The sequence below is a fragment of the Actinocorallia libanotica genome (assembly GCF_039525175.1).
Lineage (GTDB): Bacteria > Actinomycetota > Actinomycetes > Streptosporangiales > Streptosporangiaceae > Actinocorallia > Actinocorallia libanotica.
In genome coordinates, this window is the sequence record NZ_BAAAHH010000008.1 from 164,212 (window position 1) to 219,143 (window position 54,932).

The 54,932-nt window shown below is 71.5% G+C and carries 57 protein-coding genes, 2 tRNA genes and 1 pseudogene (2 of these 60 only partly in view); 32 read left to right on the top strand and 28 right to left on the bottom strand.

Annotation, left to right across the window (positions count from 1 at the left end; all coding sequences use genetic code 11):
- Positions 1–153 carry the 3' end of a rhomboid family intramembrane serine protease gene (locus tag ABD140_RS13030; protein ID WP_344240319.1) on the top strand. It extends 486 nt beyond the left edge of the window, so only the last 153 of its 639 coding nucleotides appear in the window; the start codon falls outside the window, past its left edge; it ends in the stop codon at positions 151–153.
- Positions 154–163: 10 nt separating this feature from the next.
- Here the strand turns inward: ABD140_RS13030 and ABD140_RS13035 are convergent, their stop codons facing one another.
- The 3 genes from ABD140_RS13035 to ABD140_RS13045 form a co-directional block, all read right to left on the bottom strand.
- Positions 164–919 (bottom strand): SDR family oxidoreductase, encoded by a 756-nt coding sequence (locus ABD140_RS13035; protein WP_344240321.1) that lies wholly within the window; start codon positions 917–919, stop codon positions 164–166.
- Positions 920–945: 26 nt separating this feature from the next.
- Complete coding sequence (locus ABD140_RS13040) at positions 946–2,313, bottom strand: hypothetical protein (protein ID WP_344240323.1); 1,368 nt, start codon at positions 2,311–2,313, stop codon at positions 946–948.
- Between the two features lie 75 nt (positions 2,314–2,388).
- Positions 2,389–3,171: a sporulation protein gene (locus ABD140_RS13045; RefSeq protein WP_344240325.1), complete on the bottom strand. Its 783-nt coding sequence runs from the start codon at positions 3,169–3,171 to the stop codon at positions 2,389–2,391.
- A 237-nt stretch (positions 3,172–3,408) separates the two neighbouring features.
- On the opposite strand from ABD140_RS13045, the gene ABD140_RS13050 reads away from it, so the two are divergent.
- The 5 genes from ABD140_RS13050 (at position 3,409) to ABD140_RS13070 (ending at position 9,575) form a co-directional block, all read left to right on the top strand.
- The gene (locus tag ABD140_RS13050) at positions 3,409–5,241 is read left to right on the top strand and encodes an acyl-CoA dehydrogenase (RefSeq protein ID WP_344240327.1); all 1,833 of its coding nucleotides are present in this window, start codon (positions 3,409–3,411) and stop codon (positions 5,239–5,241) included.
- A 183-nt stretch (positions 5,242–5,424) separates the two neighbouring features.
- Positions 5,425–5,733: a hypothetical protein gene (locus ABD140_RS13055; protein WP_344240329.1), complete on the top strand. Its 309-nt coding sequence runs from the start codon at positions 5,425–5,427 to the stop codon at positions 5,731–5,733.
- A gap of 220 nt (positions 5,734–5,953) precedes the next feature.
- Positions 5,954–7,051 (top strand): pyruvate dehydrogenase (acetyl-transferring) E1 component subunit alpha, encoded by a 1,098-nt coding sequence (gene pdhA / locus ABD140_RS13060; protein WP_344240331.1) that lies wholly within the window; start codon positions 5,954–5,956, stop codon positions 7,049–7,051.
- 17 nt (positions 7,052–7,068) lie between these two features.
- Positions 7,069–8,058 (top strand): alpha-ketoacid dehydrogenase subunit beta, encoded by a 990-nt coding sequence (locus ABD140_RS13065; RefSeq protein ID WP_344240440.1) that lies wholly within the window; start codon positions 7,069–7,071, stop codon positions 8,056–8,058.
- Complete coding sequence (locus ABD140_RS13070) at positions 8,052–9,575, top strand: dihydrolipoamide acetyltransferase family protein (protein ID WP_344240333.1); 1,524 nt, start codon at positions 8,052–8,054, stop codon at positions 9,573–9,575. Before ABD140_RS13065 ends, ABD140_RS13070 begins: the two co-directional genes overlap by 7 nt.
- Positions 9,576–9,618: 43 nt before the next feature.
- Here ABD140_RS13070 and ABD140_RS13075 read toward each other — a convergent pair whose 3' ends face one another.
- Entirely contained in the window at positions 9,619–11,220 is a 1,602-nt protein-coding gene (locus ABD140_RS13075) for a hypothetical protein (protein ID WP_344240335.1), read from the bottom strand.
- Between the two features lie 109 nt (positions 11,221–11,329).
- Between ABD140_RS13075 and purS the strand changes: the two genes are divergently transcribed.
- From purS to purL, 4 genes are all read left to right on the top strand, one after another.
- The gene (gene purS, locus ABD140_RS13080) at positions 11,330–11,575 is read left to right on the top strand and encodes a phosphoribosylformylglycinamidine synthase subunit PurS (RefSeq protein WP_344240337.1); all 246 of its coding nucleotides are present in this window, start codon (positions 11,330–11,332) and stop codon (positions 11,573–11,575) included.
- A 190-nt stretch (positions 11,576–11,765) separates the two neighbouring features.
- Positions 11,766–12,161 carry an ATP-binding protein gene (locus tag ABD140_RS13085; RefSeq protein WP_344240340.1) on the top strand — a complete coding sequence of 132 codons (396 nt, stop codon included), beginning with the start codon at positions 11,766–11,768 and terminating at the stop codon, positions 12,159–12,161.
- A gap of 58 nt (positions 12,162–12,219) precedes the next feature.
- A complete protein-coding gene (gene purQ / locus ABD140_RS13090) occupies positions 12,220–12,894 on the top strand; it encodes a phosphoribosylformylglycinamidine synthase subunit PurQ (RefSeq protein ID WP_344240342.1) in 675 nt (224 codons plus the stop codon).
- Positions 12,891–15,137, top strand: a complete 2,247-nt coding sequence (gene purL / locus ABD140_RS13095; RefSeq protein ID WP_344240344.1) for a phosphoribosylformylglycinamidine synthase subunit PurL — start codon at positions 12,891–12,893, stop codon at positions 15,135–15,137. The genes purQ and purL overlap by 4 nt, the downstream gene beginning before the upstream one ends.
- Positions 15,138–15,259: 122 nt before the next feature.
- Here the strand turns inward: purL and ABD140_RS13100 are convergent, their stop codons facing one another.
- Positions 15,260–16,144 (bottom strand): LysR family transcriptional regulator ArgP, encoded by an 885-nt coding sequence (locus ABD140_RS13100; protein ID WP_344240346.1) that lies wholly within the window; start codon positions 16,142–16,144, stop codon positions 15,260–15,262.
- 71 nt (positions 16,145–16,215) lie between these two features.
- Here ABD140_RS13100 and ABD140_RS13105 point away from each other — a divergent pair, with 71 nt between their 5' ends.
- Positions 16,216–16,878, top strand: coding sequence for a LysE/ArgO family amino acid transporter (locus tag ABD140_RS13105; protein WP_344240348.1), 663 nt, complete (start codon positions 16,216–16,218; stop codon positions 16,876–16,878).
- Positions 16,879–16,977: 99 nt separating this feature from the next.
- Here the strand turns inward: ABD140_RS13105 and ABD140_RS13110 are convergent, their stop codons facing one another.
- Entirely contained in the window at positions 16,978–17,430 is a 453-nt protein-coding gene (locus ABD140_RS13110; RefSeq protein ID WP_344240350.1) for a MarR family winged helix-turn-helix transcriptional regulator, read from the bottom strand.
- Positions 17,431–17,521: 91 nt separating this feature from the next.
- On the opposite strand from ABD140_RS13110, the gene ABD140_RS13115 reads away from it, so the two are divergent.
- A complete protein-coding gene (locus tag ABD140_RS13115; protein ID WP_344240352.1) occupies positions 17,522–18,181 on the top strand; it encodes an SgcJ/EcaC family oxidoreductase in 660 nt (219 codons plus the stop codon).
- A gap of 32 nt (positions 18,182–18,213) precedes the next feature.
- Here ABD140_RS13115 and ABD140_RS13120 read toward each other — a convergent pair whose 3' ends face one another.
- Positions 18,214–18,672 (bottom strand): MarR family winged helix-turn-helix transcriptional regulator, encoded by a 459-nt coding sequence (locus ABD140_RS13120; protein ID WP_344240354.1) that lies wholly within the window; start codon positions 18,670–18,672, stop codon positions 18,214–18,216.
- A 62-nt stretch (positions 18,673–18,734) separates the two neighbouring features.
- On the opposite strand from ABD140_RS13120, the gene ABD140_RS13125 reads away from it, so the two are divergent.
- On the top strand, positions 18,735–19,223 hold the full coding sequence (locus ABD140_RS13125; RefSeq protein WP_344240356.1) for an SgcJ/EcaC family oxidoreductase: 489 nt from the start codon (positions 18,735–18,737) through the stop codon (positions 19,221–19,223).
- 78 nt (positions 19,224–19,301) lie between these two features.
- On the opposite strand, the gene ABD140_RS13130 is transcribed toward ABD140_RS13125, so the two are convergent.
- The gene (locus ABD140_RS13130) at positions 19,302–20,210 is read right to left on the bottom strand and encodes a coiled-coil domain-containing protein (RefSeq protein ID WP_344240358.1); all 909 of its coding nucleotides are present in this window, start codon (positions 20,208–20,210) and stop codon (positions 19,302–19,304) included.
- 156 nt (positions 20,211–20,366) lie between these two features.
- Positions 20,367–21,920 carry a serine/threonine protein kinase gene (locus ABD140_RS13135; RefSeq protein ID WP_344240360.1) on the bottom strand — a complete coding sequence of 518 codons (1,554 nt, stop codon included), beginning with the start codon at positions 21,918–21,920 and terminating at the stop codon, positions 20,367–20,369.
- Between the two features lie 51 nt (positions 21,921–21,971).
- Between ABD140_RS13135 and ABD140_RS13140 the strand changes: the two genes are divergently transcribed.
- Together ABD140_RS13140 and ABD140_RS13145 are read left to right on the top strand one after the other, a co-directional pair.
- A complete protein-coding gene (locus ABD140_RS13140) occupies positions 21,972–22,325 on the top strand; it encodes a sterol carrier family protein (RefSeq protein ID WP_344240362.1) in 354 nt (117 codons plus the stop codon).
- A gap of 98 nt (positions 22,326–22,423) precedes the next feature.
- Positions 22,424–22,618, top strand: a complete 195-nt coding sequence (locus tag ABD140_RS13145) for a hypothetical protein (protein ID WP_344240364.1) — start codon at positions 22,424–22,426, stop codon at positions 22,616–22,618.
- Positions 22,619–22,992: 374 nt separating this feature from the next.
- Here ABD140_RS13145 and ABD140_RS13150 read toward each other — a convergent pair whose 3' ends face one another.
- Positions 22,993–23,244: a hypothetical protein gene (locus tag ABD140_RS13150; RefSeq protein ID WP_344240366.1), complete on the bottom strand. Its 252-nt coding sequence runs from the start codon at positions 23,242–23,244 to the stop codon at positions 22,993–22,995.
- Positions 23,245–23,443: 199 nt separating this feature from the next.
- On the opposite strand from ABD140_RS13150, the gene purF reads away from it, so the two are divergent.
- On the top strand, positions 23,444–24,901 hold the full coding sequence (gene purF / locus ABD140_RS13155; RefSeq protein ID WP_344240368.1) for an amidophosphoribosyltransferase: 1,458 nt from the start codon (positions 23,444–23,446) through the stop codon (positions 24,899–24,901).
- A 12-nt stretch (positions 24,902–24,913) separates the two neighbouring features.
- Positions 24,914–25,939: a phosphoribosylformylglycinamidine cyclo-ligase gene (gene purM, locus ABD140_RS13160; protein ID WP_344240370.1), complete on the top strand. Its 1,026-nt coding sequence runs from the start codon at positions 24,914–24,916 to the stop codon at positions 25,937–25,939.
- Positions 25,940–25,982: 43 nt separating this feature from the next.
- Here purM and ABD140_RS13165 read toward each other — a convergent pair whose 3' ends face one another.
- The 3 genes from ABD140_RS13165 to ABD140_RS13175 all read right to left on the bottom strand — a co-directional run bounded on the left by ABD140_RS13165 (position 25,983) and on the right by ABD140_RS13175 (position 28,358).
- Complete coding sequence (locus tag ABD140_RS13165) at positions 25,983–26,810, bottom strand: N-acetylmuramoyl-L-alanine amidase (protein WP_344240372.1); 828 nt, start codon at positions 26,808–26,810, stop codon at positions 25,983–25,985.
- Between the two features lie 91 nt (positions 26,811–26,901).
- Positions 26,902–27,144 carry a hypothetical protein gene (locus ABD140_RS13170; protein WP_344240374.1) on the bottom strand — a complete coding sequence of 81 codons (243 nt, stop codon included), beginning with the start codon at positions 27,142–27,144 and terminating at the stop codon, positions 26,902–26,904.
- A gap of 167 nt (positions 27,145–27,311) precedes the next feature.
- The gene (locus ABD140_RS13175; RefSeq protein WP_344240376.1) at positions 27,312–28,358 is read right to left on the bottom strand and encodes a LacI family DNA-binding transcriptional regulator; all 1,047 of its coding nucleotides are present in this window, start codon (positions 28,356–28,358) and stop codon (positions 27,312–27,314) included.
- Positions 28,359–28,611: 253 nt separating this feature from the next.
- Here ABD140_RS13175 and ABD140_RS13180 point away from each other — a divergent pair, with 253 nt between their 5' ends.
- Positions 28,612–29,307 carry a TetR/AcrR family transcriptional regulator gene (locus ABD140_RS13180; protein WP_344240378.1) on the top strand — a complete coding sequence of 232 codons (696 nt, stop codon included), beginning with the start codon at positions 28,612–28,614 and terminating at the stop codon, positions 29,305–29,307.
- A 95-nt stretch (positions 29,308–29,402) separates the two neighbouring features.
- On the opposite strand, the gene bldC is transcribed toward ABD140_RS13180, so the two are convergent.
- Both bldC and ABD140_RS13190 read right to left on the bottom strand, forming a co-directional pair.
- Positions 29,403–29,606 (bottom strand): developmental transcriptional regulator BldC, encoded by a 204-nt coding sequence (gene bldC, locus ABD140_RS13185; RefSeq protein WP_012850682.1) that lies wholly within the window; start codon positions 29,604–29,606, stop codon positions 29,403–29,405.
- Positions 29,607–29,932: 326 nt separating this feature from the next.
- Positions 29,933–30,679 carry a DUF8083 family protein gene (locus ABD140_RS13190; protein WP_344240380.1) on the bottom strand — a complete coding sequence of 249 codons (747 nt, stop codon included), beginning with the start codon at positions 30,677–30,679 and terminating at the stop codon, positions 29,933–29,935.
- Positions 30,680–30,803: 124 nt separating this feature from the next.
- Between ABD140_RS13190 and ABD140_RS13195 the strand changes: the two genes are divergently transcribed.
- On the top strand, positions 30,804–31,859 hold the full coding sequence (locus ABD140_RS13195) for a Glu/Leu/Phe/Val family dehydrogenase (protein ID WP_344240382.1): 1,056 nt from the start codon (positions 30,804–30,806) through the stop codon (positions 31,857–31,859).
- Between the two features lie 275 nt (positions 31,860–32,134).
- Positions 32,135–32,347 carry a DUF3073 domain-containing protein gene (locus ABD140_RS13200; protein WP_344240384.1) on the top strand — a complete coding sequence of 71 codons (213 nt, stop codon included), beginning with the start codon at positions 32,135–32,137 and terminating at the stop codon, positions 32,345–32,347.
- Positions 32,348–32,409: 62 nt separating this feature from the next.
- Here the strand turns inward: ABD140_RS13200 and ABD140_RS13205 are convergent, their stop codons facing one another.
- Complete coding sequence (locus tag ABD140_RS13205) at positions 32,410–33,078, bottom strand: SanA/YdcF family protein (protein WP_344240386.1); 669 nt, start codon at positions 33,076–33,078, stop codon at positions 32,410–32,412.
- A 46-nt stretch (positions 33,079–33,124) separates the two neighbouring features.
- Between ABD140_RS13205 and ABD140_RS13210 the strand changes: the two genes are divergently transcribed.
- On the top strand, positions 33,125–34,531 hold the full coding sequence (locus ABD140_RS13210; protein WP_344240442.1) for a DUF7059 domain-containing protein: 1,407 nt from the start codon (positions 33,125–33,127) through the stop codon (positions 34,529–34,531).
- Here the strand turns inward: ABD140_RS13210 and ABD140_RS13215 are convergent.
- A complete protein-coding gene (locus ABD140_RS13215; protein ID WP_344240388.1) occupies positions 34,528–35,571 on the bottom strand; it encodes a quinone-dependent dihydroorotate dehydrogenase in 1,044 nt (347 codons plus the stop codon). The genes ABD140_RS13210 and ABD140_RS13215 overlap by 4 nt on opposite strands.
- Positions 35,572–35,647: 76 nt before the next feature.
- On the opposite strand from ABD140_RS13215, the gene ABD140_RS13220 reads away from it, so the two are divergent.
- Entirely contained in the window at positions 35,648–35,800 is a 153-nt protein-coding gene (locus tag ABD140_RS13220) for a hypothetical protein (protein WP_344240390.1), read from the top strand.
- Positions 35,797–36,006: a hypothetical protein gene (locus ABD140_RS13225; protein ID WP_344240392.1), complete on the top strand. Its 210-nt coding sequence runs from the start codon at positions 35,797–35,799 to the stop codon at positions 36,004–36,006. Before ABD140_RS13220 ends, ABD140_RS13225 begins: the two co-directional genes overlap by 4 nt.
- Positions 36,007–36,013: 7 nt before the next feature.
- Here the strand turns inward: ABD140_RS13225 and ABD140_RS13230 are convergent, their stop codons facing one another.
- The gene (locus ABD140_RS13230) at positions 36,014–36,268 is read right to left on the bottom strand and encodes a YiaA/YiaB family inner membrane protein (protein WP_344240394.1); all 255 of its coding nucleotides are present in this window, start codon (positions 36,266–36,268) and stop codon (positions 36,014–36,016) included.
- Positions 36,269–36,453: 185 nt separating this feature from the next.
- Between ABD140_RS13230 and ABD140_RS13235 the strand changes: the two genes are divergently transcribed.
- The gene (locus ABD140_RS13235) at positions 36,454–37,074 is read left to right on the top strand and encodes an MBL fold metallo-hydrolase (RefSeq protein ID WP_344240396.1); all 621 of its coding nucleotides are present in this window, start codon (positions 36,454–36,456) and stop codon (positions 37,072–37,074) included.
- Positions 37,075–37,175: 101 nt separating this feature from the next.
- The gene (locus tag ABD140_RS13240) at positions 37,176–37,841 is read left to right on the top strand and encodes a hypothetical protein (protein WP_344240398.1); all 666 of its coding nucleotides are present in this window, start codon (positions 37,176–37,178) and stop codon (positions 37,839–37,841) included.
- A 12-nt stretch (positions 37,842–37,853) separates the two neighbouring features.
- On the opposite strand, the gene ABD140_RS13245 is transcribed toward ABD140_RS13240, so the two are convergent.
- The 5 genes and pseudogenes from ABD140_RS13245 to ABD140_RS13260 form a co-directional block, all read right to left on the bottom strand.
- Complete coding sequence (locus tag ABD140_RS13245; protein ID WP_344240400.1) at positions 37,854–38,300, bottom strand: hypothetical protein; 447 nt, start codon at positions 38,298–38,300, stop codon at positions 37,854–37,856.
- A 180-nt stretch (positions 38,301–38,480) separates the two neighbouring features.
- Positions 38,481–38,557 (bottom strand) — tRNA-Phe (locus tag ABD140_RS13250).
- Positions 38,558–38,570: 13 nt separating this feature from the next.
- Positions 38,571–38,644: transfer RNA gene (locus ABD140_RS13255), tRNA-Asp, on the bottom strand.
- Positions 38,645–38,773: 129 nt separating this feature from the next.
- A pseudogene (locus tag ABD140_RS40120) lies at positions 38,774–38,872 on the bottom strand (mycothiol transferase); the annotation flags it as partial.
- A gap of 174 nt (positions 38,873–39,046) precedes the next feature.
- Positions 39,047–39,559 carry an O-acetyl-ADP-ribose deacetylase gene (locus ABD140_RS13260; protein WP_344240402.1) on the bottom strand — a complete coding sequence of 171 codons (513 nt, stop codon included), beginning with the start codon at positions 39,557–39,559 and terminating at the stop codon, positions 39,047–39,049.
- Between the two features lie 189 nt (positions 39,560–39,748).
- On the opposite strand from ABD140_RS13260, the gene ABD140_RS13265 reads away from it, so the two are divergent.
- Positions 39,749–40,750, top strand: a complete 1,002-nt coding sequence (locus ABD140_RS13265; RefSeq protein ID WP_344240404.1) for a hypothetical protein — start codon at positions 39,749–39,751, stop codon at positions 40,748–40,750.
- A 237-nt stretch (positions 40,751–40,987) separates the two neighbouring features.
- On the opposite strand, the gene ABD140_RS13270 is transcribed toward ABD140_RS13265, so the two are convergent.
- Positions 40,988–41,848, bottom strand: a complete 861-nt coding sequence (locus ABD140_RS13270) for a ribonuclease HI (RefSeq protein WP_344240406.1) — start codon at positions 41,846–41,848, stop codon at positions 40,988–40,990.
- A 222-nt stretch (positions 41,849–42,070) separates the two neighbouring features.
- Between ABD140_RS13270 and ABD140_RS13275 the strand changes: the two genes are divergently transcribed.
- Together ABD140_RS13275 and ABD140_RS13280 are read left to right on the top strand one after the other, a co-directional pair.
- Positions 42,071–43,021, top strand: coding sequence for a hypothetical protein (locus ABD140_RS13275; RefSeq protein ID WP_344240408.1), 951 nt, complete (start codon positions 42,071–42,073; stop codon positions 43,019–43,021).
- Positions 43,022–43,060: 39 nt separating this feature from the next.
- Positions 43,061–43,630 (top strand): hypothetical protein, encoded by a 570-nt coding sequence (locus ABD140_RS13280; RefSeq protein WP_344240410.1) that lies wholly within the window; start codon positions 43,061–43,063, stop codon positions 43,628–43,630.
- Positions 43,631–43,645: 15 nt separating this feature from the next.
- Here ABD140_RS13280 and lepB read toward each other — a convergent pair whose 3' ends face one another.
- Positions 43,646–44,188 carry a signal peptidase I gene (lepB, locus tag ABD140_RS13285; RefSeq protein ID WP_344240412.1) on the bottom strand — a complete coding sequence of 181 codons (543 nt, stop codon included), beginning with the start codon at positions 44,186–44,188 and terminating at the stop codon, positions 43,646–43,648.
- Positions 44,189–44,233: 45 nt separating this feature from the next.
- Positions 44,234–45,196 carry a DUF2786 domain-containing protein gene (locus tag ABD140_RS13290; protein ID WP_344240414.1) on the bottom strand — a complete coding sequence of 321 codons (963 nt, stop codon included), beginning with the start codon at positions 45,194–45,196 and terminating at the stop codon, positions 44,234–44,236.
- An 82-nt stretch (positions 45,197–45,278) separates the two neighbouring features.
- On the opposite strand from ABD140_RS13290, the gene ABD140_RS13295 reads away from it, so the two are divergent.
- Positions 45,279–45,848: a hypothetical protein gene (locus ABD140_RS13295; protein WP_344240416.1), complete on the top strand. Its 570-nt coding sequence runs from the start codon at positions 45,279–45,281 to the stop codon at positions 45,846–45,848.
- A gap of 239 nt (positions 45,849–46,087) precedes the next feature.
- Here ABD140_RS13295 and ABD140_RS13300 read toward each other — a convergent pair whose 3' ends face one another.
- The gene (locus tag ABD140_RS13300; protein WP_344240418.1) at positions 46,088–46,396 is read right to left on the bottom strand and encodes a hypothetical protein; all 309 of its coding nucleotides are present in this window, start codon (positions 46,394–46,396) and stop codon (positions 46,088–46,090) included.
- 9 nt (positions 46,397–46,405) lie between these two features.
- Positions 46,406–47,110 (bottom strand): DUF2786 domain-containing protein, encoded by a 705-nt coding sequence (locus ABD140_RS13305; protein WP_344240420.1) that lies wholly within the window; start codon positions 47,108–47,110, stop codon positions 46,406–46,408.
- A 102-nt stretch (positions 47,111–47,212) separates the two neighbouring features.
- Here ABD140_RS13305 and ABD140_RS13310 point away from each other — a divergent pair, with 102 nt between their 5' ends.
- The 3 genes from ABD140_RS13310 to ABD140_RS13320 form a co-directional block, all read left to right on the top strand.
- A complete protein-coding gene (locus ABD140_RS13310) occupies positions 47,213–48,748 on the top strand; it encodes a TIGR02677 family protein (protein WP_344240422.1) in 1,536 nt (511 codons plus the stop codon).
- Between the two features lie 665 nt (positions 48,749–49,413).
- A complete protein-coding gene (locus ABD140_RS13315) occupies positions 49,414–51,264 on the top strand; it encodes a DUF2398 family protein (protein ID WP_344240424.1) in 1,851 nt (616 codons plus the stop codon).
- Positions 51,261–54,932: the 5' portion of an SbcC/MukB-like Walker B domain-containing protein gene (locus ABD140_RS13320; protein WP_344240426.1), read on the top strand. Its footprint extends 951 nt past the window's final position; only the first 3,672 of its 4,623 coding nucleotides appear in the window; the start codon lies at positions 51,261–51,263; its stop codon lies off the right edge, out of view. Before ABD140_RS13315 ends, ABD140_RS13320 begins: the two co-directional genes overlap by 4 nt.

Consider the following 54,932-nt stretch of genomic DNA (forward strand, 5'->3'; position numbering starts at 1 on the left):
GTCTACGGGAGCATCCTGTACGGCGTGCTGCCCACCAACACCATGGTCTCCTGGCAGGGCCACCTGTTCGGGCTCATCGGCGGCCTGGTGGCCTCCTACGCCCTGCGCCGCCGCAGGGTCGCGGAAGCCGACCCCGTGCCCTCCGGGGTCTGAGCCGCCCGGATCACCGGGGACGCACGGAGACGTCCGTGACGACGGCGTCGGCGGGCGTCTCCAGTGCGCCGACGATGGTCCTGGCCACGGTCGAGGGGGCGATGTAGTCGGCCGGATCGTAGGAGGCGCCCTCCTGGGCGCGGACCCTGCGCTGCATCTCGGTGGCCGTGCGGCCCGGGTAGACGCTCGTCACCCGGATGTCCGGCTCCTCCTGGCGCAGCGCGTCCGCGAGCGCCTTCAGGCCGTGCTTGCTCGCCGCGTACGAGGCCCAGCCGGGGTTGGCGCGCAGCCCCGCACCGGAGTTGACGAACACCACGTGCCCCGAGGCGGCGCGCAGGGACGGCAGGAGCAGCCGCGTCAGCTCGGCGGCGGCCACCAGGTTGACCATGAGCTGGTCGATCCACGAGTCGGCCTCCTGCTCGGCCACCCGGCCCAGCTCGCTCATCCCGGCGCTGTGCACCACGCCGTCCAGGGCGGGCGGCAGGTCGGCGACGGCCAGCGCCGCCTCGATCCGGCGCGGCTCGGCCAGGTCGAGGGGCACCGTCCGGACGTGCTCGCCCCGTTCGCCCGCGGGCGCGCCGCCGGACCGCGGCAGCGACCAGCCCTGCGTCTGCCCGTAGGGCGAGGCGGCGAACCGGGAGGCGATCGCGGTCAGCCGTTCGGGGGAGCGCCCCGAGAGGATCAGGTCGTGTCCGTGCTCGCGCAGCAGCTCGGCGGTGGCCAGCCCGATGCCCCCGGTGGCCCCGGTGATCAGATAAGTCCCCATTTCCTGCCCCCTGTCGTCGGCCTCGCTCAGTTGGGCCGCAGCACGCGGGCCACCCCGGCGATCAGCGCGGTGGCGAGAATCCACCCGGTCGCGATGATTCCGTACCCCAGCCACTGGGTCCACCCCACCGCGTCCCAGGCCCCCCGCTGCCCGAACGCCCCGATCGGGATCAGCAGGTCGATCACGTAGGCGAAGGCGTTGAAGTCGGGCAGCTCCCCGGCCTCCTTGATCGGCCGCGGCGGCACCCTGGTGTACACGGCGGTGCCGAAGGCGACGATCGCGGCCAGCCAGCCGAAGGCCAGCCACGGCCGGTACCCGTAGCCGACGGTGTAGTCCAGCAGCGCGCTCCACAGCCGGGACGGCCACGGCAGGGTGCGGCGGCGCCGGCGCATCTTCAGCAGCTGGGTGCGCCGGGCCAGATGCTCGTTGCCGTCCCTGAGGTACCAGGCGGCGAGCTGCTCGTACGGCTGGGGCCGGAACCCCTCGGGGTCCCGGCTCACCCAGTCGACGCGCCGGGCGACGCCCCCGCCGCGCAGCGACTCGTACGTCGCCCCGGACAGCCGCAGCTGCTCCGGCCAGGCCTCCGGACGGTCGAGCAGCACGCCGAGCCGGGCGTACGACAACGAGACGATGCCCTCGACAGGTTCGGAGGGAGAGAGGATCAGCTCGCTGACGGTGGCGTGGCTGAGCTGGAGCGCCACCCGCCCTGGCGCCCGCAGCGCCCCGGCCTGGTCGAACGAGAGCGTCCCGTCGACCCGCGCCCCCCGGAGCTTGACGGTGCCCTCCGCCTGGAACCCGCGGCTGCACTCCATCGCGTCGGTGACCACCAGGTTCTGCCCGTCCAGCGCCAGGCGCCCCGGGTTGGACAGGCGGGCGCCCTCCAGGAAGAACCCTCCGGTGAACCGGGCTCCGGTCAGCCGCATCCCGCCGGTGATCTCGGCGTTCCGGATGAAGACCCCGCCCTCGACGAGCAGCGCCCCGGCGAAGAGCGCGTACTTCTCGTCCCCCGCCGTGATCTTCGTGCCGTTCATCCGGAGCCCGCTGAGCAGCTGGGCCCGGACCAGCTTGATCTGCCCCTCGACGACCGAGCCGGAGAGGCTGACATAGCCCTCGGCGCGCAGCCCCGCCGCGTCGAGGCCCGGCATGGCGCAGTCGGTGAGGTGCAGTTCCCGGGTGCGCGCGTCGTGGAAGCGCGGCGCCTCGTCCAGGACGCACCTCTCCAGGCGCAGCTCGCACTCGACGGCGCCGCCCGAGACGTCCAGGCGGCCGGTCACCTGCGCACCCCGCAACCGGACCGCCGGGACGAACCCCCGTTCGGGCTCCTGCGCGCCCAGCAGCAGCCGGGCGATCACGGACGCCGAGACGACGGCGTCGGGCTCGTCGGTCAGATCCACCAGGACGCCCCTGGCGTGGGCGTCCCAGAGCCTTTGCTCAGCGCTGTTCAGTTCGGGCTCCAGGTCGTGTCCGGTTTAGAAGAAGCCGCGCTTGCGCCCCGCCTGCTGGAGGAAGGCGTCGATCTCCTGCTCCCAGTTGGTGTTCTCGAAACCGGCGTTGGGCACGGTGAAGCGGCTGAACGTGTCGTGGCTGCCGCCGAACATGGTGCGCTTGTCCAGCTCCAGGATGACCTCGGTGGTCTGCGGGTTGCTGACGAAGGTCACCTCCAGCTGCTTGATGTGCTGGGCGTAGCGGCCGCCGGGGTGGAACTCGATCTCCTGGTAGAAGGGCAGGAGCTGGGTGACGCCGTAGATGCGGCCCTTCTCGCAGTCGGCGTTGCGGAAGTGGAAGCCCAGGTTGGAGAAGGCCGCCAGGATGCGCTCCTGGGCGGGCAGCGGGTGCACCGCGACGGGGTCGAGGTCGGTGGCGTCGACGGCGCGGGCGACCTCCAGCTCGGTGGCGACGCCGACGGTGGTGCCGCGCAGCGGCTGGCCGTACATGTGGGTGAGCGGGGTCTCCCACGGGACCTCGAGCTGGAACGGGAAGCTGTGGCGCACGCCCGGCTGGAGCTGGAACGCCCCGGACAGGTGGGCCTTGGCGTACTTCTCGTTCTGGGTGTACTCGTTGTCGCCGCTCTCCACCTCGACGCGGGTGACGAGGGCCACGTTGATGCCGAGGATCTCCGAGACGCCGTCCCCGCCCGTCAGGTGGATGTCGCCGACGATGATCCCGCCGGGCCGGACGTTGGAGTCCCGCAGGATCGTCTCGATGGAGGGGCCGCCGACTCCGAAGGCGCTGAGCAGCTTCTTGAAGACCATGTTTCCGCATCTCCTTGAGGGTGGGCGGGGCCGGTCGGCCACCGTCACTCCTCTCTTAGTCGTGCGGGCAAACCAGTACGTTCCGTGATCATCTCGTACAACTATGTGGTATGAGTCACACTCCGGTCGGGGCCTGCGAAGTCTTGTCACTGTTACCGACGGGTAGCATCATCAATAGTTACTAACCGGTAGACGCGGGATGCGCGGCAACCCGCCGAGCAAGACGGGGTGTCACCCATGGGGCACTACAAGGCCAATCTTCGGGACATCGAGTTCAACCTCTTCGAGGTGTTCAACCGCCAGGAGGTCCTCGGCAAGGGTCCTTACGAGGACATGGACGAGGACACCGTACGCAGCATCCTCGACGAGGTGGTGCGGCTGACGACGGGTCCGGTGGCGGAGTCCTTCGAGGACGCCGACCGCAACCCGCCGAAGTTCGACCCGGTCACCGGCGAGGTGAAGATGCCGGAGTCGTTCAAGAAGTCCTTCAAGGCGTGGATGGACGCCGAGTGGTTCCGCCTCGACCTCTCCCCCGAGCTCGGCGGCAACCAGGCCCCGCGCTCCCTGGGCTGGGCGGTGGCCGAGCAGGTCCTGGGCGCCAACCCGGCCGTCTACATGTTCTCCTCCGGTCCGGGCTTCGCCCAGATCCTCTTCAACGAGGGCAACGAGGAGCAGAAGAAGTTCGCGCAGCTCGCCGTCGAGCGCCAGTGGGGCGCCACGATGGTGCTGACCGAGCCCGACGCGGGCTCCGACGTCGGCGCCGGCCGCGCCAAGGCCGTCCAGCAGCCCGACGGCACCTGGCACATCGAGGGCGTGAAGCGCTTCATCACCTCGGCCGAGCACGACATGTCCGAGAACATCTACCACCTGGTGCTGGCCCGCCCCGAGGGCGCCGGCCCCGGCACCAAGGGCCTGTCCCTGTTCCTGGTGCCCAAGTACCACGTGGACGTGGAGACCGGTGAGCTCGGCGAGCGCAACGGCGTCTACGTCACCAACGTCGAGAAGAAGATGGGCCTCAAGGTCTCCACGACCTGCGAGCTCACCTTCGGCGAGAAGCACCCGGCGGTCGGCACGCTCGTCGGCGACAGGCACGACGGCATCCGCCAGATGTTCCTGGTCATCGAGTACGCCCGCATGATGGTCGGCACCAAGGCCATCGCGACCCTGTCGACCGGCTACCTGAACGCGCTGGAGTACGCCAAGGAGCGCGTCCAGGGCGCCGACCTGACCCAGCAGGCCGACAAGACCGCCCCGCGCGTCACCATCACCCACCACCCGGACGTCCGCCGCTCGCTGATCACCCAGAAGGCCTACGCCGAGGGCATGCGCGCGCTGGTCCTGCTGACCGCGACCTACCAGGACGCGATCGCCATCGCCAAGCACGAGGGTCGCCACGACGCCGCCGCGGAGAAGATGAACGACCTCCTCCTGCCGATCGTCAAGGGCTTCGGCTCCGAGCGCTCCTACGCGCTGCTGGGCGCGGAGTCCCTGCAGACCCTGGGCGGCTCGGGCTTCCTGCAGGAGTACCCGATCGAGCAGTACATCCGGGACTCCAAGATCGACACCCTGTACGAGGGCACCACCGCGATCCAGGGCCTCGACCTGTTCTTCCGCAAGATCCTGCGCGACCAGGGTGCGACCCTGAACGTCCTGCTGGGCGAGATCAAGGAGTTCGCCGCCTCCGAGGCCGGAAACGGCCGCCTGAAGAACGACCGCGCCCTGCTCGCCCAGGCCGTGGCCGACACCGAGGGCGTCCTCGGCGCGATGGTCAACGCCGCGCTGGGCTCGATGGAGAACCCGAAGGAGATCTACAAGGTCGGGCTGAACACCACCCGCCTGCTGATGGCCCTCGGCGACACCGTCGTGGCGTGGCTGCTGCTGCGCCAGGCCGAGGTGGCCCTGAACAAGCTGGGCGGCGAGGTCTCCGAGGCCGACCGCGACTTCTACACCGGCAAGGTCGCCGCCGCGCAGTTCTTCGCTGCGAACGTCCTGCCCCGCATCGCCTCGGACCGCGTGATGGCCGAGAACACCACCCTGGACGTCATGGAGCTGCCGGAGTCCGCCTTCTAAGGCACCCTCCTCGGATCCGACGCACCACGAGGCCCCGGCACGGAAACTCCGTGCCGGGGCCTCGTTTCGCGTCCGGACGCCGCCGCGCGCGGTGATCGCGCCCACAGAGGCGGTCACGTGTCCGGCGCCGTGGAGTTGGGGAGACCTTTACTGAGACATCCATTCTCCGGAAAGGGAACGGTCATGCGCTTCAGTCTGGCGATCTTCCTCTTCACCGTGGGCGCCATCCTCAAGTTCGCCATCAAGGCGGACGGCGACCCGGTGAGCATCAACACGATCGGCGTCATCTTCATGATCATGGGTGTGGTCACCCTGGCCGTGCAGTACCTGCCGGGCCGCAAGCTCGACTCCGAGGTCGTGCCGCACATCGAGCGGCCGGGCGACGGCGGGCCCGAGGTCATCGTCCGCGAGGTCCCCGTGCGCGAGGTCCCGGTGCGCGAGGCGCCCGTCCAGGAGACCCGCGCCCGCACCGACCGCGACGTGATCGACTGAAACCTCTGCTGTGATGGCGCAGTCTGCCCGAAGATTCGCGTCTGGTGCGGTGGTCACGGGGTAAATCTTCCGGTGGGACATGGTAGGAGCTGAGTGATCTGTGCCACGATGGGACTAGATCTCCCTTACGCGCTCCGCCGCGACCCGGCGGGAGTGAGGGGGCTCCGACCACCTGGCAGGTGCGGCGAACCCGCGCTCCAGGCAGACGAAGGAGGCGGTCGTGACCCTTGACGCGCACACCGTGCACGACACGGAGCTCATCCAGCTGCTCACCCCCGAGGGCGAGCGGCTCGAACACCCCGACTACCCGCTCACGCTCACCGACCCGCAGCTGCGCGACCTCTACCGCGACCTGGTCGTCGTGCGGGCGCTGGACCGCGAGGCCGTGGCGCTCACCCGGCAGGGCGAGCTCGGCCTGTGGCCCTCGCTGCTCGGCCAGGAGGCGGCCCAGGTCGGCTCCGGCAGGGCGCTGGGCGCCGGGGACATGGTCTTCCCCACCTACCGCGAGCACGGCGTGGCCTACTGCCGCGGCCTGCCGCTCCTGAACATCCTCAAGCTCTTCCGCGGCGTCGACCACGGCGCCTGGGACCCGCGTGAGTTCGGCTTCCACCTGTACTCGATCGTCATCGGCAGCCAGACGCTGCACGCCACCGGCTACGCCATGGGCATCCAGCGCGACGGCGGCCGCGGCGCCGGCATCGGCGACGCCGCGATCGCCTACTTCGGCGACGGCGCCACCGCCCAGGGCGACGTCAACGAGTCGTTCGTGTGGGCGGCCGTCTACAACGCGCCGATCGTGTTCTTCTGCCAGAACAACCAGTGGGCGATCTCCGCGCCGCTGGAGCGCCAGACCCGCATCCCGCTGTACCGCCGCGCCCAGGGCTTCGGCTTCCCCGGCGTGCGGGTGGACGGCAACGACGTGCTGGCCTGCCTGGCCGTCACCCGCCGCGCCCTCGACCTGGCCAGGACCGGTCGCGGCCCCACCCTCATCGAGGCGTTCACCTACCGGATGGACGCCCACACCACCACCGACGACCCCACCCGCTACCGGTCCTCCGCCGAACTGGAGGAGTGGCGGCTGCGCGACCCCGTCGTCCGGCTCCGCGCGTACCTGACGCGCAGCGGGCAGGCCGAGCCCGAGTTCTTCGACGAGACCGACGCGCACGCCAAGCGGGAGGCCGCCGCCCTGCGGGCCGCCTGCCTGGCACTGCCCGACCCGCCCCCCGCGGAGCTGTTCGACCGGGTCTACGCCGCCCCCCACGCCGTCCTGGCCGAGGAGCAGGCGGCCTACGACTCCTACCTGGCGGGGTTCCGGTGAACGAGGCGATCGAGACCATGCCCAGGCCGCGCAGCCAGACGCTGACCCTGGCCAAGGCGCTGGGACAGGGCCTGCGCAAGGCCATGGCCGACGACCCGAAGGTCGTGGTCATGGGCGAGGACGTCGGGCGGCTCGGCGGCGTCTTCCGGGTGACGGACGGGCTGCAGAAGGAGTTCGGCGAGGACCGGGTGATCGACACCCCCCTCGCCGAGTCCGGCATCGTCGGCACCGCGATCGGCCTGGCGCTGCGCGGGTACCGCCCGGTGTGCGAGATCCAGTTCGACGGGTTCGTCTTCCCCGCCGCCGACCAGATCATCACCCAGCTCGCCAAGATGCGGATGCGCTCGCGCGGCGCGGTCGAGCTGCCGGTGGTCGTGCGCATCCCGTGCGGCGGCGGCATCGGCGCGGTCGAGCACCACAGCGAGTCGCCCGAGGCGTACTTCGCGCACACCGCGGGACTGCGCGTGGTGGCCTGCGCCAACCCCGTGGACGCCTACTGGATGATCCAGCAGGCCGTGGCCTGCCCCGACCCCGTCGTCTTCTTCGAGCCCAAGCGCCGCTACTGGGACAAGGCGCAGGTCGACCCCGCCGACGGAGGGGTGCCCTTCGACCGCGCGGTGGTGGCGCGGCCCGGCACCGACGCGACGCTGCTGGCGTACGGGCCCATGGTGAAGACGTGCCTGGAGGCCGCGCAGGCCGCCCAGGAGGACGGGCGCTCCCTGGAGGTCGTCGACCTCCGCTCGCTGTCGCCCCTGGACACCGCCACGGTCGTGGAGTCGGTGCGCCGCACCGGCCGCTGCGTGGTGGTGCACGAGGCCCCGGTGTTCGGCGGTTTCGGCGGCGAACTCGCCGCCCGCGTCACCGAGCACTGCTTCTACCACCTGGAGGCCCCGGTGCTGCGCGTCGGCGGCTTCGCCACCCCCTATCCCCCCTCGAGGCTGGAGGACCACTACCTCCCCGATCTCGACCGGATTCTGGACGCGGTGGACAGGAGCTTCTCGTGGTGAGGCACTTCAGGCTCCCCGACGTGGGGGAGGGGCTGACCGAGGCGGAGATCGTCAGGTGGCACGTACGGCCGGGCGACCCCGTCGAGCTCAACCAGACGGTCGTGGAGATCGAGACGGCGAAGGCGATCGTCGAGCTGCCCAGCCCGTACGAGGGGGTGGTCGCCGAGATCCTCGTGGAGGAGGGCGACACCGTCGCCGTCGGGACGCCGATCATCGGCGTGCGCGAGCCGGGGGACGCGGCGCCCGAGCCTCCGGCGGGCGGGGAGGCGCGGCCTGCCGCGGGCGCGGCGGAGCCACGGACACCGTCGGAGGCGAAGGAGCCACGGACGCCGGTGACGGAGGAGCCGCAACCGTCGGTGGCGGAGGAGCCGCAGACCGAGACCGCCGCGCCCGGGGGGCGCACGCCCGTCCTGGTGGGCTACGGCGTGAAGCCCGGCAGCACCCGGCGGCGGCCGCGCAAACCGGCGGCCACCCGTCCCGCGGCCCTGCCGCCGGCGGGCCGGGCGCTGGCCAAGCCGCCGGTGCGCAAGCTCGCCCGGGACCTCGGCGTCGACCTCTCGACGATCGTGGGCACCGGGCCCGAGGGGACGGTCACCCGCGAGGACGTGCGGGCGTCGGTGGCGGAGCCCGCGGCCCCCGGGGCGCTCACGGAGCCCGCGACGCCCACGGCGCCTGCGGAGTCCACGGCGCCCGGGGAGTCCATGGCGCCTGCGGAGTCCACGGCGCCTGGGGTGTCCACGGCATCTGAGGAGGCCGCGGCGCCTGCGGAGGCCGCGGCGTCCGTGCGGGAGCGGTCCGCGGTGCCGCAGGAGCGCGCCGACGAGGAGCGCGTTCCGGTCAGGGGGGTGCGCAGGGCGACGGCGGCCGCGATGGTCTCCTCGGCCTTCTCAGCCCCGCACGTGACGGAGTTCCTGCAGGTGGACGTCACCCCCGCCATGAAGATGGTGGAGCGGCTCCGCGCCCTCCCGGAGTACGCCGAGTCCAAGGTCACCCCCATGCTCCTGGTCTCCCGCGCCCTCCTGATCGCCGCCCGCCGGCACCCGATGATCAACTCCTCGTGGGACGGGGCGGCCGGGGAGATCGTGGTGAAGCGCCGCGTCAACCTGGGCGTGGCGGTCGCCGCCGAGCGCGGCCTGCTGGTGCCCAACCTCAAGGACGCCCATGCCCTGCCCCTGCCCGACCTGGCCGCCGGGCTCCAGGCGCTCATCCGCAAGGCGCGCGACGGCCGGTGCGAGCCCGCCGACCTCACCGGCGGCACCCTCACCATCACCAACGTCGGCGTCTTCGGCGTGGACGCCGGCACCCCCATCCTCAGCCCCGGCGAGGTCGCCATCCTGGCCGTCGGCCGGATCCGCGAGCTCCCCTGGGTGCACAAGGGCAAGGTCAAGCCGCGCCTGGTGACGACGCTCGCCCTCTCGTTCGACCACCGCGTCGTCGACGGCGAGCTCGGCTCCGCCGTCCTCCGCGAGACGGGCGCCCTCCTAGAGCAGCCCTTCCGCCTCCTGGCCCTGGGGTGAGGCGCCGCTCGCGAAGGTGAGCCGCCGCTCGCGGCGGCGGGGGTTACTCGCGCGACAGCGCGCGGGTGGCCCCCGCCGCCACCGTGAGGCCGAGGAGGAGGCCCGCGGCGACCAGGATGTTGGCGGCCACCTGGTAGGGGCCCTCGGGGGCGAACACCGTCTCCTGGCCCAGCGAGCCGATGGGGAGCAGGAGGTCCAGGGTGTAGAAGAAGGCGTTGAAGTGCGGGTGGTGACCGTCGTCCAGGATGCCCGGCTTCTCGATCGTGAAGAGGATCGTGCCGGCGACCTGGAGGGCGGCCAGCCAGGCCAGGGCGCGGAACGGCTTGTAGCCGTAGCCGACCAGGACGTCCTGCAGGTAGCCGAAGATGCGGTGGTGCCAGGGCTGGGTGGCGCGCCGGTCGCGCTGCTTGGCCAGCAGGACGGCGCGGGTGTCGGCGTCCAGGCCGATCGTGCGGTAGGTGGCCGACAGGCGCTCGTACGGCTGGGGCTGGTAGCCGTCCTTGTCGCGGCGGATCCACTCCAGCCGCTTCTGGGCGTCCAGCGGCGGTTCGAGCGTCTCGTAGGCCAGGCCGTCGAGCTGGAGCGAGGAGGCCCAGGTGTCCGGGTCGTCCCGCAGCAGGGCGATCTTGGCGTAGGAGAGGTCCACCACGCCCTCGACCGGCACGGCGGGGCGCAGCAGCAGCTCCTCGGCGCTCAGCCGCTGCACGTTCAGCGCGGTGCCGGCGGGGTTGGCGAGCCTGGCGCCCTTGAAGCTGAGCTGCCCGCCGATCTTGGCGCCGGCGAACGAGGCCTCGCCCCGGCAGGTGAAGCCGCTGGAGCAGTACACGTCGATGTCGACCACGAGGTCGTCGGCGTCCAGGGCGCGGCCGCGGTGGTTGAGCCGGGCGTCCACCAGGGACAGGTAGCCGCCCACGCGGGCGCCGCGCAGCCGCACCTCGCCCTCGGCGGTGAAGCCGTTGTCGCAGAAGACGTTCGCCCCCACGTCCAGCCGGGAGGCGTACAGGGCGGGCCCGCCGGAGTTGCGCAGGGTGGCCCCGCGGAAGATCAGCTGCCCGCCGATCCGGGCGCCCGGCAGCCGCACCTCGCCCTCGGCCAGGAACCCCTGGTCGCAGTAGACGTTGGCCTCGACCTGGAGCCGGTCGGCCAGCAGCGACTCCCCGGCCGGGTTGGTCAGCTGCACGCCCGTGAGGCTGAGGATGCCGCCGACGTGCGCCCCGTCCAGGAGCACCCCGCTGGTGATGACGCTGCCCGCCAGCCACAGGTGCCCGTCGACGCGGGCGCCGGAGGCGTCCAGGCCGGGCATCTGGCACTGCACGAGCTGCACCGTCTGCAGCTGCGCCCAGTACAGCCGGGGCTGCTCGGCCAGCACGCACTCGGTGAGCATCATCGGGACCCCCACGTGCGCGTGGCCCAGGTCGAGCGAGCCCGTCACGTAGGCGCCGCGCAGCTGCAGCTTGGGCACCTGGCCGGGCTCGGACCCGCGGGCGCCGGTGAGCAGCGCGACCAGGACCGCGGCGCGCACCCGGCGGTGCGGTCCCCACTGGTCGGTCTGGGCGGCGTCGAGGGGCGTCAGGTCCACGAGCTCGCCGGAGGGGAAGGCGTCCCATACCCGGCGCTCGGCGGGGGTGAGGTCAGAGACGTCCAAGGACTGGCTCCTGGGGGGAGGGTCGCGCACGTGGCGTACGCTTTCGGATTGCCGTCAAGAGTAGAACAGCGATCAGTCGCGGGCGTAGGTCCGCGAGGGGGGAAGCGTAGTGGCGCGTGTGGTCGTCGAGGTCATGCTGAAGCCGGAGATCCTGGACCCGCAGGGCCAGGCGATCGGCCGGAAGCTCCCGCAGATGGGTTTCGAAGGAGTGGCCGCCGTCCGTCAGGGCAAGCGGTTCGAGATCGAGCTGGCCGGTCCGGCCGACGAGGCGGCGGTGGAGCGCGTCCGCGAACTGGCCGGCACCCTGCTGGCCAATCCGGTGATCGAGGACTTCGAAGTCCACGTCGCGGAATAGCGCTTCACCCGGAGAAGAGGCCCGGCGGAACAGGCCGTCTTGTCGCGTTCCAGCAGGTAACGAATTCAAACGATCCGCCGGCCCGTGATTATCGCGGATACCGCGGGGAACTGTTAGGTCCGTCCGACTTTCCGAGGTGGGCCTGGTGGATATGAAATTCTCGCTGGCTTTGCCCTGTGAGGAGCTGAGCGTGCCGGTGATCCGCCGGGTGCTCGGAGACGCGCTGCGCGGGCTCGGCGTTTCCGGCGACTGCATTCACGACATTCTGGTGGCCGCCTCCGAGGCGTGCACCAATGTCGTCCGGCATTCGTCGACCCGCGAATACGAGGTCACCGGGCATATCGACGAGGAAACCTGCGTGCTCTCGGTCATCGACCACGGCGACGGGCTCGGGCCGGTGGCGCGCCCGGCGGGGGGGCTCGCCGAGTCCGGCCGCGGCCTGGACATCATGAACTCCCTGATGGACGACCTGTCCCTGACCACCACGTCCGACGGGGTGCGCGTCGTGCTGCGCAAACGACTGACCTGGTGCGACGAGGCGCTCATCCGTCGCCTCGAATCAGAACTGGTCCGTAGCGCCGGGTAAGTTATCCCGGTAGACGGACGTCCTCACCTGGGACGCCGAGGACAGCAATGGAGTGCCGATGGCCCGCGTGGGCGTCATCACTTTTCCTGGTTCCCTCGATGATCGTGACGCCGCCAGAGCGGTGCGCATAGCGGGCGGCGAGCCCGTGGCCCTGTGGCACGCCGACACCTCCCTGCAGGGGGTCGACGCGGTGGTCCTGCCCGGCGGCTTCTCCTACGGGGACTACCTGCGCGCCGGGGCGATCGCCCGGTTCGCCCCGCTGATGGAAGAGCTGATCCCCGCCGCGCGGGCCGGGCTGCCGGTCCTGGGCATCTGCAACGGCTTCCAGGTGCTGGCCGAGGCCCACCTGCTGCCGGGCGCGCTCATGCCCAACGCCGAGGGCCACTTCGTCTGCCGCGACCAGCGGCTGCGCGTCGAGAACGCGGAGACGGCCTGGACGTCGCAGTACGCCCAGGGCCAGGAGATCGTGGTCCCGCTGAAGAACATGGACGGCCGCTTCACCGCGTCCGCCGAGACCATCGCCGAGCTGGAGTCCGCCGGCCGGGTCGTCGCCCGGTACATGGACGTCAACCCCAACGGCTCGATCAACGACATCGCCGGCGTCGCCAACGAGGCCGGCAACGTGGTGGGGCTCATGCCGCACCCGGAGCACGCCGTGGAGTCCCTCACCGGCCCGACCACCGACGGGCTCGGTTTCTTCACCTCGATCGTCAAGGGCCTGATCAACGCATGAGCGGTACCGACAACGTCGCCCTCGCCCACCGGACCCCCGAGCAGCCCCAGCCGTACAAGGAACTGGGCATGAACGACGAGGAGTACCAGAAGGTACGCGACATCCTCGGCCGTCGCCCGACCGCCTCGGAGCTGGCCATCTACTCGGTCATGTGGTCCGAGCACTGCTCGTACAAGAGCTCCAAGATCTACCTGCGCCAGTTCGGCGAGAAGGCGCCCAAGACCGACAAGCTGCTGGTCGGCATGGGGGAGAACGCCGGCGTCGTGGACGTCGGCCAGGGCTGGGCGGTGACCTTCAAGGTCGAGTCGCACAACCACCCGTCGTTCGTCGAGCCCTACCAGGGCGCGGCCACCGGCGTCGGCGGCATCGTCCGCGACATCATCTCCATGGGCGCCCGCCCGGTCGCGGTGATGGACTCGCTGCGCTTCGGCGCGGCCGACGCCCCCGACACCCGCCGGGTCCTGCCCGGCGTGGTCAGCGGCATCGGCGGCTACGGCAACAGCCTCGGCCTGCCCAACATCGGCGGCGAGACGGTCTTCGACCCCTGCTACCAGGACAACCCGCTGGTCAACGCCCTGTGCATCGGGGTGCTGCGGCACGAGGACATCCACAAGGCCTCCGCCTCGGGCGTCGGCAACAAGGTCGTGCTCTACGGCTCCTACACCGGCCCCGACGGCATCGGCGGCGCGTCCGTGCTGGCCTCGGCGAGCTTCGACGAGGAGTCGCAGACCAAGCGGCCCTCGGTGCAGGTCGGCGACCCGTTCATGGAGAAGCTGCTCATCGAGTGCTCGCTGGAGCTGTTCCAGAAGGGCCTCGTGGAGGGCATCCAGGACCTCGGCGCCGCCGGTGTGTCGTGCGCGACCACCGAGCTGGCCGCGGGCGGCACGGGCGGCATGGACGTGCGGCTGGACACGGTCCCGCTGCGCGACCCGAACCTGCTGCCCGAAGAGATCCTGATGAGCGAGTCCCAGGAACGCATGATGGCGGTCGTCACGCCGGAGAACGTCGAGCAGTTCATGGCCGTCTGCGCCCGCTACGAGGTGCCCGCCACGGTCATCGGCGAGGTCACCGACTCGGGCCGCCTGGTGATGACCTGGCACGGCGAGGTCATCGTCGACATCCCGCCGCGCACCGCCGCGCACGACGGCCCGGTCTACGAGCGCCCCGTCGCGGTGCCCGCCGACCAGACGCGGCTCCAGGCCGACACGCCCGGCCGCCTCGCCCGCCCGTCCAACCGGGACGAGCTGCGCAAGACGGTCCTGTGGCTGGCCGGTTCGCCGAACCTGGCGTCCAAGGAGTGGATCACCTCCCAGTACGACCGGTACGTGCTGGGCAACACCGTGCTGGCCCAGCCGGAGAACGCCGGCGTCATCCGGCTGGACGACGAGACGGGCCTGGGCGTCGCGCTGGCCCTGGACGGCAACGGGCGCTACACCCGGCTCGACCCGTACGCGGGCGCCCAGCTGGCGCTGTCGGAGGCGTACCGCAACGTCGCCGCGACCGGCGCGCAGCCGCTGGCCGTCACCAACTGCCTGAACTTCGGCTCTCCGGAGGACCCGGGCGTCATGTGGCAGTTCTCCCAGGCCACCGCGGGCCTGGCCGACGCCTGCCTCGCGCTGGGCATCCCGGTCACCGGCGGAAACGTCAGCTTCTACAACCAGACCGGCAGCACCCCGATCAACCCGACCCCGGTGATCGGCGTGCTGGGCGTGCACGCCGACGTCCGCCGCCGCACCGCGATGGCGTTCGCCGCCGAGGGCCACAAGCTCGTCCTCCTGGGCACCACCCGCGAGGAGTTCGGCGGCTCGGAGTGGGCGCACGTCATGTACGGCCACCTCGGCGGCCTGCCCCCGCAGGTGGACCTGCGGGCGGAGGCGGCCCTGGGCTCGGTGCTCATCACCGCCGCCCAGGAGGGCCTGGTCTCGGGCGCCCACGACCTCTCCGACGGCGGCCTCTCCCAGGCCCTGGTGGAGGCGTCCCTGCGCGGCGGCCTCGGCGTCCGCGTCGCCCTCCAGGACGACCCGTTCGTCGAGCTGTTCTCCGAGTCCGTGGCCCGCGCCGTGGTCGCCGTCCGCCCCGAGGCCGAGGCCCGCTTCGTGGACATCTGCACCCAGGCCGACGTGCCGTTCACCACCATCGGCGTGGTCGGCGGCGACGCCTTCACCGTGGACGGCGCCTTCTCCATCCCGCTGTCCGAACTCCGCGAGGCCCACACCGGCACCATCCCGGGCCTCCTGGTCTGACGACCCCCGCGGCCCTGACGGTCCGCACCGCGGAGCCCGCCCCTTCCCGGGGGCGGGCTCCGCGCCGTTCCAGCCCTACGGCGCCGCCGCACGGCCGAGGCGGGGACGTACGAGGCGGGGGTTCAGGGCAGGAGGGCGGCCGCGGCGGCCTCTCGGACGGCCTGGGCCACCGCGTCGAGGACGGGGGTGTGCAGGGACCACTGCTGCCAGTGGAGTTCGACGTCCACATGGCCGTCGGGCTCCAGGGGGACGGCGCGGCCTTCGGCCTGGAGGGGGTCGGAGTGCTCGGCGGGGAGCAGGCCCCAGCCGAGGCCGTGGGCGATGGCGCGCGCGTAGTCGGCGGTGGAGGGGATGTAGTGCCGGGGCGGTTCGAGGTCGCGGCCGGCGCGCTCGCGGATGTAGCGGTCCTGCAGGTCGTCCTTGCGGTCGAACATCACCACGGGGGCGCGGGAGAGGGCGTCGGCGGTGACGCCGCCGGGGAACCAGCGTCGGACGATCGCCGGGGCGGCGAACGGGCGGTAGCGCATGACGCCGAGCCGTACCGCCGAGCAGCCCTGCACCGGGCGCGCCTGCGTGGTGATGGCGGCCATGACCTCGCCGGAGCGCAGGAGCTCGGCCGAGTGGTCCTGGTCCTCGCGGTGGACGTCGAACACGGCGAGGTCGGCGACCCGCGCCAGAGCCGCCATCGCCCAGGTGTTGAGGGAGTCGCCGTTGATCGCCAGCGGCACCCGGGGGAGCGCCGAGGCGGGGGGTTCCCCGGACCCGCCGGGCAGTCCGGACTCGCGCACCACCGCCAGGACCTGCCGGGCGAGCCGCACGTAGTCGGTGCCGAGCCCGGTGGCGACCACGGGCCGGGCCCGGCGCAGCAGCACGGCCCCGGCCGCGGACTCCAGCGCCTTGATGCGCTGGCTGACGGCCGAGGGCGTCACGTGCAGCACCCGGGCGGCCCCTTCGAACGAGCCCTCGTCGACCACGGCGACCAGGGCGTCCAGCTGAGCCATCTCCATGAAGCGAATCTAATGCAACCGTAGAAACATTCGTTGGACTACATCGGGGAACGTTCCATAGGTTCGATGGCATGCTCGTTCACAGCCTCGCCGGTCTGGGCTTCGGCCTGTCCCTCATCGTCGCCATCGGCGCGCAGAACATGTTCGTCCTCCGCCAGGGGCTGCGCCGCGAGCACGTGGGAGTGGTGGTGGCGATCTGCGCCGTCTCGGACGCGCTCCTGATCTGCCTCGGCGTCGCGGGCGCGGGCGCCCTCCTGGCGGCGGTGCCCCGGCTCGACACGGCCCTGCGGTGGGGCGGCGCCGCCTTCCTCACCGTCTACGCCGTCCTGGCGGCCCGCCGCGCCCTGCGCCCCGCGGGAACCTCCCTGCGCTCCGAGGACGCCGACACCGGCCACCAGGGCGCCGGCCACCCGGGCGTCGGCGGTGCGGGTGTCGGCGGTGCGGGCGCGGCCGCGGTGGCGGGCACCGCCCTCGCGCTCACCTGGCTCAACCCGCACGTCTACCTCGACACGGTCACCCTGCTCGGCTCGGTGGCCGGCGGCCACGGGGCGGGCCGCTGGTGGTTCGGCGCGGGCGCGATCCTGGCCAGCCTGCTGTGGTTCGCCTCCCTCGGCTACGGAGCCCGCGCCCTGCGGCCCCTGCTCGCCCGCCCGAACGCCTGGCGGGTGCTCGACGGCGTGATCGCCGCCGTCATGCTCGTGATCGCCGTGTCCCTCGTCGCCGGAGCCCGGTAGGCGGCACGGGGTGCCGCGGGCGCCGCAGCCTCGCCGAACCCGCTCCCTGAGGGAGCGGGTTCCGTCTTTCCCGGGCGGGGCTTCTCCGGTCCTCTCCGCTCAGGCCTCGTCGGGCCGGAGCCGTTCGGCGGTCTCCTGGTAGGCGCGGGCGGCGCGGGCGAAGTAGTCGAAGAGGACGGAGAGCTCGTCGGGGGAGTAGCCGGAGAGGATCCGGCCGATCTCCTCGCGGGCGGGCGCCATGACCCGGTCGAGTTCGGCGGGCCTGCCGATCGGCTCGATGAGCACCTTGCGGCGGTCTCCGGGCGCGGGGGCGCGGCGGACGTAGCCCGCCTGCTCCAGCCGGTCGACGAGCCGGGTGGTGGGCCCGGTCGTCAGCCCGGTGCGGGTGCCCAGCTCGCCGGGCGTCATCGGGCCGCCCAGCTCCAGGATGTTCAACGCGTACAGGTCGGTCGCGCCCAGGCCGCAGGCCCTGGCGCTGGCGTGGCCGTGCAGCATCACCGCGCTCACATAGCGGCGGTAGGCGAGGCTCGCGTCCGGCGGCGGGGTTGACACGTGATCCTCCGGTCCATAATCTCTTCCTCAAGGAAGAGGAATCTTTCAGGAAGAAACTTCTCATAAGAAGTTATCATGGAAGGTGAACGACATGGCAGAACTGAAGGTCCCCGCTCCGGCCGCCTCCGCCCCCGCCGACGGGGCGTCCGCCTCCCGACGGCCGCGCCGCGTCAAGCGTGCGCTGGCGGTGTCGGCCCTGGCGCTCGGCCTGGCCGGAGCGGGCGCCTATGTCTGGCTCGCCGGTACCTCCGGGGTCGACGCCACCGGTGAGCCGGAGTGCGCCGGTGTCGCCTCTGCCGCCCCTGCGGGGTCCCACGCCCAGATCTGCGACGTGCTGAAGCGGCTGACCGAGGCCTGGGGCCGTGGAGACGCCGACGCCTACGGCGCGCTGTTCACCGAGGACGCCACCTACACGACCTACGTCGGCACCCATTACCAGGGCCGCCGCTACATCACCGAGGCCCACCGCGCCCTGTTCGGCGGCTTCCTCAAGGGCACCAGGCTGGCCGACTCCTACCTGGGCATCCGTTTCTACGGCCCCGGAACCGCGATCGTCACCAGCCGCGGCGACACCTACAAGGGCGAGTCCGAGAAGCCCGGAAAGCTCTCCAAGACCCAGACCTACACGCTGGTCCGCGAGGGCGACGGCGCCTGGCGCATCGCCGCCTTCCACAACACCAAGCGCCAGTCCGTCATGGAGCGCATCTCCTTCTGGTTCGCCCCCGACACCCGTCCCGAGGCCGAGAGGTGACACGCCCGCGGCGGGGGCGGGCCGCGGCGAGGTCACGGCAGGGACCGGACGCGGGTGATCTGCTCCTCCTGGACGCGCAGCGAAGTGCGCAGGAAGTCCAGGATGACGGCGAGTTCGTCCTGGTCGTAGCCGCCGAGGGCTTCGGCGCCCGCCCTTCCGACGGGGGCGAAGAGCTCGGCCTCGGCGGTGCGGGCGGCGTCGCTGGCGGTGATCAGGACGCGGCGGCGGTTGGCCGGGTCCCGGGTGCGGAAGACCAGGCCGGCGCGCTCCAGGCGGTCGATGGCGGTGGTGGTGGCCGCGGGGCTGAGTCTCGACGCGGTGCTGAGGCCTCCCGCGGACAGGGGACCGCCGTTCAGCACCACGTCCAGGCAGCGCAGGTCGGTGCGGTTGAGGCCGAGGCGGGCGGCGGCGGCCTCGTCGAAGGCGTCGAAGCTCTGCTGGAGGCTTCGTATCAGGGCGGCGACGGATCCGATGGACTCTTCTTTCGACATTCGAATCTTTCTGTTAACGTAAATTTCGTTGAACGAATGATACTGCACCGGAGGAAGCGATCATGGAAACCCGCACCGCCGACGACGCCCGGATCGCCGAGCTGTTCACCGCGTTCATGGACGCCTGGACCGCGGGCGACGCCGAGGCGTTCGGGGCGCTGTTCACCGAGGACTCCGACTACGTCTCCTACGACGGCACCGTCGCGCGCGGCCGCGGCCGCCACGAGCACAACCACGACCTGCTCTTCCGCGGCGTGCTGAGCGGCTCGGCCCTCGTCGGCGACCTGGAGTCCGTCCGCTACATCACCCCGGACGCGGCGGTCGCCCACGGCACCGCCTCGGTCCTCATGCCCTGGCGCTCGCAGCTGCCCGCGCGCCGGCTCTCCCGGCAGACCCTGGTCCTGGTCCGCACCCCCGAGGGCTGGCGGATCAGCGCCCTCCACAACGGCCGCGTCCGGCCCGTCACCGTCCCGGGGCCCGACGCGTTCCCCTCGAAGATGTCCCGCCTCATGAGCCGCGCGGCACGGCGCCTGGGCCTGGGCCGCCGCTGAACGACCCGGGACGGGGCGCCGGAAGGCGGGGCGTCAGAAGGCGGGGCGTCAGAAGGCGGGGCGTCAGAAGGCGGGGCGTCAGAAGACCGAGATGTGGACGTGGTCCCAGTGGTTCTGGGTGATGCCGCCGCGGTCGGACATCGCCGACCAGCCGGGGCTGCGCATGTCGTAGATGCGCTGCTTCCAGATGACGTACTTGACGCCGTACTTGCTGGCGTTGTTGATGGCGAACGCGGCCACCTGGTCGCCGTGCTGGAGGCGTTCGGCGGTCGGCATCTGCCCGGCGGTGCTCTCCATGAAGTCGCAGGCGCGGCCGGATCCGTGGTCCTGGGGGTCGCCCACGCGCGTGCAGCCGACCACGGGGAAGGGGCGGTACTTGTCCAAGATCGCCTGGTAGAGGGTCTTCATTCGGGGGGTCATCCCGCCCGCGCCGATGAGGGGCGTGGGGGCGAACCGCTCGATCTGCCGCTTGATGTCGGCTTTCCGGGACTCCATCTGCTGGATCTTCTTCTCGAGCTTCTTCAGGCTGGCCTTCGCCTCTTTGGCGGCCTCGGCCTGGAGGTCGAGCGTGTGCTGGATCTGGTTGGTGCGGTTGGCCTCGTTGCTGGACAGGTGGCTGACCAGCGACATGCCCGACAGCAGGTTGCTCGGGTCGCCCGCCTGCAGGACCGACAGGGAGGGGTCGATGCCGTTGGCCATGTACTGGCTGGAGGCCAGCCGGGAGACGACGTTGCGGGAGCGGTCGAGGTCCTTGGCCAGGTCCTTCTTGCGCTGGAGCGCCTGCTGCGCCGACCGCCGGATGTCCTTGAGCTCCTCCAGCTCGCCGCCCAGCTCCTTGTCGAGTGCGTTCAGCTGCCTGGTGAGCTGGCGCAGCTTGGTGTTGTCACTCGGCAGGGGGACCACGGCGCCGGAGGAGGGGGCTGCCAGTATCAGCGCTCCGAGGGCGGCGGCCAGAGCCGCTCCGGCGCGTCGCCGGACTGACGTCACGGGGGTCTCCTCTCGCCCGCTTGCGGTCTGCGGGGCAATCTCGCAAAGAGTAGCCCCAAAAGCGACCAATCGTTTTTTACCGTCTTGCGGCCGCGCGGCACCGCTCAGGGGCGGCGCGGCTCAGTCTGCCGGAAGAAGCCGTCCCGCGTCGGCGGTTCACTCACGCTTGAGGGTCGCCTCGTAGTGGTGCTTGCCTCCCGGCTTGGCCCAGGAGTAGAAGAGGCTGCCGTCGCCCGCGTCCTTCACCGTGACGTCGCCGGGGGAGCAGTGCCCCTTGGTGCGGGTGAAGGACATCCGCATCTCCTGGCCCGAGCCGCCGGTGCGGGTGAGCCGGCCGGTGCAGTTGCCCACGCCGAGCTTGGCCGTGGCCTGCTCCGCGTCGGCGAAGGTCACCACGATGCTGAACTGCACGCCCGCCTGGTTGGTGGCGGTGCCGCGCCAGGTGCCGCTGAAGGCCGCCTGGCTCTGCGCGGACGGCGTGCCGGACTGCGCGGTCTTCGGCTCGTCCTTCTCGGCGCCGTTCCACAGCAGGGTGATCACGATGATGCCCACGACCACGCCGATCACCAGCGCGCCCAGGCCCTTGATCATGCGCTGGTCCTGGCGGGCGGCGGCGGGCGTGCGGACGTCCACCGGCGGCGGGCCGTTCCACGCGGCCGTCATGTTCGGCAGCGGCTCGGGCTCGGGCCACTCGTCCCGGTCGGGGGCGGGCGGGAGGTACGGCCCGGAGAACGGGTCCGCGGGCCGCTCCGGGGCGGCGGGGCCCGCCGGGAGGGCGGGCTCCAGCGCGGGGAGCGCGAGGGTGCTCTCGGCCGACCAGGGGTCCTCGGGCGCGGGGGCGTTCAGGAGGTCGCGCGCCTCGGTCTGCTGGGAGGCGGGCAGCGGCAGCCCGCGGCGCAGCAGCGTCTGCAGCACCATCTCGGCGGTGGGCCGCCGGAACGGGTCCTTGTTGAGCGCCATGACGACCATGTCGCGCACGGAGTCCGGCAGCTTGTGCAGCTCGGGCTCGCCGCGCAGCACCCGGTCGGCCACCGTCTCGGCGCCGTCCTCGCCGAACGGCGGCCTGCCGGAGGCGGCGGTGGCCACGATCGCGGCCCAGGCCCACATGTCGCTGCTCGGCCCGGGGGCGCCGGCGCCGCCCAGCTGCTCGGGCGCCTGGTAGGCGGGGACGCCCGGCTCGGGGGGCAGTCCCGCGGCGGTCAGCGAGCGGACCACGCCCACGTCGGTCAGCACCGGCCCGTCGTGGGCGATGAGCACGTTGGTGGGCTTGAGGTCGAGGTGGGTGATCCCCGCCTTGTGCAGCTGGGCCAGGGCGAGCGCGATGCCGACGGCCAGGCGCTCCACCGTGGTCCGGTCGCCGCGGCCGCTCTGCACCAGCATCTGCTGCAGGGGCGGCCCGGCCACCAGGTCGGTCACCAGGAACGGCCAGTCGCCCGCGACGTCGGCGCCGATCGGGCGGGCGGTGCGGCTGCCGCTGACGCGCCGGCCCGCCATCGCCTCGCGCAGGAACGCGCCGCGCGCCTCGGGGTCGCCGCCGAGCCGGCTGTGCAGGAGCTTCACCGCCACCGGGACGTCCCCGTGGAGGCCCTGGAACACCACTCCCCGGCGTCCCTCGCCGAGCCGCCCCTCCAGTTGATGGTCACCGAGCCGGCCGGGGTCGCCGGGCTGCAGCGGCTGGACGTCGGACATGGTCACCTCGAAAGATCGCACTCAACCGGCACATTTCTACCGGTCCGCGCGCCCGCCTGTAACGTCGTCCGGGTGAATGCCAGCATGGAGGCGGTGTCCCGGACCCTCTCGGCCTACGCCGCGGGGGAGCGGCCGGAACGCGCGGTGGAGAAGGCCGCAGTGAAGCATCTTCTCGGACTTCTGGTCCAGAGGGCACCCGGAAAGTCGGTAGAAGTAAGAATTCCTCCGTATGCGGCCGTTCAGTGCGTCGAGGGCACACACCACACCAGGGGCACCCCGCCCAACGTGGTGGAGACCGGCGCGCGCACCTTCGTCGAGCTGGCCACCGGCCGGCTGGCCTGGGCCGAGGCGGTGGCCGACGGCCGGGTGCGGGCCAGCGGCACCCGCGCTGACCTGGGAGAATTGCTGCCGTTGATCACCCCTTAGCGGGTTTTGCCAGGCCCTGTCGTGAGGTTGGGCTTTTGGGCCTTGCCAGAAGTCCGGGAAACGCGCACTGTGCAAGGCATGCTCGCCGCGCACTGGACATGACGGGAGGCGGCCTTTCCGCCCTGCTCGACCCGGCGGTGGACCTGGTCCCCGCCCGGACCGGCCGCGCCCTGCGCTTCCACGGCGGGGATCGCGCCGTCATCCCGGCCGCGCCCCAGCTTGAACTCGACCGGCTCTTCGGCTTCGGCGGCCGGTTCTTCCCCGGTCGGGGCGAACCGGCCACCGGTAACTGATGCGGCACCTCTTCACACCCGTGGGCCGCAGGACGTCCGCAGCATGGGCTGCTGGCTCTACCGTTCCTCATCGGTGAACGCAAGTTGCACTGGCATGTCCCGAACGGTCTTGGACACACTGGTCCCCCGCTTACGCATACCATCCGGCAGCGGCCTTCCTGAGGCCGATCCGTGACGGGTGGGCGGGCTCCCTATGCACTCAAGGACCTGGACGGTCAGAACGGTTCGATGCCCAACATGATCACTCCGGTCATGCTGGGGCGAGACCGTTCGTCACCGGACCAGTCGCCCTTAAACGCACTCCATAGCTTAGGGTATGCGAGTCGGAACCGTATGTGTTTTCGGCGAGGTGGTGGCGGTTTCGGCCGGACGGCCTAGGGGCGGCCCGCCTTGAGCAGCGGGAACCTGGCGTCCAGGCAGTGCGAGCGCTCCAGCCTGCCGCTGTAGCGGTCGGCGCACTGCACGGCCTGGCGCCCGAACCACACCAGCGTGCCCGTCGCGACCACCAGGGTCAGGACGGACATCGCGATCCCGGCGTAGCCCAGGCCGCGGCCGCGGTCCCGGCGCACCGCGTACGCGCCGAGCGCGATCCCGGCCACGGCGAGCAGCATCCCCAGACCGCACATCCAGAAAGTGAGGAATCCAACGATCCCGAGGCTCAGGGCGGACGCTCCGGTCACGTGAGTTTCGGGGGAAACCGTGATGCTGCTGGGAGAGCGGGGCAGTGCCATGCCCCCAGGTTTCCCCCCGGAGGGAGGCTCACGCCTTCCCCTACGGCAAGGGTCGTTTAAAAAGCATCCGGTCGCTGACCCTAGACTGGACAACGTGTCGCGCTATGCCGATGGACGTCTGAGCCATGAGCTCGATCCCCACGACAAGGGCCCGCAGGACGCCTGTGGCGTCTTCGGCGTCTGGGTACCACCGGACGCCGCTCCGGACGCGGAGGTGAGCAAGCTCGCCTACTACGGTCTCTACGCCCTGCAGCACCGCGGCCAGGAGTCGGCCGGCATCGCGGTCAGCGACGGGGCGCGCATCGTCGTCTTCAAGGACATGGGACTGGTCTCCCAGGTCTTCGACGAGTCGGTGCTGTCCACCCTGCGCGGCCACATGGCGATCGGCCACTGCCGCTACTCCACCACCGGCTCGCCCACCTGGGAGAACGCCCAGCCGACGTTCCGGGCCACCGGGCACGGCTCGCTGGCGCTGACCCACAACGGCAACCTGATCAACACCCCCGAGCTCGCCGCGATGCTGGAGCCGGGGCAGCTCACCGCGACCACCGACACCGAGGTGCTCACCGCGCTGCTGGCCACCCGCGAGGGCGGCCCGCTCAAGGCGGCGCACGAGATCCTCCCGCTGACCCGCGGCGCCTTCTCGCTGGTCTTCATGGACGAGCAGACCCTGTACGCCGCCCGCGACCCCGAGGGCATCCGCCCGCTGGTCCTGGGCCGGCTGGACCGCGGCTGGGCGGTGGCCTCCGAGACCGCCGGGCTCGACATCGTCGGCGCCCAGTTCGTCCGGGAGGTCGAACCCGGCGAGATCCTCGCGATCGACGCCGACGGCGTGCGCTCCGAGCGGTTCGCCGAGGCCCGCCCCAAGGGCTGCATCTTCGAGTACGTCTACGTGGCGCGCCCCGACACCACGATCGCCGGCCGGTCGGTGCAGGCGACCCGGGTCGAGGTCGGACGGCTGCTGGCCAAGGAGCACCCGGTCGAGGCCGACATGGTGATCCCCACGCCGGAGTCGGGCACCCCCGCGGCGATCGGCTACGCCGAGGCCTCGGGCATCCCCTACGGCCAGGGCTTCGTCAAGAACTCCTACGTCGGCCGGACGTTCATCCAGCCGTCCCAGACCATCCGGCAGCTGGGCATCCGGCTCAAGCTCAACCCGCTGCGCGAGGCGGTCGCCGGCAAGCGCCTGGTCGTGGTCGACGACTCGATCGTGCGCGGCAACACCCAGCGCGCCATCGTCAAGATGCTGCGCGAGGCCGGGGCCCTGGAGGTGCACGTGCGCATCTCCAGCCCGCCGGTGCGCTGGCCGTGCTTCTACGGCATCGACTTCGCCACCCGCGCCGAACTGATCGCTGGCAACCTCAACGTGGAGGAGGTGCGCCAGTCGCTGGGCGCCGACTCCCTGGGCCACATCTCGCTCGAAGGCCTGGTGGCCGCCACCGAGCAGCCCAAGGAGCGGCTGTGCCGCGCCTGCTTCGACGGGGTCTACCCGATCCCGGTGGAGGAGGCCGCCCGCGGCAAGCACGTCCTCGAGTCCACGCACACCCGTTAAGGAAGCCCCAGAGTGAGCACGTACGAGGCAGCCGGAGTCGACATCGCCGCCGGTGAGCGCGCGGTCGAGCTGATGAAGTCGCGGGTCGCCCGGTCCCGCCGCCCCGAGTGCGTGGACGACGCCAGCGGCTTCGCCGGCCTGTTCGACGTCTCGGCGCTGCTGAAGTACCGCCGCCCGCTGCTGGCGACCTCCACCGACGGCGTCGGCACCAAGGTCGACCTCGCCCGCAGGCTGGGGATCTACGGCACGATCGGCCACGACCTGGTCGGCATGGTCGTCGACGACCTGGCGGTCTGCGGCGCCGAGCCGCTGTTCATGACCGACTACATCGCCTGCGGCAAGGTGGTGCCCGAGCGCATCGCCGAGATCGTCGGCGGCATCGCCGACGCCTGCGTGCTGGCCGGCACGGCCCTGGTCGGCGGGGAGACCGCCGAGCACCCCGGCCTGCTGGAGCCCGACGAGTTCGACGTCGCGGGCGCGGCGACCGGCGTGGTGGAGGCCGACGAGCTGCTCGGCCCCGACCGGGTGCGGCCCGGCGACGTGGTGATCGCGATGGCCTCCTCGGGCATCCACTCCAACGGCTACTCGCTGGTCCGCCACATCCTGCGCGAGACCCCGCTCAGCCTGGAGCACACCGTCGACGAGCTGGGCCGCACGGTCGGCGAGGAGCTGCTCACCCCCACCCGGATCTACGCCCGGGACTGCCTGGCCCTGAAGGAGGCGGGCGGCGTCCGCGCGTTCGCCCACATCACCGGGGGCGGCCTGGCCGCCAACCTCGCCCGCTCCCTGCCGCCGGGCGTCGACGCGGTGCTGCGCCGCTCGTCCTGGACGGTCCCGCTGATCTTCCAGATCCTCGCCCGCTACGGCCAGGTCGCCCAGGCCGACCTCGACCGGACCTTCAACCTCGGCGTCGGCATGGCCGCCATCGTCGCCCCTGAGGCGGCCGAGGAGGCGCTGGCCCTCTGCGCCTCCCGCGACCTCCCCGCCTGGGTGCTCGGCGACGTCATCGCCGGCGAGGGCCGCGCCGCCCTGGTCTGAGGACCGCGGGCGGGGCCGACCCCTCCGGGCGGAGCGGCTGCGTTCAGTTGCCGGTCAGGTACCGGGTGAGCCCGGCCGCCATCGCCACGGCCATGCGCTGGCGGAAGTCGGCGTCGCTCAGCTTGGCGGCGTCGGTCTTGTTGCGCATGTTGCCGGTCTCGATGAAGATCTTCGGGACCTGGGACATGTTGAGGCCGCCCAGGTCGTCGCGGACGGTGACGCCGTCGTCGCCGATGTAGTTCGCGTACGGCATGCCGGTGCCGGACTTGAAGGCGTCGCGCACGTCGTCCCCCAGCTCGCTGGAGGGGGCGGCGATCTGCTCGTTGAGGCCCTTGACCGGCTTCGGCTTGATCACGTGGAAGCCGCGGCCGCTCGCCGCCGCGCCGTCGGCGTGGATGGAGATCACCGCGTCCGCCTTGTTGCGGTTGCCGACCTCGGCGCGCTCGTCCACGCACGGGCCCGAGCCCTTGTCGTTCTGGCGGGTCAGCACGACCTTGGCGCCCTGGCCCTGCAGCACCTTCTGCAGGCGCTGGGCGGTGTCCCAGGCGAAGGCGTGCTCGGAGTAGCCGGCGTCGGTGGCGGTGCCGCCGGTGTCGCACGCCTTGTAGCCGTTGCCGACGAAGACCTGGTGGCCCTTGACCGGGCCGCCGTTGTGGCCGGGGTCCAGCACGATCGTCTTGCCCTTGAGCGAGACCGCGGACTGCCGGCGCGAATCCGAGCCGCCCGCGCCCTCTCCGTCGTTCGGACCGGCGGTCGGCGGCTCGGCGGTCGGCGTACCGGACTCGTCGGACCCGCCGCACGAGACCAGCCCGACGCTGGCCACGGCGACCGAGCCGAGTGCCAGTGCGAGGGCCTTGCGTCCGTTCGCCAAGATCAACTCCTGTGCCTGTGATCGGTCTGTTACCAACCGGCTCAGTCTATGGCGAAACACCGGGGTGGTCGGCTTCCGGGGCGTTCCGGGCTCAGAGCGCGGTCTCCTCGCGGCCCAGCAGGGCGGCGAGCGCCCGCGCCTCCTCGGCGTCGAGCCCGAGCACCACCCGGGGACGGCCCCAGGGATGGTCCAGCGAGTGCGCCACATAGCTGGCCACGGACTCGGCGGCGGCTTCGGTCTCGGCCATGCCCCGCGCGCGCCGCCACCGCTGCCAGGCACGCTCCAGCTCGCCCGCCGCGCGCTGCGCGCACGACACCAGTTCCGGATCACGCACGTTCGTCCCCCCTCGATGGCCTTCTCGGCCGACGGCGCCCCCGGCTCCGCCGTATCGCCGGTCACCATCCAAGAACGGCGGGGCGTGCCGGGTCAGCGGTTCGGCGCAGACTTGGACTCCGCCTTACCCCTCGGTGAGGAAAGATCTCCATGCGGGCGGGGTGTCGTTCAGCCGCCCACCGGACCGGTCGTGGCACGCACCACCAGGTGCGGCAGCACCAGTTCCTGGCGCACCTCGCGGGAGGGGTCCTCGATCCGGGAGCACAGGAGAGAGGCGGCGACCCGCCCCATGTCGCGGCGCGGCTGGTCGACGCTGGTCAGCGAGATGTGCCGGATCGCCGCGAGGTGGGTGTTGTCGTAGCCGATGATCGAGACGTCCTGGGGCACCCGCAGGCCGAGCTCGTCGGTGGCCGACAGCGCGCCGGTGGCCACCAGGTCGTTGGGCGCGAAGATGGCGGTCGGCCGCTCGCCGCGGGTGAGCAGCGCCCGCGCGGCGCGGTACCCGCCGTCCTCGGTGAAGTCGCCCGGCTCCACCACGACCTGGTCGGACAGCCCGTGCCGGGCCATGGCCGCCTCGTAGCCCGCCCTGCGGTAGCGCGCGGTCGCCGACGGGGCGCCCTCGATGTGGGCGATCCGCCGGTGCCCGTGCGCCACCAGGTGGTCCACCGCGAGGCTGGCGCCCAGCTCGTCGTCGTCGACGACGATGTCGACGCCCTCGACGTCCCGCTCGCCGACCAGCACGACGGGCACGCTGGAGGCCGCCTCCTGCAGCGAGTCGGGGACCACGCTCAGCAGCACCAGGCCGTCGACCCGCATCTCCAGGAACGCCTCGACGGCCTCGGCCTCGAAGAGCGGGTCCCACCGGCCGGAGCCGACCAGCATCCGCAGCCCCTCGCCGTGCAGGCTCTCCTGGAGCCCGTCAAGGAATTCGGCGAAGAAGGGGTTGTGCAGATCGGCGACGAGCGCGCCGATGAGCCGGGTGCGCCCCTCGACCAGGCTGCGCGCCACGGCGTTGGGCCGGTAGCCCAGTTCCCGCGCCGCCTTCAGCACCGCCTGCCTGCGGCGTTCGCTCACGTGCGGTGAGCCCCGCATGACCAGGGAGACCAGGGATTTGGAGACGCCGGCGCGCTCCGCGACATTGCGGATCGTCGGCTTGCTCGCGGACTGTCGGGGCGCCATCGCGTCGGACCGCGGGGCGCTTTCGTCACCTGACATGGCTCTCCTGTCGGGGGGAAGAACAGGCCTGCCGCAATATTTTGGTCACTTCTCAGGAAGAAGATGCCATGATGCCCCCCGATAACGCCAAACGGCTCCAGGGTAACGGGTAACGGTCGCATTTATTTGGTCGTGATAGATCGACCGAAACTAAAAAGGTGACATAAGTGGACGTTCGTGACGGGGGTCCGCGGCCTTCGCCGCGCATATGACCGGGCGGCCACCGGGCCGAATCCTCGGATACGCTTCGCTGATGGACGATCGTGCGCTGACGGGCGCCTCCCGCAGGCGCGGCAGGAGAAGGCTCAGCGTCGACGAGCGGCGCGAGGAACTGATCGAGGCCGCGCTCGAACTCTTCAGCCGCAAGGCTCCGGAGGAGATCTCCATCGACGACGTGGCGGCCACGGCGGGCGCGTCGCGCGCGCTGGTCTACCACTACTTCGGCGGCAAGCAGGAGCTCTACCTGGCCGCGCTGCGCAGCGCGGCGGGGCGGCTCAGCGCGCTGCTGTCGGCCTCCGGCGACGGCACCCCGCTGGAGCGGCTGAACGCGGCGCTGGAGCGCTACTTCGACTTCGTGGAGGAGCACGCGGCCGGCTACCTGGCGATGCTGCGGGGCGGCCCGGCCTCGGCGTCCGGCGAGGTGAGCGAGATCGTCGAGAGCACCCGCGTGCTGCTGCTCGACCGCATCCTGCGCGAGTTCGCCATCGACTCGCCCGGGCCGGTGCTGCGCGTCACGCTGCGCGGCTGGATGTCGCTGGTGGAGACGGCGGCGCTCGACTGGCTGCAGAACCGGGACCTGCCCCGGCAGGAGCTGCAGTCCCTCCTGGTCGAGCAGCACATCCTGCTGGTGCACAACGCCACGCTGCGTGACCCGCAGCTGCGGGAGGCGTACGACCGGCTGGTCCGCGAGGAGGCCGAGGTGGCCTCCCGGGCCCTGGACGGCTCCTGACGGCCGGGCCCGTACAAGGCTGAGCCGTCGAGGCCCCCGATGGGCGACTCGACGGCTCATTGAGCCTTTTTCGGTTGTCTCTCCGCCCGGCGGTCCTACTCCGACCGCTGCTGCGGGATGCCCGCGAGCAGCGCGCGGACCTCTGCCTCGCGGTAGCGCCGGTGGCCGCCCAGCGTCCGGATGGACGTGAGCTTCCCGGCCTTCGCCCACCGGGTGACGGTCTTGGGGTCGACGCGGAACATCGTCGCCACCTCCGCCGGGGTCAGCAAGGGCTCTGCCTCGGGTGTACGTGCTGACATCTTTGCGGCCTCTCCTCCGTGGACCGTCTGACAGCCGATCCTGCGATCTTCTTTTGCGCGCGGTTCGCCGATGTCTCTTATGGCCCGGAACGAGCCGCTATGACATCACAAGGTGTAACCTTGCCATCACTCAGCGCAGTAAGCAAGCCCCTGGCTCAAATCTGCGTGTTCGTGATGACTGGGTTACGCTGCGTGATTCTAGCGACACGTATGGTGGCATGGCGGGGAGAATCGAGAACTTTCTGCGGGAGTTTGTCCTAGCCAGATGTAGGCAAACCGTCACGCAGGGCTGTGAGCAGGGGTTTTTGCCAGCACTTTGCTGAATGTCAGTTGGCGCTCTGGAGTGACCGGATCGCCCGCCAACGCGTCCGGAGTCGCAACTGCATCGCCACGGCCAGTTCGAGCTCGTCCCGCTCCAGTGCCACCAGCGCCACCGCGCACTCGCCGACGGAGTCGTCCGCGGCCAGCGAGTCGTCGTCGACGAGGTGCACCAGGCCGCCGTAGTCCAGCTCCACCAGGGACCGGGGATGGAAGGCCGCGAGCTCCTCCTGCAGGAGCCGGGCGTCGCCGAAGGGCGACACGCCCGTCCCGGCGCGCGCGCCGGCGGCGGCCGCGCGGGCGAGCCGCTCCCGGGCGCGGGCCATCGTGGTCAGGTAGCCGAGCGAGCGGCGCGGGCCCAGCACGAGCGTGCGCTCCTCGCGGACGAAGGGCACGAACCACGGGAACGGCACGTGCCAGTTGCTCTCGCGTATGTGCGGGTCGGGCGGTGCCGGAAGGACGGGGGAAGCTCCCTGGACGGCGCTGAAAGCCTCCCAGGAGCGCAAACGCCGCCGCCAGGGGCAGAGATATACCTCCCCGGAGAAATGCCGTACATAAGCGCTCTGGCCGTCGTAAGCGGGCGGATCGCATATCCCGTCCCGGTCGGCGGGCGGGACGGCTCCCGGCCGCCCCGCGTGCTCGAGGCGTCCGGCGCTCCGGAGGTCCTCCGGTCGGGCCGACCACCGCGCGCGCTCCGGCCCGGGAAAGGCGTCGAGCGGTTCGTAGACCCTCAGGTAGGCGGTGTACGGGGGCACGCCCGCATGGTGACACGCGAGCACCGCGCGGACACGTCCTGAAATCCTCTCGTTGTCATTCCCGGTGGGGACTCGGTGCCGAATCATGGCGCAGGGAGTCCCCGGACGGTCTTAGGCTGACTCTGTGACCGTTTTCCAGGGGCACGAACAGGTCGTCTTCTGCGAGGACAGAGCGAGCGGCCTGCGCGCGATCATCGCGATCCACTCGACGGTGCTCGGCCCGGCGCTGGGAGGAACCCGCTTCTATCCCTACGCCTCGGAGGAAGAGGCTCTTGCCGACGTGCTCGAGCTGTCCCGGGGTATGACCTACAAGAACGCGCTGGCCGGGCTCGACCACGGCGGCGGCAAGGCCGTCATCCTCGGTGACCCGTCCCGCGACAAGTCCGAGGCGCTGCTGCGCGCCTACGGGTGCTACGTGCAGTCGCTGGGCGGCCGCTACGTCACCGCCTGCGACGTGGGCACCTACAGCCCCGACATGGACCACGTGGCCCGCGAGTCCCGCTTCGTCACCGGGCGCACCGAGGCGGCCGGCGGAGCGGGGGACTCCTCGATCCTGACGGCCTTCGGGGTCTTCCAGGGCATGCGCGCCGCGGCCCGCCGGGTCTGGGGCGAGCCGACGCTGCGCGGCAGGACGGTCGGCATCCAGGGCGTCGGCAAGGTCGGGCGCCGGCTGGCCGACCTGCTCGCCGAGGACGGCGCCCGCCTGGTGATCTGGGACGTGGACGACGCGGCGACCGCGCGGGTGGTGGCCGCCCATCCGATGACGACGGTCGCCGCCGACACCGCCGGCCTGCTCGCCGCGGACCTGGACGTGTACGCGCCGTGCGCGCTGGGCCAGGCCCTCACCGACGAGGTCGCCGCCACGCTCCAGGCGCGGATCGTCTGCGGCGCCGCCAACAACCAGCTCGCCCACCCGGGCATCGAGAAGACGCTCGCCGAGCGCGGCGTGCTCTACGCCCCCGACTACGTGGTGAACGCGGGCGGGGTCATCCAGGTGGCCGACGAGCTGGAGGGCTTCTCCATGGAGCGGGCCCGGGCGCGGGCGGCGCGGATCTACGACACCACCGGACGGATCTTCGAGCTGGCCGAACGGGACGCGGTGTCCCCGGCCGTGGCGGCCGACCGGTTGGCGGAGCGTCGAATGTCCGAAGTCGGGCGTCTTAGGAGCATCTGGCGGTGAACACCCGTTCAGGTGTCGTCCGACGGAAATCACGTGGAGTCCGCAAAGGAACACTCTAGAAGGCTTCTCCGCAGGTCAGGGCTGTAGTCCCCACCGGTTAGACTGGTTTCCGCGAAGGTAAAGCGAGGCGCCACCGCGGAGACACGTACCGAGCTGGGTGTAAAACGGGTACGGTGGTACCCGTAGCTGACGCATGGCTCAGACGTGTCAGCGCGTGTGCGTAAGCGTAGCGATAGGGCCAGTAGAAGCCCTGACCATCAAGGGGGTCGAGTCCAATGGGGCGAGGCCGAGCCAAGGCCAAGCAGGTAAAGGTCGCTCGCCAGCTGAAGTACAACGGCGGCCATACTGACCTCGACCGCCTTTCGGACGAGCTAGGAGTGTCCTCCCGTCCGGTGACGGAAGTCGACGACTCCTACAACGACGAGCTGCTGGACAAGTACGCGGATTACGCGGACTACGACCAGTCGAAGGACGGCTCTGCGGGCTGATCGTCGAGCCACTGCCCGGTGACGGGCAGTGGCTTCGTCATATCCACCGTCATCGGCGGCGTCTACCCGTTCAAGGCATGGTCGAGGCCGTCCTCACGGGGTCCGAGGAACTTCGGGTCCCGGTCGAGGACGACGTCGGCCATCGCCTTGAGCGTGGCGGGCACCTCTCGGACGTAGCCGTAGACGGTGGGGCCCAGATAGGGCTGCCGGTCGCCGACGCCCTGGGCGTCGAGGCCGGCTCGTCGACACAGCGCGACCGCGCGGGCCACATGGAAGTCCTGGCTCACCACGATCGCGCTGTCCGCGCCGAAGATCTTCCTGGCGCGGACGCAGGAGTCCCAGGTGTCGAATCCGGCGTAGTCGAGGACGATCTTGTCCTCGGGGACGCCGTGTTCCCGCAGGTAGTCCCGCATCGTGGACGGCTCGTCGTACCCGGTGCGGCCGTTGTCCCCGCTCACCAGGACCGCCCGGACCTTGCCGCGCCGGTACAGCTCGACCGCGACGTCGAGCCGTCCGGCGAGGAACGGGCTGGGCCCGCCGGCGGGGTTCAGGCCCGCGCCGAGGACGAGGGCGGTCTGGGCGGGACGGGCGTGCGCGGCGTCGGTCAGGTGTCCCCGGGCGGTGCCGTACGTCCATCCGGTGGGCGCCAGCACCACCGCCAGCGAGCCCGCGGCCAGAGTTATCCACAGCTTCGGTGAGCGCAACCGCGGGGAGATCCATCGTCGTCTCACGGCGCTCACTCTAGCGATGTGCGTCCCCGTCATGCGCTCCGGCAGGATGGGGCGGGTGTTGAAGACCCTTCGTTCCCACTTCGAGCGCGCCGGGTACACGGTGGCCGGAGTACGCGACGCGCTGGGCCCCGTGGCCGGTGGCGCGCTGGCCCGTGATGAGATCGTGCCCGCATTGCGAGCGACCCGTGACGGATCACCCTTGTCCCTGCTGACCAGGCTTTTCTGGCTCCAGGTGCCGGTTCCGGCGGCCGGGCTGCCCGCGGAGGAGCTGGTGGCCGCGGGGCTCGCCGAACGCTCCGGGGACGAGCTGCGCGCGCTCCTCCACGTCGAGCCGCTGGAGGCGTCCGGGCCGGTCCGCTACGCGGTCTCCGACCTGAAGATCAGGCCGGGGGACGGGCCCGTGCGCCGCGATCACGTGGTCGGGGTGGGCGGCGCTTCCTACAACCTGGCGCGGCTGGTTATCCACAAGCCTGTGGATAACTTGCTGGACCTGGGGACGGGCTCCGGCGTGCAGGCGCTGCTCGCGGCCGACCGGGCGCGGCGCGTCGTGGCGACCGACACCAACCCGCGCTCCCTGGAGCTGGCGCGGCTCAGTTTCGGCCTCTCGGAGGTCGACGCCGAACTCCGGCTGGGCTCGCTGTTCGAGCCGGTGCCCGAACGGTACGACCTGATCGTCTCCAATCCGCCCTTCGTGATCTCGCCGGACGGGCGGTTCTCCTACCGGGAGTCGGGGATGCCCGGCGACGAGGTGTGCCGGAGGCTGGTCGAGCAGGCGCCGTCGCGGCTCACCGAGGGCGGCTGGTGCCAGCTGCTGGCCAACTGGCTGCTGGTCGAGGACGAGCCGTGGGAGGAGAGGGTGGCCTCCTGGATCTCCGGCTGCGACGCCTGGGTCGTCCAGCGCGACGTCCAGGACCCGGCCGAGTACGCCGAGCTGTGGCTGCGCGACTCCTGCGAGGCCGGCACCCCTGAGTACCGCGCCCGGTACGACGAGTGGCTCGACTACTTCGCCCACCACCGGGTCACCGGCGTCGGCTTCGGCTGGGTCACCCTGCGCGAGGGCGGCGACTCGGTGCGGATCGAGGAGCTGCGCCACCAGGTCGAGCAGCCGGTGGGCGCCTACGTGGAAGGCGTTCTGGACGGGATCGCCGCCGCGGACCGCCCGTTCACCCGGCTGCGCACGGCCGACGGCGTGGTGCAGGAGCAGATCGGCCGCCCCGGCGCGGAGGACCCGGAGCGGATCGTCCTGCGCCAGGACGGCGGGCTGCGCCGTGCGACCGCCGTCGGCACGGTCGAGGCGGCGCTGGCCGGGGTCTGCGACGGCACGCTCCCGCTCGACCCGCTGCTCGGGGCGATCGCCCAGCTCACCGGGGGCGACGAGGAGGCGGTGCGGGCGCACGCCGAGGCCGTGCTGCCGGAGCTGGTGGCCGACGGCTTCTTCGAGGCGGCCGGCTAGCGGCCGCGGCGCAGCTCCCGGTTGATCCTGTAGGCCCACAGCGGGCCGCCGTAGATCATCGCGGTGTAGGCCTGCACGAGGGTGGCTCCGGCGGCCAGGCGCGTGCGTACGTCCTCGGCGGTCTCGACGCCGCCCACGGAGATGAGGGTGAGCCGGTCGCCGGTGCGCGCCTTCAGCCGCTTGAGGACCTCCACCGAGCGGTGCTTGACGGGCGCGCCGGACAGGCCGCCCGCCTGCGCCGCGACGGCCGGGTCGCCGCGCAGCCCCTCCCGGGAGATCGTGGTGTTGGTCGCGATGATGCCGTCCAGGCCCAGCTCCAGCGCCAGGTCGGCGACGGCGTCCACGTCCTCGTCGGCCAGGTCGGGCGCGATCTTGACCAGCAGCGGGGTGGCGCCCTTGGCCTCCTGCACGGCGCGCAGCAGCGGGCGCAGGTGCTCGACGGCCTGCAGGTCGCGCAGGCCCGGCGTGTTGGGCGAGCTGACGTTGACGACGAGGTAGTCGGCGAGCGGGGCCAGCCGCTCGGTCGACTTCACGTAGTCGGCGGCGGCCTCCTCCTCGGGCACCGCCTTGGTCTTGCCGATGTTCACCCCGACGACGACGTCGCGCCTGCGGCGCAGCCGCGCCACGGCGTCCGCCGAGCCCCGGTTGTTGAAGCCCATCCGGTTGACGACGGCGCGGTCGGGCGGCAGGCGGAACAGGCGGGGGCGCGGGTTGCCCGGCTGCGGCTCGCCGGTGATTGTCCCGACCTCGACGTGCCCGAACCCGAAACCGGCGAGCGCCTCGTAGACCTGGGCGTCCTTGTCGAACCCGGCGGCGAGCCCGAGCGGTCCGGGGAACCGCAGGCCGAGCGCCTCGACCTCGGGCCCGCGGGGGCCCAGCAGCCTGCGCAGCAGCCCGGTCAGGCCGGGGACCGCCTGGACCACGCGCAGCAGCCGGATGGTCAGATGATGGACCCGCTCGGCGTCGATCCGCCGGAGCACCTGGGAGAACAGCAGCGCGTACACGGTGTCCCATCCTCTCAGGCGGGCAGACCCGTGCATGTGGGGGGTCGTGGTGGACGCGGCGGAGATCGCGGGTCATCCTGGGAAGGCGGCCGCCGGGAGAGAGGGGTACGGGGTGGCGAAGGACGATCCACCGCCTTGCGGCCATTGCGCGGGATCGGGGCGGGTCACCTACCAGCGCCCCCGGCAGCGGGAGGACGGCTCGGTGACCTGGGTGGACAGCGTGGAGAACTGCCACGTGTGCGACGGCACGGGACTGTGCCGGTGATCCCGGAGCGGTGCGGGCTCGACGCCTGCCGCTGGTGCGACCGCGACGACCTGGTCTGCCGGTTCTGCGACGGTTCGGGCTGGTGGCGTCCGGAGAAGCCCCAGCGCGAGGCGGGCGGCGCCATCGGCTGGACACGGGTGGACGAGCCCTGTCGCATGTGCGGCGGCACCGGCAAGGAGCACGACCCTCTGCCGGTGCGCGGCTGAGCGGCCCTCAGGAGCCGTAGTAGGGCGCGCCGCCGGCGACGCGCTCCAGTGCGGCCATCTCCTGGCGGTCGCGGACGCACTTGGCGAGGGTGAACGTCGAGGTGATGACGTACAGCATGGCGATGCCGAGGAAGCCGCGCACCCACATGTCGACGGGCAGGTACACGATCCCGAGGCCGACCGCCGCGAACGAGATGAGGAACGAGAGCGCGGCCTGGAAGAAGAACGCGTTGGAGGTGATGTTCCGGGAAGCCGGTGCCATGGGGGGTCTCCTTCGGGGTGGGGAGGCGCCGGACGCGGTCAGGGGCCTCAGGAGGCACCGGGGGCCGTCGCGGCGGTCTCACGGGTGGTCACAGGGGGATCGTCCCTCCAGAAGGGCTCTGCGACATCCGTAGAGGTACTCAGAAAAGTCTGGTCACCTCAGCGGGGCCGGGAAAGATGGGACTCATGAGAATGGTGAAGTTCCCGCACTCCTGTATCCGGTTCGAGACCTCCGAAGGCCGGCTGGTCGTGGACCCCGGAGCGTTCTCCGGCTCCGCGCCGCTGGAGGACCCGGACGCCGTCCTGATCACCCATGTGCATTTCGACCACCTCGTCCCCGACGCGGTGCGCGACCTCAAGTCCCGCCGCCCCGACCTGCAGATCTACGGGCCGCCGTCCCTGGCGGAGTTCCTGAAGGACACGCCCTTCACGGAGGTCCGCCACGGCGACGTCATCCGGGCCGCCGGGCTCGAGGTCAAGGTGTTCGGCGAGAAGCACGCGGTGATCCACCCGTCGATCCCCGTGATCGAGAACGTCGGCTACTACTTCGACGGGGTCTTCCACCCGGGCGACGGCTTCACCGTGCCCGACCTGCCGGTGCACACGCTCCTCGCGCCGACGGCCGCGCCGTGGATGAAGCTGAGCGAGGGCGCCGACTACATCGAGCGGGTCGCGCCGCAGAAGGTCCATCCCATTCACGAGGCGATCCTCGGCGACGACGGGCTCGCGGTGTTCGATCGCCTGCTGGGATCGCTCACGACGCCCGAATACGTCCGTCTGGGACCGGGCGAGGGCGTCGATCTGTGATCACAGCTCGCTAACGCTCCGTGTGTGCCGGGGGCGGGGCGCGGCGGCGCTGGTTGCATGACGGGCTCACAGGTCATCGTTCGGGGGGAAGGTGACCGCCTGTGTTCGGCCCTGCGCTGCCGGCCGCCGTCTTCCTGGAGCCACCGGGTGTTCCGCTCTGGCGGGAGCCCGCCTTCGGTGCGGTGCTGCTGCTGATGCTCGCCCTGTTCGGGCTGCACCGCCTGCTGGCCCGCACCATGTCGGACCTCTTCGACGGCGGGCGCGCCGCGCGGCCCTCCACCGTGACGGGTGGAGGGCCGCGCAGCGCGCTCTCCGCGGTGCGGGACGCCGGACGTTCCACGGGTTTCACCGGGCCGGGGGCCGAGGGGTTCCTGCGGGCCGTGCTGGTCGAGGTCGTCACACGCGGCGGCGGACGGGCGGTACTGAGCCGCCCGGGGCTCCACCGGCTGCTGGACGGCCTGCTGGAGCCGCCGCTCCTGACGCTGCTGGCCTGCCGCCTCACCGTCCACGAGGACGCCGAGGAGGCGGCACGGGAGGTGGAGCGGGGTCTGTCAGCCGACGGTGAGGAGCATCTCTACTGGTTCCTCGTCTCCGACCGGGTGGCGGGGCCGCTGCCGGAGCACGAACGGCTCCACGTCCTGCTGCTCGGTCCCTGGCGGCGCACCCGCGAGATCTCTTCGGAGGGCCTGTGGGAAGGCGAGGCCGTTCCTACGCTGACCGTCTCGGAAGCCGTGGAGCGCCTGCATCTCTTCGGCCTGACGCTCTGAGGCCCGCCGAGGTCACTTCTTGCGGGCGTGCTGCTCGCGCTTCCGCTCCTTCTCGACCTGCTCCAGGTTGCCTTCGCGCACGTGCTGGGCCGTCCTGGTCATGTCGCCTCGGGTGATCTCACCGGGTGTGGGCCGTGCCCATCCCACGGTGTCGTCCATGATCCGCACCGCCTTCGCCACCGGGAGCATCAGCACGATGATCGCCGCGCAGATCCAGATGAGCACCCACGCTTTGAAGATCAGCGCGACTCCGGCCACGGTGAAAGCCACGAACACTGTGACGACCACCAGCCATGACGACAACTTCCCGTGCGGACTGCCCTCCGGATGGACGAGCCGGGGCAGTTCCTCGTCGTGCGCGCTTCCGCTCCAGTGGGCGTCGACCATGGGCCCCCCGCTCAGGTGCCCCTCGGTCCGCTCCCGCGGCCCCTCCGTACCCGGACGTTCCTCGATGGCCATGACCACTCCTTTCGTCCGTCGTGTACGGTCCCATTGCCGCTTGCGATTCCCCCAAACCGGCTAGAAGCCCTCTTTGCCTCACTAAGTGACCCTTCTCACCGTCACCGCAGCCCGACCGGTGACAGGGCACACAAAAAGCCGGAGGCCCGAACCCGATCTCTCGGATTGGACCTCCGGTGCTGGTGGCCAGGGGCGGGGTCGAACCGCCGACCTACCGCTTTTCAGGCGGTCGCTCGTACCAACTGAGCTACCTGGCCGTGCAAGGGAAAGCGGTCCTGACGGGACTTGAACCCGCGACCTCCACCTTGACAGGGTGGCGAGCACTCCGACTGCTCCACAGGACCTTGGTGCTGCCTCCGGTGCTTTGCGCTTTCGCTCCGTGGCAACGACCGAAAGCTTAGGCCATGTGGGGGAGTGGTGCCAACTCGGATTCCGGGGCGGGGGTCTCGCGGGCCCTTGGCGCCGTCCAGGAGCTCCCGCATGACGTCCAGACGGCCGACGTGGCGGGTGGTCTCCTCGATCACGTGGAGCATCGCCCCGCGCTGATGGCCGACCGGGCCGGACATGCCCATCGCCGGCGAGGAGGCAGGCACGCGCCGGTGGGCGGGCTCCTCGGCGAGGCCCGCGCATTTGGTCGCGGGAGTGGCGCGGTACCGGTCGAGAAAAGCGGTACCGGTCGAGAAAAGAGGAGAGAAGCGTCAGCTCGTCGCCCGCGGGAGGGGGACCGCTCGGCTCATTGTCGCAAGCTAATGAGGGGATGCGACCGAAGTAAAGGCCTCCAGAACATCTGGAGTGAACAGAACGAAACGCGCTTCGACGACCTCGGTGTGAGTATTTTTCACGGTTTCCACGGCGATTTTCGCGGCGTCATGGACGGGCCAGCCGAAGATGCCCGCCGAAATGGCGGGGAAGGCCACGGTCCGTGCCTTCAGTTCGTCGGCGACGCGCAGGGACTCGCGATAGCAGGACGCCAGTAGCGCCGAGCGGTCCTCGGTCGGCGACCAGACGGGGCCCACGGTGTGGATGACCCAGTCCGCGGGAAGCAGGCCCGCCGTGGTGGCCACGGCCTGCCCGGTGGGAAGCCCTTTTCCGTAGTGCGAGGCGCGCAGTTTCCGGCAGGCCGCGAGGATCTCCGGACCGCCTCTGCGGTGGATCGCGCCATCGACTCCGCCGCCGCCCAGCAGGGAGGAATTCGCGGCGTTGACGACCGCGTCCACCCGGGCTTCGGTGATGTCGCCCAATGCCAGTGTGAGCTGCATTTCCTGCTTCCTTTCCGGTGGCCCGTTCCGGACGGAGGAGGCCTCCGCCTGATTCTCCCGCCCCCTTCCCCGTCCGGAACAGGGCAAAGGCGAACCTCGTGGCCGCAGCGGCTGTCTCATCGGAAGATCCATCGCTGGAGCAGGGGATTCATCCAGTTGCTGGTGTTATCTACTAGTAAGTTGAGGTTCATGTTGCTTCATGCTTGTGCGCGGGTGGTGGAAGCGGCACGGGGCGGGGGTGCGGATTTCGGGCAGAGTCTGCGGGAGGCGCGGCGGGCCATCGAGGCGGCGGGGCCGGAGGAGGCGATCGCGGCGGCGCACCTCCTCGTGGACGCCTCGGCCGAGGTCATGCCGCAGCGGGGAGGCTGGCTCGCCGTGCTGGCCGGATCCCTGGCCGAGAAGGGCGTGGACGTCGACGGCATTCCCGTCGTCGAGCGGCTCAGCGGGATCGCGGCCGGGGCGGTGACGTTCGCGGAGGCCTGGGGGGCCGGGCTCCCCGACCCCGCGCAGGGGCCCAACCAGCAGATCTGGGAGCGGGCGCGGCAGCTCATGGGCGAACGGGCCCGCGTCCCCATGCAGTGCTGGTACGCGCTTCCGCACTTCACCAAGAGCGCCGTGACGCTGCTGACGTACTCGCCGGCGACCCGCGCGGCCGTCCGCGACCGGGACGAGATCACGGACCGGGCCGTGGAGTACTGCCCCGACCTGGAGGACGTCCGCGACCTGCGGCGCATGCTGGACGGCGAGGAGTTCCTCATCCTGGACCGCCCGACGCGGCAGGGCTGGTCCGTCACCATCCACGGCATCGGCGACAACTTCCAGCTGCACGTCCTGCTGGCGGCGGTGCTGGCGGGCCGGATCCTGCCGGGCGCGCCTCCGGACCCGCGCTGGGTCCGCTGCTCCACCACCGGCGACGTCGAGCCCGGCACGCCGCCCGTCCCCGACTGGTGGCGGCTGACCGACGTGCACGGCGAGCGGATCCGGCACGAGGGGATGCCCGCCGACATCCCCGTCTTCGGCGAGTCCCGGGTCGTGGTCCTGGACCCGCCGGAGCCCTCGCACCCCCGGCAGCCGGGGCGGCGCTTCCCGCTGATCCGCGGCTCCCTCGTCCTGGACGCGGCCTACCACCCCGAGGACCTGACGGCCTGGTGGCCCGCGCTCACGCCGCCGCACCTCACCCAGCCGCATTGATCCTCCTTCGCGAAGAACGTCCGGGGGTCGCCAGACCAGAACTGTTATAACTCTCGGTGAAGGGTCGGTCACGCGATAGAAATGGGCACGCCAAGGAAAGTCCGGGGTCGCTGGGGGGTCGGCACACCCGGACCTTCCTTCGGCCAAGAGACGAGGCGGGCCGCGGTATCGGTGTGTTCGGACCGCGTCCCGCCTCCGCCACCCGGTCCCGCTCCGGGGGCGGGCGGGCGGCGGCCGTCAGGCGGAGAGCTGCTGGTTCCAGCTGGTGAGGAACGAGTCGACGAGGTCGGCGGCGCGGGCCTGCGCCTCGGAGCCCAGGGTCTGCCGACGGCGGGCGATGGCCGCGAGGGAGTCGGCCGCCTCGTTCAGCAGGTGGCCGCTGTGCCCCTTGACGTGCTGGAAGGTCAGGCCGGGGCGGTCGGCGACCCGGCGGGCCAGCAGGCGCAGGTGCGGCGCGCGGTAGCCCGGAGGCAGGGCCGCGACGTCCCCGGCCTGCCAGCGCCGCAGGAAGGACAGCGCGGGCAGGCTGTCGAGGAGGACGGTCATCTCCAGGCGCGACTCGACGGACGACAGCAGCAGCTGGACCGCGCGCAGCTCGGTGATGATGATCTTCGAGGGTCCGGTGGGGTCCTGCGGCCCGGCCTTCCAGCGGCCGAGTCCCCACCGCCCGTCCGTGGTGAGGAAGCCCATGCCGCCGTGCCCGTGCTTCCAGGAGGCGTCGGTGGCGGCGACCAGCGGGCGGGTGCCCGTCCAGCGCGCGACCTGCCCGGCCAGGGCGGGACGGGGCGCCTCGGGGGCGACGCGCGCGGGCCGGGGGCGGCTGATGCGGGAGACGGGCGGGGACGTGGGCCTGTGGTCGTGCCCGGCGGGGCCTTGCAGCGTGCGTTCGGCGAGGCCGAGGACGGACTCGGCGGCGGGGAGGTCGCCCGCCCGCGCCGCGGAGAGGGTGAGCTTGAGCAGGACGCCCACCTCCTGGCAGCCGGCGCAGTCCAGGGGCACCAGCGCGTAGCGCTGGAGGCGGACCACGCGGACGGTCAGGGGTTCGGGAACGTGGGCGAGGAGGCTGCGGAACTGGGCGGCGGTCATGCGAGGAGACAAGCGCACCTCCCTACAGGGTGTGTGTGGGGTCTGACGTCGGGTTGACGCCTGGAGTTCCCGGGAGATTCACCATTGTCACTACTGCCCAGATAGCGGCACTATTGCGCCATGTTTACGCAGGTCTCGGTCAGCCGACTGACCCGGGGAAAGCCCGGACGCCCCACGCCGGAGGATCTCGCCTCCCTGCTGTACCGAGCGTGGATTGTCGCTTTTGCACTAAAAATGCTGGGCTCGTCCTGGGATGTTTCCTGGCACTTCAAATGGCTCCGGGATGACTTCGCGCCCCCGCACCTGCTCAACAGCGCCGGGACGATCCTGGCGATGGTGCTGGTCGGCGTGCACTGGTACACCGGATTCGGCGTCGACCGGGCCGCCAAGCGGCTGATCGAGACAGGAATGGCCATCTTCATGATCGCCATTCCGGTGGACGTGGTGAACCACCGCGTCAACGGGCTCGACATCACCAGCTGGAGCCCTTCGCACGCGTTGCTCTACCTCGGCACCGCGCTCATGCTCATCGGCGTGATCAAAGGCAGCCGCGGGGTGGTGCAGGCGGTCTTCTTCGCCCTCTTCCTGGAGAACTGGCATTTCCCGGCGCTGCACCAGGAATACGGCGTCTATGGATTCAAGTCCTGGCTCGAGGGCAGACCCGAGGCCGAGCCGATCCTGCTGGAGTTCGCGGCGAAGCAGATGGGCCGACCCGTCGACACCGTGATGGCGGAGCGGTTCGCCTTCCCCGTCTCGGAGTGGGTGTACCCGCTGTGGACGGCCGTCGGCACCGTCTTCATCCTCGTCCTCGCCCGCCGCGTCGTCGGCATGCGCTGGACGGCGACGGGCATCGCCGCCGGCTACCTCGCCTACCGCGTCGTCGCCGGGTACCTCCTGGACCTCATGGACTTCCCGCACTCGGCGATGCCGTTCTTCCTGCTCGCGGCCGCCGTCGCCATCGACCTGGCGTTCCGGTACATGCCCGCGGTGCCCGTCGCGGGCGCCCTGCTCACCACGGGCGCGGCGTACGCGGGGCTCGTCCTGCAGGACTGGATCACCGAGGTGCCCCCGTACGCGCTGGAGGCATGGCCCGTCGCGGCGGTGCTGCTGTGCCTGCTCTGGTACGGGCAGAGCAAGATCAAGGCCCTGGATCCCCCTGAAACGGTAGCTTCTTCTGCGTCGTGAGGTTCCGCGTCGTGCGGGCCCGCCGAAGGAGGACGAACGATGCTGCGTGCCGTGGTGGTCTTCTCGCTGCTTCCGCTGGCCGTCATGGCCCCGGCGACATCGGCCTCCGCGGCGCCCAAGTGCCCGGTGGGCGTCTGGAAGCTCACCGGATACCAGAAGAAGGCGGTGTCGAAGGTCTACGACACCGCCTTGCAGTCCCGCGGCATGGGCGGGACGAAAGTGAAGATCGCCGCTGACGGCGGCATCACCTACGACTTCAAGAAGTCGGCGAAGCTCGTGACGAAGGGCCGTACGAACAGCGTGCCGATCGCCGAGACCGCCCTTTACCGCCGGGTGCTCAAGCACAAGACGTCATGGAAGGCCGGGAAGCTCTCCGTGAAGCGCGCCACGGCGGCCGGGACGGCCCTGGTGAAGACCGTCCAGAAGAAGCCGGAGAAGTCGACGAGGACGCAGAAGGTCGCCCCGCTCGTCCGCGCGGAGCAGGAGACCGTCGTCCCCGGCGGACGCGTCGCCTACACGTGCGGCGCGACCACGCTGCACCTGAAGCGCACGATCAAGCTCGACTCCCACGGCGGGCGCGAGGTCGCGCACTGGTGGTTCGAGCGCTGATCCGGGCGCTGGGCCTCAGAGCCAGTTCCAGCGGTTGACCGGCCAGATGATGACCCGGGCCTGCCCGACGACCGAGCTGACCGGGACGGGGCCGTTGTCGCGCGAGTCCGCGGAGCCGCCGCGGTGGTCGCCCATCACCCACAGCATGTCCTTGGGCACCTTCACCGGCGCGAACGAGCGGTGGTCGTCCTCGTAGACGTAGGGCTCGTTCAGCGGCTTCCCGTCGACGGTGACCCGTCCCTCGTCGCAGCACTCGACGGTCTGGCCGCCGACGGCGATGACCCGCTTGATGAGGTCCTCCCGCGGCCAGTCGCCGGTGCCGTGGAAGACGATGATGTCGCCGGGCTCCGGGTCTCCCAGGTGGTAGCCCAGCTTCTCGACCAGCACCCGGTCGCGCGTGCAGTCCTCGCACCCGTGCAGCGTCCGCTCCATGGAGCCGGAGGGGATGTAGAACGACTGGACGACGAAGGTGCGGATCAGCAGCGCGAGGACGACCGCCGTCACCAGCAGGAACGGCAGTTCGCGGAAGAACGACTTCTTAGGCGGTGCAGACGTCACACCGGCCACCCTAGATCGTGGGCGCGTAACAAGTGAATAAAGGGCTCAGGTCAGGTCGGCTTCTTTCGCCGCCCTGCGGCCCTGCTCCCAGCCGTCCAGGTCCTGGATCGTACGGCCCCGCACCGCCTTCACGGTGGGGAAAAGCCGTTCCACGGCGGTTTCCACGGCCTGGTCGCGGCGCGCGAGGACGGGCAGGAGGTCGTCGGTGACCTCTTCCTCTCCCGCTCGGGCGAGTCGTTCGCCGATGTGGTGGGCGAACGAGGTGAGGAAACTCTGGCGGAACCTGCGCTTGGAGCCGTTCTTCGGCATCGCGGCGTCGGCCTGCAGCAGCAGCGACGTGTAGAGGAGCTCCACCGCCTCCAGGTCGGCCGGGTAGCCCAGGACCGTGGAGAAGCCGAGATCGGACTGCCAGACGGCGCGGCAGCGGTTCGCCTCGGCGACGACGTGCAGCAGGGTGGCCTTGGCCTCCTCGTACGGGTTGTCCACGGGGAGCCGGACGCCGGTCGGGGCGTCTCCGGGGGACTCCAGGGCCGCCTGGTCGAGGCTGTGGCGGGTCATCAGCCGCTGGGCGGCGGCCACCAACGCCTCGGCCTCGGCCGGGAAGGAGGTGGACTCGGCCTTGGCGAGCAGGGCACGGATCCGTTCGAGCGAGGGGTGGGCGGGCGCCGCCGAACGGGTGAGCGCGGCGATCCTCGGCAGCCTGCGCAGCTCGCACAGGACGTCGACGAGGCGGCTGATCGCGGTGAGGCGGTCGCGGTCCCCGGGGCCGGGTTCGTCCAGCAGGGCGGCGTGCGCGGGCGAGTGGAAGCGGGCGAGGTGGCGGCGGAGGTCGTCCGGCTGCCAGCCCCGCTCCGCGGCGGCGCGGACGGCACGTTCCAACGCGGCGGCGAGCGGACCATCGGCCGCGCTGTTCGCCGACAGAAGAGCGATGGCGGTGTCTCGGCTCCGGAGATCATCGGTGAACTGGGCATCCATCGCCGCGGTGATCAACTGCTCCGGTTCTTGCACATTCCCATCGTCTCATTGCTCTTTTCCGACAAAACGCTTTGCCCTAGGGTGCGCCGGGGACCAGAGAAGTTGAGGAGACGACATGCGTACAGCGGCAGCCGCTGGAGCGATCATTCTCGGTGCGACGGCGGCGGCGGTGGTGTCCGCCTCCGCGGCCACGGCCGCCCCCCAGTGCTGGACGGGTTCCTGGAAGGTGACCTCCGCCAGCGCCGACCTGGACAGCAAGGACCTGAAGTTCAAGCTGAAGGGCGGCGCCGGCATCAAGCTGAAACTCCCCAAGAGCGGTACGGCCACCTACGACTTCACCGGATCCAAGCCGATGACCGGCTCGGGCAGGGTCAAGGGCGTGCCGACCAAGGCGACGCTGACCCTGAGCAAGAAGCTCACCATCAAGACCAAGCTCACCGGGTCGGCCCAGGGCGGTCTCACCGGCAAGCCCAAGACCGCGCGCGGCGACGCCACCCTGATGATCCGCTCCGGCCTGGTCACCCAGAACCTCAACGTCGCCCGCGAGGTCCGCCGCAACGGCGACATGGGCGTCGTCCCCCGCGACGCCCGCTACACCTGCAAGGGCAAGTCCCTCACCATCCGCCAGACCGTCAAGCAGTCCGGCCTGGTCTCCAAGACCGTCTGGCGCCTCAAGCGCGCCTGACGGCCCACCGAACCCGCCCGGAGCGGCCACCCACAGGTCACGGTCCCGCCTGTCCCCCCTGGCCGTGAGCCGCTCCGCCGGGAGCCCCCCGCCCTCCCGGGCGTGCTCGTCCGCCCAGAAGCGCCCTGCCCTTCCGGGCCGTCCCCGCTTTGCGGGCGTGCTCCGCCCGGCCTGACACGTCCCCACGGGACGTCTCCGCCGGGTGTGCCCTCCCCGGCGGCCCGCGCGGGGGAGGGGCGTCAGTCCTCCTCGGGGGCGAGGGCGCCCTCGGACTCGCTGATCTCCAGGACCGCCTCGACCGGGTCGATCTCGGTGATCCGGTCGACGAGGCCGAGGATGTCGTCGGGGGTGATGAGCCAGCGCAGCGCCGTGGCGCCGGTGGGATCGGCGGTGATCTGGGCCAGCTGGGTGTCGCGTTCCCCGGCGTCGAGGTCGCGGGAGCGCAGATCGGTGAGGGCGGCGGCCTGCAGCGCCTCCGGATCGGCCACCTCGACCATGAGGTCGAGGGAGACGCAGAGATATGTTCCGGTGTCCGGTCGGTTACTCACCGTGCGATGCTATCCCCGTCCCCGGGCCCGTCGCCGGTCCGACAGCTCGGCCTGGCCGAGAGCGGCCTGATCGGCCGCCGCCCGGCCGTGCAGCCAGCCGTCCGTGTTGGTGGGCGAGCCGCCCCGGTAGCGGCGCAGCCGGGGGAAGCGCTCGGCCACCGAGCGCTCCACCTCGGCGTTGCGCGACGCCAGGACGGGCCGCAGCTCGGCCGACGGGTTCTCCCGCACGGCGCGTTCCGTCGCCTCCTTCAGCCGCTCGCCTATGCGCAGCGCGTACGCCGACAGGAAGGAATGGCGGAAGGACTTCGTACGGGACCGGCCCGAGGCGTCCTGACGGCTGCCCGCCTGGAGCATCGCGCTCGTCGCCTGGACGAGCAGCGAGGTGAACAGCAGCTCCACCGCCACGAGGTCGGCGGGGAAGCCGAGCACCGTGGCCTCGCCCCGTTCGCGGTGCCACACCGAGCGGCAGCGGTTCGCCTCGGCCACGACGTGCAGCAGCATCGCCTTGGGGCCCGCGTACGGGTGGGCGACCGCGACGGCCCGCCCGTCCGGCCGCACCCCGCCCAGGCCCGCCTCCACCAGCGCCTCGTCCAGGTTGTACCGCGAGATCAACTCCTGGGCGCGGGCGGTGAGCGCCTCGGCCTCCTGCGGGAACTCGGTGGACTCCGCCTTCTGCAGCAGCGCCCGCACCTTCCCCAGCATCCGCTGGTCCATGGCCCCACCCTTCCACCCGCCACCGACACTCCGGCGATCGCCCACCGGCCAGCCTGCCCGGAGTCCGCACGACCACATGCGGAAATGGGGCACTCTTGACGGGTGGAAGCTCGGGGTGCGCTTGATGCCGGTGGACGCGCCGGTCTGGACGGATCGGCGATCGGCGACAGGTTCCGCCTGTTCAACTTCACGCGTCGCGACGACCACCTGGCGTACCTGCGGGTCCTGCGCGCGATGGACAGGCTGCGCTCGGTGCACCAGGTGCGCGTGCACACCGAGCAGGTGGCGGCGGCGCTGAACGAGCTCGTCATCGCGCACGAGGGCGTCCTCGGGGAGGGCGCCGAGGGGGACAGGCTCGACGAACGGGGACTGCGGGACAAGCTCGACGCGCTCGCGGAGGACGGCGTCGTCCACCGCCTTGAGGACGCCTCACGCGCCGGGAGCCTCGCGCGCTACCGCAACCGCCAGTCCGTCTACCAGTTCAGCGAGCTGGGATACCGCGCGTACACGGCGGTCGAGCAGGTGCTGGCGGCGCGCGTCCGGGACGCCAACCTCTCCCGGCTCGTGTTCTCCGACGTCCTCGACGATCTGCGGGCGCTGGCCGTCGCCAACCGGGCGGGCGACCGGGATCAGGTGTACCGGCGCATCAGCCGCCTGGACGCGGCCATGGAGGACATGGCGCGGCGCTCGGCGCAGTTCCACGTCACGCTGGGCGAGATCATCCGCTCCACGGACACGTCCACGGAGATGTTCCTCACCTACAAGAACGCGCTGCTCACCCATATGAGCGACTTCATGACGGAGCTGGACAGGTACCTTCCGCGGCTGGCCGAAGCCGTCCAAGGGGTGGAGGAGACCGGCGTCTACACGCTGCTGTCGCGCGCGGCGGACGCCGACGAGCGCCTGTTCCTCCACACCAGCGAGAAGATGGAGGACTGGCAGCGCCGCTGGGCCGCGCTCCGCGAATGGTTCTCCCCGCAGGACTCCAAGGCCTCGGACCTGCGCGAGGCCACCCGTACCGCGGTCTCCGCGGTCATCGCCCTGCTCCGCCAGATCACCGAGGCCCAGCGCGGCGGCGTCAACCGCTCCACCCAGCTCCGCCACCTGGCCGAATGGGTCTTCCACACCCCCGACGACGAGTCCGCCCACGCCCTGATGTCCGCCGCCTTCAACCTCCGCTCCGCCCGCCACCTCGGTGGAGCCCACGACGACGACGAACAGATCTCCACCCGCGCCACTTGGTGGGACGCCCCCGGCATCGAACTGTCCATCAGCCTCTTTCGTACCGGCAGAGCCCCCACCCCCGGCCTCCCGCAGCCCGTGAAGGTCAACCGCGGCATCCGCGCCGAACTGCGCAGGTCCCAGTTCGAGCAGCGGGCCGTCGACAAGCAAGCGGCCGCCTCCCTGTCCCGCCGCGGCCCCCACGACCGCGTCCTGACCGAACCCGAGACCCGCGTCGTCCTCAAACTCCTCACCCGCGCCCTGGAAGCCCGCACGGTCGTCGCAGGCCGCCTCACCCACGGCGCCGGCGCCGACGACACCGTGGAACTCCGCCTCATCCCGTCAGAGGCGGGCTCTACGGTCCGTACCGAGGCGGGCACCCTCCACCTCCCCGGCTTCCACCTGGAGATCCACTGACATGCCCCCGTCCCCGCCCGAACCGGGCTCCCTGTATCCGGTAGCCGAGAAAGAGCGATTTCCCGCCCGTCGCCCCTTCCCGCAGCGCAACGGGACGGAAGACGGGCCACGGGCGCTTCGAGCTTCCGGAGCACCCGGGGGAAAGGGGGGCGTCCTGCGGGCGGTCCCGGCTTTCGAGGCGCGCGGCGGAGCGGAGAACGGCCTGCGGGCGCCGCGGTCTTCCAAGGTGTTCGGCGGGATGGAGGGCCGGCTGTGGATGCTGCGGTCTCTTTGGGCGTTCGGTGGGGCGGAGGATGAGTTGTGGGCGTTTCGGGGTGTCGGATCGCGTGGTGGGACGGGGAACCGTCTGCAGGTGCTGTGGGCTTCTTGGGCGTTCGGCGGGATGGAGGGCCGGCTGTGGATGCTGCGGTCTCCTTGGACGTTCGGTGGGGCGAAGGACGAGTTGTGGGCGTTTCAGGGTGTCGGATCGCGCGGTGGGACGGGGAACCGTCTGCAGGTGCTGTGGGCTCCTTGGGCGCTCGGCGGAGCGGGGCACGGCCTAAGGGCGCTGCGGACTTCCCAGGTGCTCGGTGAAGCAAGGGGTGGTCTGCGGGAGTTGCGGGCTTTCTGGATGCTCGGCGGGGTGAAGGGCGGTTTGCGGGTGTTTCGGGTGGAGGTCGGCTGAGATGGTGGCCGTCGGGGTGGAGCCGGCCGAGCTGGAGGACTACCAGCGGGCGGTGCGGCAGGTGCTGACGCGGGACCTGATCACGGCGTCACGGCCGCGGGCCGGGGTGCTGGAGCAGGTGCTGCGGTGGTCGGATCAGCTCGCTCACGATCTCCGGGAGCTCTTCGGCTACCAGCTGATCGCCACGACGCACCTGGTGCGGCTGGTGCGGCGGCTGGACGCGTTCGACGCCACGCAGGGGCAGCTGTTCGCGCGGAACCGGCGCCCGTTCGACCGGCGACGGCTGGCGTACCTGTGCCTGGTGCTGGCGACATTCCAGCGGTCCCGCGTGGAGATCAGCCTGGCCGACCTCGTGCGGCTCGTGACGCCGACGGCCAACGCCGTCGAAGGCCTGGGATTCGAGCCGACCGTCGCGGCGCACAAGGCGGCGCTCGTCGACGCGATCGACTGGCTGGTCGACCACGGCGCGCTGCGCCTGTCGGACGGCTCACTGGAGTCGTGGGCGCGCGACGACCGTACGGGCGACGCCCTCTACGACATCGACCACGAGATCTGCACGGCCCTGTACAAGCCGGCCCGCCCCGTCCAGCACCTGACGAGCGCGGCGGGCCTCCTGCACCCCGGCATGCCGGACGTCCTGCGCGAGGCCCGCCGCCTGCTCGTCGAGCACCCCGTCGTCTACTTCGCAGAAGTACGCCCGGAACTCGCCGAAGCCCTCCCCCGCGCCGCCGAGGACCTGGCCCGCCTCACCGGCCTGACCGTCGAACACCGAGCCGAGGGCATCCTCCTCGCAGACGCCTCCGGCCGCTTCACCGACCGCCCCTTCCCCGGCCAGGGCGGCGCCGTCAACCGCGCCGCCGGCCTCCTCCTCGCCGCCATAGCCGACCTCATAGAAGAAGGCGACCTCCCCCGCCCCACCCCCACCCTGCACACCCCGCACACCCCCGACGCCGCCCTGCTCACCCGCATCGACGCCGCCCTCCCCACCCACGGCATAGCCACCGGCCTCGCCTGGGCCCCACCCGAATCCCCCCTCCCACCCACCCCCACCCCGACGACTACCCCCACGACGACGGCCACCCCCACGACGAACCCGCCCCCCACGCCCACGTCCCGGACCGGCAAGCCCCCATCGAACACACCTGAGGCGGATACGCCTGCGACGGACCCGCTCGCGACGGGCGAGTCCGCAGCGAGCAAGCACGAGGCGGGTCTGCCTGTGGCGGGAGAGCCTGAGGCGGGTGTGTCGGAGGCGAGCAGGCTTGAGATGGGTGCGTCTGCGGCAGAACCGGTCTCCACGGGCGTGCTCCAAGTGGGTGAGCCGGCGACGGGTGGGGCTCACGCAGGTGGGGCTGCGGGAAGGCCGCTTTCTGGGGGCGGTTCCCAAGTGGATCCGACGGTGACGGGTGGGTCGCAGGTGGGCGGTCCTGCGGAGGAACCGGTTGTAGAAGGCGGGTCGGGGACAGGCGGGTTCGAGGGAGGGGCGTCGTCGGGGACGGCGGACCGGACGAAGGCGTTCTCCGCTGGTGCTGGTGCTGGTGCTGGTGCTGGTGCTGGTGCTGGTGCTGGTGCTGGTGCTGGTGGGGAGGGGCTTTGGTTCGTGTCGGAGGGGCGGCTGGAGGGCGTCGTTCGGGAGCTGTACGCGGAGTTCGGGGCCGCGTCGTTCACGAGTGTCTGGCAGGCTGATCCGTCCGGGCTGCTCGCGGCGGCGGTGGCGTTCCTCGCCGACCTGCGGCTGCTGCGGCCTGCGGACGGCGGTGTCCTCGTGCTGCCCGCCGCTTTTCGTTATCGCAACATCACCCTCGCTCTGCCCGAGCGGGGACAGCTCAGCCTGGAGGAAACGCCCGCATGACCCGGTTCAAGCCGTCGCGCGCCGGAGTGATCAACCTGTGGGACTACGTGGACGAGGAGTTCGTCTTCGCCGACGGGCGGCTGGTGCTGCGCGGGCACAACGGCTCGGGCAAGACCAAGGCGCTGGAGGTGCTGTTCCCGTTCGTGCTCGACGGGGTGGCGGACGCCCGGCGGCTCGACCCGTTCTCCGGCGACAACCGGACCATGAAGTCGAACCTGCTCTACCGGGGTCAGGAGTCCGAGCACGGTTACGTCTGGATGGAGTTCCTCGCCCCGTCGGGCGAGACCGTCACGCTGGTGATCGGCCTGCGCGCCCACCGGCACCGCGACGGCGTCGTCACGTCCTTCTACGTGACGTCCAAGCGGCTGGGCGTGGACTTCGGGCTGCTCACCGTGGACGGGCGCCCCCTCACCGACCGCCGCCTCCGCGAGGCGCTGGAGCCCGGCTCGTACGCCAAGACCGCCACCGAGTACCGCGAACTCGTCGACAACCGGCTCTTCGGGCTGGGCCGCGAACGCTACAACCAGCTGCTCGACCTGCTGCTGGCGCTCCGCCGCCCCCTCCTGGCCAAGGACCTCGATCCGGTGAAGGTCTCCGCCACCCTCACGGCCGGCCTGAGCCCCGTCGACGAGTCCCTCGTCGACCAGGCGGCCCGCGACTTCGAGAACCTCGCCGCCGTGCAGCGCCTCCACGACGACCTGAGCCACGCCGGTGACGCGGTTCGCGTCTTCCTCGACCACTACCGCGAGTACCTGCGCGTCCACACCCGCTTCCACCTCGACCGCGTCGGAGCCCGCACCGCCCAGGCCGTCGCCCACGGCACCGCCCTGCGCGACGCCGTCGCCGAGACCGCCCGCGCCACCGCCGCCAAGCAGGCGGCCGACCAGGCCCGCGCCACCACCACCGACCACCTGGCCAAGCTCACCACCCGCCTGGCCGCCCTCAAAGAACACGACGCCTACCGCGCCCAGACCGACCTCGACCACCTCCGCCGCCAGATCACCGACACCACCGACCACCTCACCAAGGAACTCACCCGCCTCACCAACTCCCGCCACCACGCCGCCACCCTCCGCACCGAAGCCGAGGCCGCCACCACCCGCCTCACCACCAGACGCACCACCTTCACCCATCACCACACCACCCTCACCGAAGCCGCCCACACCGCCCGAATCCCCACCGACCCCGCCCCGCCCACTCCTGCGGCCGAGGCCGAAGGCGGAAGCGAACGCCTGCGGGAAGGTCTGGAGTCGGTTCGCGGCCGGGCCGCGGTCCGCCGGGAGGACCTCGCCGAAGTGCGGCGAGGACAGAGCGAGCTGGAAAAGGCGGACGAGGAGCGGCGGAGGGCCGAGACCGGCTTGAAGGAGGCCCGCGAGGAGCTCCTGAAGAGGGAAGAAGAGACCGCGGGAGCCGAGGAGGAGCTGAAGGCCGCACGGAGAAAGACCGCCGCGCGGCTGGAGGAGTGGGGCGTCCGATGGGGCGGAATCGTCAGAGGCCCCGAAAGCATCGCAAACGACAGGCCCACCGAATCCGCCGAAGCCACCGGAAGCGCTAAGACCCCTGCAAACGACGGAACCACTGAAACTGCCGAGAGCAGTGGGAACGCCGCAGATGCCGGGAACGCCGCAGAGGTCGGGGACACCGGGGACACCGGGGACACCGGGGACACCGGGGACACCAGGGGCACCAGGGGCACCAGGGGCACTGGGGGCACCAGGGAAGCCGGAGGCACCGGGGCTGCCGATGGCGTTGGAGGAAACAGGGCGGCTGGGGTCGTCGAGATCGGAACGGGTGCCGCAGGTGCCGGGGCCGCTGGCGGTGTCGGGGAAGACGAGGTCGCCGAGGTCGCTGGGGTCTCTGGGGTCGCCGAGAGCGGCGGGGACGCCGTAGGCGCTGGAATTGTCGGGAGCGGTAGGGGCGCCGGGGCTGCGGTAGGGGTGTTGGCCGCGGTGCTGGAGCGGGTGGGGGAGGCCGGGGCTGCGACGTTGGGGGAGGCGTTCGCGGAGCTCTCCGAGGAGATTCGGGTCGCGGCGATCACGGGGGTGGCGGAGCTCGGGGCGCGGGGGGAGTCCGTCGCGGAGGAGTTGCGGGGGCTGGCGGCGGAGCGGGCGGAGATCGCTGCGGAGCGGGACGACGCGCCGCCCGTGCCGGTGGGCGGGGAAGGGCGGGAAGGACGTGAAGGTGCGGCTTTCTGGCAGGTCGTGCGGTTCGCGGACGGGTTGAGCGACGCGGAGGCGGCGGGGCTGGAAGGGGCACTGGACGGGGCGGGGATCCTGACCGCCTGGGTGCATCCCTGCGCGGAGAGCACGCGGAAGGCTTACGCGGCGCGGTCGGCGGACGGGTTCCTGCTGCCGGGGGAACCGGTGGCGGGGCGGTCCCTGGCGGACGTGCTGCTGCCGGAGAGCCATGAGGCGGTGCCGGTGGAGGCGATCGAGGCGGTGCTGGCGTCGGTCGCGCTGGTCGACGGGGACGACCCGGCCGTGCCGGGTGTCGGGACGGACGGGCGGTTCTCGTTCGGGGTGCGGGTGGGGGCCCGCCCGAAGGAGCGCCCCGAGTACATCGGCGCCACCTATCGGGCACAGCGCAGGCGGGCGCGGCTGGAGGCCTGCGACGCGGCGGTCGAACGGCTGCGCGAGGAGCAGGGGGAGATCCGCCGGGAGCAGGAGCGCCTGCGCGGTGTTCTGGACGACCTGTCGGCGGCACGGAGGGCGCTGCCCGACGTCGGACCGGTGCTGCGCGCGCTCAAGGAGACGGAACGCGGCTCGGTGCTGCTCGGCCAGGCGAGGGAGGCGGCTTCGGCCGCGCAGAAGGCGCTGGACGAGGCCGCCGCCGTGAAGGAGGCAGCCGAACGCCGGGTGCGCCGGCTCGCCGCCGAACGGGACCTTCCCGCGACGGAGGAGGGCCTGGCCCTCGTCGCGCAGGCGGTCGACGACTTCGTGGCGGCGGGCGAACTGCTCTTTCGGGAGCAGGAGGACATCGCGGAACTCGAACGGGACCTGGCTTCGCGCTGGGGCACCGTCGAGCGGCTGGAGGCGCAGAACGCCGAGGACGAGGACTCCCTGGACGAGCGGCGTGCGGCGCTGGCCGTCCTGGAGGAGCGGCTGGCGGCCCGCGCCGAGGCTCTGGGCTCCTCCCTGAAGGAGGTCCTGCGGCAGGTCGAGGAGACCGAGAGGGCCATACGGGAGGCCGAGTCGACTCGGTCGGAGCACGACTCGGCGGTCTCGGCCGAGCACGACGCGCTGGTCAAGGCGCAGGCCGCCGTCGAGCACGGGAGCCAGGCGATGGACGAGGCATGGGACGTGCTGCTGGAGCAGCTCGCGGCTTTCGCCCCGTTCACCCGCCCGGATCTGCGGGAGGTCATCGGTGTCGGAGCGGCCGAGCTCTGGCCCGGTCGCCTCGGCACCGCCCAGGAGCTCGGCACCCGCACCGTCGCGCTCATCGTCGAGGGCCGCGCGCCGGAGGAGGCGGTCCGCGAGGTGCTTCCGCCCGCCGCGGCGCGGATCCTCGACGCCTACCGCGCGGCGCTCCCGGCGGGCCGTCCGATCGGCGAGAACGCCCGCAAGTCGACCCGTGACGCGATGGCGGACGCGTTGAAGGAGTTCAGCGACGCCCTGGACCAGTGCGAGGAGGACTACCGCCTGGAACTGGACGCCGGGGAGGTCGTCGTG

Coding starts and splice junctions, on each gene's coding strand:
- ABD140_RS13280 (WP_344240410.1), top strand. CDS start 43,061: ATGCTGCGTGCCGTGGTGGTCTTCTCGCTGCTTCCGCTGGCCGTCATG.
- ABD140_RS13175 (WP_344240376.1), bottom strand. CDS start 28,358: ATGTCAGGTGACGAAAGCGCCCCGCGGTCCGACGCGATGGCGCCCCGA.
- ABD140_RS13215 (WP_344240388.1), bottom strand. CDS start 35,571: ATGCACGGGTCTGCCCGCCTGAGAGGATGGGACACCGTGTACGCGCTG.
- ABD140_RS13100 (WP_344240346.1), bottom strand. CDS start 16,144: ATGGAGATGGCTCAGCTGGACGCCCTGGTCGCCGTGGTCGACGAGGGC.
- ABD140_RS13145 (WP_344240364.1), top strand. CDS start 22,424: ATGACGGGAGGCGGCCTTTCCGCCCTGCTCGACCCGGCGGTGGACCTG.
- ABD140_RS13295 (WP_344240416.1), top strand. CDS start 45,279: ATGCGTACAGCGGCAGCCGCTGGAGCGATCATTCTCGGTGCGACGGCG.
- ABD140_RS13235 (WP_344240396.1), top strand. CDS start 36,454: ATGAGAATGGTGAAGTTCCCGCACTCCTGTATCCGGTTCGAGACCTCC.
- ABD140_RS13305 (WP_344240420.1), bottom strand. CDS start 47,110: ATGGACCAGCGGATGCTGGGGAAGGTGCGGGCGCTGCTGCAGAAGGCG.
- ABD140_RS13125 (WP_344240356.1), top strand. CDS start 18,735: ATGGAAACCCGCACCGCCGACGACGCCCGGATCGCCGAGCTGTTCACC.
- ABD140_RS13055 (WP_344240329.1), top strand. CDS start 5,425: ATGCGCTTCAGTCTGGCGATCTTCCTCTTCACCGTGGGCGCCATCCTC.
- ABD140_RS13035 (WP_344240321.1), bottom strand. CDS start 919: ATGGGGACTTATCTGATCACCGGGGCCACCGGGGGCATCGGGCTGGCC.
- purQ (WP_344240342.1), top strand. CDS start 12,220: ATGGCCCGCGTGGGCGTCATCACTTTTCCTGGTTCCCTCGATGATCGT.
- ABD140_RS13180 (WP_344240378.1), top strand. CDS start 28,612: ATGGACGATCGTGCGCTGACGGGCGCCTCCCGCAGGCGCGGCAGGAGA.
- ABD140_RS13245 (WP_344240400.1), bottom strand. CDS start 38,300: ATGGCCATCGAGGAACGTCCGGGTACGGAGGGGCCGCGGGAGCGGACC.
- ABD140_RS13200 (WP_344240384.1), top strand. CDS start 32,135: ATGGGGCGAGGCCGAGCCAAGGCCAAGCAGGTAAAGGTCGCTCGCCAG.
- ABD140_RS13275 (WP_344240408.1), top strand. CDS start 42,071: ATGCTGGGCTCGTCCTGGGATGTTTCCTGGCACTTCAAATGGCTCCGG.
- ABD140_RS13265 (WP_344240404.1), top strand. CDS start 39,749: ATGTTGCTTCATGCTTGTGCGCGGGTGGTGGAAGCGGCACGGGGCGGG.
- ABD140_RS13120 (WP_344240354.1), bottom strand. CDS start 18,672: ATGTCGAAAGAAGAGTCCATCGGATCCGTCGCCGCCCTGATACGAAGC.
- ABD140_RS13230 (WP_344240394.1), bottom strand. CDS start 36,268: ATGGCACCGGCTTCCCGGAACATCACCTCCAACGCGTTCTTCTTCCAG.
- ABD140_RS13045 (WP_344240325.1), bottom strand. CDS start 3,171: ATGGTCTTCAAGAAGCTGCTCAGCGCCTTCGGAGTCGGCGGCCCCTCC.
- ABD140_RS13050 (WP_344240327.1), top strand. CDS start 3,409: ATGGGGCACTACAAGGCCAATCTTCGGGACATCGAGTTCAACCTCTTC.
- purL (WP_344240344.1), top strand. CDS start 12,891: ATGAGCGGTACCGACAACGTCGCCCTCGCCCACCGGACCCCCGAGCAG.
- ABD140_RS13260 (WP_344240402.1), bottom strand. CDS start 39,559: ATGCAGCTCACACTGGCATTGGGCGACATCACCGAAGCCCGGGTGGAC.
- ABD140_RS13105 (WP_344240348.1), top strand. CDS start 16,216: ATGCTCGTTCACAGCCTCGCCGGTCTGGGCTTCGGCCTGTCCCTCATC.
- ABD140_RS13210 (WP_344240442.1), top strand. CDS start 33,125: ATGGGGCGGGTGTTGAAGACCCTTCGTTCCCACTTCGAGCGCGCCGGG.
- ABD140_RS13150 (WP_344240366.1), bottom strand. CDS start 23,244: ATGTGCGGTCTGGGGATGCTGCTCGCCGTGGCCGGGATCGCGCTCGGC.
- ABD140_RS13115 (WP_344240352.1), top strand. CDS start 17,522: ATGGCAGAACTGAAGGTCCCCGCTCCGGCCGCCTCCGCCCCCGCCGAC.
- ABD140_RS13315 (WP_344240424.1), top strand. CDS start 49,414: ATGGTGGCCGTCGGGGTGGAGCCGGCCGAGCTGGAGGACTACCAGCGG.
- ABD140_RS13065 (WP_344240440.1), top strand. CDS start 7,069: ATGCCCAGGCCGCGCAGCCAGACGCTGACCCTGGCCAAGGCGCTGGGA.
- bldC (WP_012850682.1), bottom strand. CDS start 29,606: ATGTCAGCACGTACACCCGAGGCAGAGCCCTTGCTGACCCCGGCGGAG.